The organism is Mammaliicoccus sp. B-M6 (assembly GCF_022386965.1).
Lineage (GTDB): Bacteria > Bacillota > Bacilli > Staphylococcales > Staphylococcaceae > Mammaliicoccus > Mammaliicoccus sciuri_A.
The window spans coordinates 57672-107728 of sequence record NZ_JAJNHJ010000005.1 but is presented as its reverse complement, the minus strand read 5'-3'; the positions used below and the strand labels follow the sequence as shown (position 1 = coordinate 107728).

Sequence of the window (50057 nt, the reverse complement as noted above, 5' to 3'; positions counted from 1 at the left end):
ATATTGGTCACGTTTATTCTCGGATTTATTTAACATAGAATCAACTCCTAAATAAAATTTCAACTATATTATAAAATGGATTGTTAATTTTCGGTATTTTTTTAGCGCTGACTCCTGCGGGAACAGCATGATTCGAAGACTACAGGCTGAGAACATGCCCGCGAAAAGCATGCGCATAAAAAAATGCCGGCAAAGTCTAAGACTTTGTCGACACTCTGAAACAGGTTGAGACAGCAATGCTGTCTCAACCTGTTTATTTATTATTATGATTGGTTTTGTATTCTATAAGCGTGGCTATATACATTAAAGCTGCCATCTCTTATAAAGCCAACTGCCGTTATATTTAAATCATGTGCTAATCCGATTGCTAAGTTAGTTGGTGCTGATTTAGACAAGATGATGCCGACACCAATTTTAGATGCTTTGATTAATATTTCCGAGGAAATTCTTCCACTGAAGATGAGTGCTTTATTTCTGATTGTAATGTCATGTTCTATACAATAGCCATATAATTTGTCTAGTGCGTTATGTCTACCTATATCGGATCGATGTAAATAGAAGCCATCTCCATCACTTATGGCAGCATTATGCAAACCGCCTGTTTCTTTGAAAATTTTACTTTCTTCATGTAGTTTATCCATCATAGTTATGATTTGTTGAGGTGTAATGTTTATTCTAGATTGTGACACTTTAGCTGTTACGGCATCGTTATTAAAATAGAAAGCTCTACTTTTACCACAACACGAAGAAATCATGCGTTGTGTATTCTTTTTGAAATTGACATCAATCTCTTTAGTGAGTTCTACATGTGCAAAACCTTTAGAATCGTCTATTGAAATAGATTTAATTTCAGGTTTCTTCTTAATAACACCTTCAGATGCAATAAAGCCGAGCACGAGTTCTTCTAAATCTTTAGGTGAACAAACGATTGTTGCAAACTCTTCTCCGTTTATAATAATCGTAATAGGAAATTCTGTTACGTAGCTATCCGTTGTCTCAATAAATTGATCATTTTTGTATTTTAATATTGGCAGATTGTAAGTCATATTTTGCTTCATAATGATTCCCCATTTAAATAATTGTTTAATAGTTTTATTTTACTTTGTAAACTACCAATAATAAAGTGAAAGCACTTTCAAAATATATTGTGATTTCATATAATAAATGTAAGTGAAATCATGGAGGGGTAAATATGGGTAAGACTAAACATCAAGGTCCTATGAAGAAAGATTTAAAGCCAGCACCAGAATTTTGGGTAAGTCCAATACCTTTTGGACTAGGTAAGGTAAAGCCTAAACATATAAGAGATACAATGAAAATTGTTTGGGATAATAAAGATAATTTAAATTACGCTAAAAATATTATCACTAAAGGTGTCTGTGATGGGTGTGCATTAGGTGTATCTGGATTAAGCGATCAAACTTTAACCGGTCCTCACATGTGTACAACACGATTTAATGTTTTAAGACTCAATACAATGCCAGAAATAAAACCAGAAATTTTACATCAAGATATAGATGAATTGAGAAAATATAATAGCACAGAATTAAGGCAATTAGGTCGTATTCCTTATCCAATGATGAGACGAAAAGGTGATCGTAAGTTTATACGTATTTCATGGGAAGAAGCGATGCAAACAATAGCACAAAAAATGAAATCATTGAATCCGAGAAATTATGCATTTTATTTAACTTCAAGAGGGATTACGAATGAATCATACTATGTTGCAAGTAAAGTCGCGAGATATTTAGGTGCTAACAATATCGATAATGCTTCTAGAATATGTCATTCACCTAGTAAAACAGCGATGAAACGTTCAGTAGGTGTTGGTGCTTCAACGGCGAATTACCAAGACTGGATAGGTACGAATGTGTTGCTTTTTTGGGGAAGTGTAGCTTCTAATGCTTCGCCTGTTTCAACTAAATATATGCTTGAAGCAAAGAAAAAAGGAACAAAAATCATCGTTATCAATCCATATAAAGAACCGGCAATGGATAAATATTGGATTCCATCTGTGGCAGAATCAGCATTATTTGGTACGAATGTTGCAGACGAATTCTACCAAGTTAATATCGGTGGTGACATTGCATTTATGCACGGTATTATGAAACACTGGTTTGAAATGGAAGAACAAGCATACGGTTCTGCAATTAACCATAAGTTTGTTGAGGAACATGTTACAAACTATGAAGAACTTAAAGAAACAGTCGAGAAGCAGTCTTGGGAAGAGATTGAACAATCAAGTGGTATTTCTAAAGATCAAATTTACAAATTAGCACTAGAACTTGCCAATGCCCAAAATGCTGTATTTGCCTGGGCGCTAGGACTAACGATGCATGAGTTTGCGACGGATAATATTTCTCAAGTATGTAATTTAGCATTATTAAGAGGTTTCTTAGGTAGAAAGCATAGTGGTCTAATGCCGTTTAGAGGACATTCTAGTGTGCAAGGTACTGGAGAAATGGGCTGTGATCCATTTGTATTACCAGGCGGTGCTTTTGATGGAGAAAATAAAAAGCGTATTGAGAAGTTATGGGGATTTGATATTGCGGATTGGCAAGGTGATACGGTTGGTGTAACGTTAGAAAATATTATGTTACCAGATGATCATGAGCGTAAAATTAAATGCTATTACATGTCCGGTGGGAATTTCTTAGAAACAATGCCTGACCCAACATTTATACAAAAAGCTTTAGAAAATCTAGAACTTAGAGTACATCAAGATATTATTTTGAATACGTCTACTTTAGTTGATGCGAAAGAAACGGTTATTGTTTTACCTGCGAAGACACGATATGAGCAAGATGGTGGTGGCACGTCTACTTCGACAGAACGCATGGTTTACTATTCACCAGTAATTGAAGGAAATCAAAATAGAATAAAAGAAGCAAGATCAGAGTGGCAAATATATATTGATTTAGCTAAGCGTGTTAAACCTGAACAAGCACATTTAATTGACTTTAAAGATGGTCAGTCTATAAGAGAAGAGATTGCTAAAGCAAATCCGGATTATGATGGTATCCAACATTTAAGAAATCAAGGAGATGTCTTCCAGTGGGGTGGTGCTTGGCTATGTGAAGATGGTATTTGTCCAACTGAAGATGGTAAAGGTCATTTAATCAGTGTAGACATTCCAGACTTAAACAGACAACCTGATGATTTCATGTTGACGACAAGAAGAGGTAAACAATTTAACTCAATGGTATATGGCGATTATGAATCCTTTAACCATGGTGGAAGATATGATGTATTAATGAACAAAGAAGATGCTGATAGATTAAGCATTGCTGAAGGTGAAGGTGTTGTATTGCATAATGGTTTCGGCGTATTCCAAGGTGTCGCTAAATATGTAGATATTTTAAAAGGAAACATTGAAGTCTATTTCCCTGAAGGCAACTATTTATTACCTAGAGGTAGATACGAGAAGTACGCTAAGATTCCTGATTACAACATAACAGTCAAAGTAGAAAAAGCGGACAGATTTAACGCTAAAAAAGATAGAGACTATTATGAAAAACCAATTAAAGATTTAGAAGAAATACCGATGCAATAATAGATAGGGAGTATCCTCAACTAAATAAGGATATTCCCTATCATTACATATTTCACTATACTTTAAGAATAATTTGTGAAAAATGTACTTGAGCCTTACAATAGTATAAATAAAGGTGTAAATTAAGTTTGTACATATCTAAAAAGGAAGGAAAGAAGTCATGAAAAGATTTTTAACATTAGTCTTTGCTTTGTTACTTGTATTAGCTGGTTGTAGCACAGAATCTAACCAAGATAAAGCTAAAAAAGAAACTGAAAGTAAGACGTTAACAGTATCAGCAGCAGCGAGTTTGACAGATGTTTCTAAAGCACTAGAAAAAGAATTTAAGAAGAAGCATCCGAATACGAATATTAAATTCAATTACGGTGGTTCAGGTAGTTTACGTAAACAAGTAGAAGCTGGTGCAGATGTAGACGTATTAATGTCTGCAAACACTTCTGATGTTGATAAATTACAAGATAGTAAAAAAGTTAAAGAAGTTTATGATTACGCTAAAAATAAATTAATTATCATTAAATACGAAAACTCTAGCATCAAAAATATTAAAGATGTTAGTTCGCCTAACAAAGTCGCAATTGGTGAAGAAAAAAGTGTACCAGCAGGTCGTTACGCTGTAGAATATTTGAAAAAAGAAAATCTATATAACGGCATGACAAGTACATTTGTTTTCGCAAAAGATGTTAAACAAGTATTAAACTATGTTCAAAAAGAAAATGCAGAAGCAGGATTTGTATACGCAACAGATATGTATAAAGGTAAAGATAAAAAAGTCGATAACGTCGTTAAATTAGCGGATGCACCTTTAGATCATCCAATTACTTATAGAGCTGGTCTTGTTACTGACAAGAAAGAAGCTAAAGAATGGTTTGAATTCTTAAAATCAAAAGAAGCTAAAGAAATTCTTAAAGAATATCACTTTGAAGGATAGGAGATAAAGCTATGCCAGACATAACACCACTATGGATATCAATTAAAGTAACAACTATCAGTACTATCATTGTTTGTATCCTAGGTATTATTCTGGCAAAGCTGATGCTCAATTATAAAGGCAAATTAAGACCTGTAGTTGAGAGCATTATTATGATACCGATTGTATTACCACCGACAGTTATGGGTTTTATACTCCTTATTGTCTTTGGTAAGAATAAGTTTTTCGGTCAATTTTTATCGGATGTATTGCATATCAATGTGATTTTTACGTGGGTAGGTGCAGTAATAGCAGCGATTATTGTAAGTTTACCGCTTATGTATCAACATGTAATGAATGGATTTCAATCTATTAATCCAAAGATGCTTAACTCAGCAAGAACGATGGGCGCTAGTGAAGGTAAAATTTTTAGAACTATTATTTTACCGTTATCTAAACGTTCCATTTTCTCTGGTGTTGTAATGAGTTTTGCTAGAGGATTAGGAGAATTTGGTGCAACGCTCATGATTGCTGGCTATATTCCTGGTTTAACGAACACATTGCCATTAGAAATTTATTTCTTAGTGCAAGCAGGTGAGGAACACAAAGCGTGGTTATGGGTTATTGTACTCATCGCATTTGCAATTTGTGTGATAAGCTCGCTTAATATATTAAATCAAAAGAATCATAAATGGGAGTAGATATGGATGATTGATATATCAATTAAAAAGTTAATTAAAGACAGAATGATATCATTAAATATCCAAGCTGACACTCCGAAAATTTATGCCATCGTTGGGCGATCAGGTATAGGTAAATCCACATTATTAAACATTATTGCAGGTCTTATTGAAGCGGAAACTTGCAGAATAGAAATTAATCAAAAAGTGCTCAGTGATCAAAAGCATGTGATTAAAGTGCAAGATAGAAATATTGGCTATCTGTTTCAAGATTATCAACTTTTTCCGCATAAGACAGTTCATGAAAATATTCATTACATGATTGAGCCTAATAAAGAGACAGAGCAATTGATTAAACATTTACGTATAGAAAATTGTTTAAATCAATATCCATCTACGTTATCTGGTGGAGAGTCACAAAGAGTTGCATTATGTAGAGTATTAAGTGTTAAACCTAACTTATTACTTTTAGATGAACCATTTTCAAGTTTAGATGATGAAACAAAAGACGAAGGTATGGCATTAGTAAAGTCCATTTTCAAGACTTGGCAAATACCGATCATACTTGTCTCTCATTCTAAAAAAGAAGTTCAAATTTTAGCAGATGAAGTTATCGAAATTAGTTAACAGTTCATTGTAAGGTGAAAAATAAATAATATGTCTGAAGCCTCAAACAAAGATAAACACTTTGTTTGAGGCTTTTTTGTGCAAATAAAAGAATGTAGGGAATTCGTCATGTTGTATAGGTAATCCCCTAATACATAAACATTGTGAAAAAAATTACAATTGATATAGATAATTAAGGGCAAATAATAGGAGGTTCTAACTATGTCTAAGTTAGGTTTGAAATTCTTTAAGCCAACCGAAAAATTTAATGGAAATTGGTCTATATTAGAAGAAAAAAGTAGAGAATGGGAGAAAATGTACAGAGAAAGATGGAGTCACGATAAAGTTGTCAGAACGACTCATGGTGTGAACTGTACAGGTTCTTGTTCATGGAAAGTATTCGTGAAAAATGGTGTGATTACATGGGAAAATCAACAAATTGATTATCCTTCTTGTGGACCTGATATGCCTGAGTTTGAACCTAGAGGATGTCCGCGTGGTGCTTCATTTTCATGGTATGAATATAGTCCATTACGTGTGAAATTCCCTTATGTTAGAGGTAAGTTATGGAAACTTTGGAAAGCTGCATTAAGCGAATTTGGAGATCCTGTTGTCGCTTGGGCATCTATTGTTGAAGATGAGCAGAAAGCTGAAATTTATAAAAGTGCGCGCGGTAAAGGTGGACACGTTCGCGTAAATTGGAGAGATGTGACACAACTCATCGCAGCACAAATTATATATACTGTGAAAAAATATGGTCCAGATAGAATTGCTGGATTTACACCTATACCGGCTATGTCCATGATTAGCTATGCTTCAGGTGCGCGTTTTATATCGTTATTAGGTGGGGAAATGCTTAGTTTTTATGATTGGTATGCTGACTTACCACCGGCTTCACCACAAATTTGGGGTGAACAAACGGATGTTCCTGAATCAAGTGATTGGTATAACGCCGGTTATATTATTATGTGGGGATCAAATGTACCTTTAACACGTACACCAGATGCGCATTTTATGACAGAAGTTAGATACAAAGGTACTAAAGTTGTTTCTGTCGCACCAGACTATGCTGAAAATGTGAAATTTGCTGATAACTGGTTAGCACCAAATCCTGGTACTGATGCAGCATTAGCACAAGCTATGACACATGTCATTCTTCAAGAATATTATGAAGATAAGCAAGAAGAGATGTTTATCAACTATGCAAAACAATACACGGATATGCCTTTTATCATACAACTTGATAAACATGGAGAAGGCTATAAAGCAGGTCGTTTCTTAAGATCTAGTGATTTAGGTATGGAGACAGAACGTGCAGAGTGGAAGCCTGTTGTATTCGATCAAAATAGTAAACAACTTGTCATACCTAATGGAACAATGGGACAAAGATATGAAGAAGGCGTTAAATGGAATTTAAATTTAGTTGGTGAAGATGGGAAAGAAATAGATCCAGCTCTATCTTTTAAAGACCATGAATCAAAAGTGATAACAATTCAATTTCCGTATTTTGATAATGATGGAAATGGTATTTTTGAAAGACCTATTATCGTTAAAGAAATCGAAAATAAAGACGGAGAAACAATTTATATCGTGACAATATATGACTTAATGACAAGTCAATATGGCGTAAGAAGATTAAATCATCCACTTGAAGCATCAAGTTATGAAGATGAAAATTCAATGTATTCGCCTAAATGGCAAGAAAAAGTAACAGGTGTTAAATCTTCTATTGTGACGCAAGTGGCAAGAGAATTTGCTCAAAATGCAGTTGATACAAATGGTCGCTCAATGATTATTATGGGGGCAGGTATCAATCACTGGTTTAACTCTGATACAATTTACCGCTCTATATTAAACCTTGTTATATTATGCGGATGCCAAGGTGTAAATGGTGGCGGATGGGCGCATTACGTTGGTCAAGAAAAATGTCGTCCGATAGAAGGTTGGTCAACGATTGCTTTTGCGAAGGATTGGCAAGGACCACCTCGACTTCAAAATGCTACAAGTTGGTTCTACTTTGCAACGGATCAGTGGAAATATGAAGAGTCTGGTGTTGATAAATTACAGTCACCATTATCTAATGAATTAAAACATCAACATCCAGCTGATTATAACGTATTAGCTGCTCGATTAGGATGGCTACCATCATATCCGCAATTTGATTGTAATAGCTTATTGTTTGGTGAAGAAGCAAAAGATGCAGGGGATGACTCAAATGAAGCGATTCTTAAAAGGGCAATTGAATCTGTAAAATCTAAAAAGACTAAATTTGCTATAGAAGATCCAGATGCAAAGAAAAATCATCCAAAAACATTGTTCGTATGGCGTTCAAATTTAATCTCTAGTTCAGCAAAAGGACAAGAGTACTTTATGAAACATTTATTAGGAACTAAATCAGGTCTATTAGCAAACCCTAATGAAACAGATAAACCAGAAGAGATTGTATGGCGAGAAGAAACAACCGGTAAACTAGATTTATTAGTTGCGTTAGATTTTAGAATGACAGCAACACCGTTGTATGCAGATGTCGTATTACCAGCAGCAACGTGGTATGAAAAACATGATATTTCTTCTACTGATATGCATCCATTCATACATCCATTTAACCCTGCAGTTGACCCATTATGGGAATCAAAATCAGACTGGGATATTTATAAAACGTTAGCAAAATCTGTTTCGGATTTAGCGAAGACACATATGAAAGGGACATTTAAAGATGTTGTGACAACGCCTTTAGCACATGATTCTAAACAAGAAATTTCAACACCTTACGGAATTGTTAAAGATTGGTCTAAAGGTGAAATTGAAGCAATACCTGGTAAAACAATGCCTGGTTTCGCAGTTGTAGAAAGGGATTATACAGCTATATACGATAAATATGTATCAGTTGGACCATTATTAGAAAAAGGTAAAGTCGGTGCTCATGGGGTAAGTTTCTCAGTTAAAGAGCAATACGATGAATTGAAGATTATGTTAGATACGTGGGAAGATGACACTGTTAAAAATGGTCTCCCTAGAATGGATACAGCACGTAAAGTAGCAGATGTCATATTGAATGTTTCATCAGCTTCAAATGGTAAAGTCTCACAAAAATCATACGATGACTTAGAAGAACAAACGGGGATGACATTGAAAGATATTTCTGCTGAACGTGCATCAGAAAAAATAACGTTCCAAAATATAACAGCACAACCGAGAGAAGTTATACCGACAGCAGTATTCCCTGGTTCGAATAAATTAGGCAGAAGATATTCGCCATTTACGACAAATATCGAACGTCTTGTACCTTTTAGAACGTTAACAGGTAGACAAAGTTATTATATTGATCATGAAGTATTCTTACAGTTTGGTGAGAACTTACCTATCTATAAACCAACATTGCCGCCAATGGTATTTGGTACGAAAGATAAAAACATAAAAGGCGGCGTAGATACATTAGTATTAAGATATTTAACGCCACATGGTAAGTGGAATATTCATTCAACATACCAAGATAATTTGCATATGTTGACGTTATTTAGAGGTGGTCCAACTGTTTGGATTGCGAAAGAAGACGCAATGGCGAACGACATTAAAGATAATGATTGGTTAGAAGTATATAACAGAAATGGTGTCGTTACAGCAAGAGCAGTTGTATCACATAGAATGCCTAGAGGTACGATGTTTATGTATCACGCACAAGATAAACATATTGAGACACCTGGATCAGAAATTACAGATACTCGTGGTGGTTCACATAACGCACCTACACGTATCCACTTGAAGCCTACACAATTAGTAGGCGGTTATGCACAAATAAGTTATGGCTTTAATTACTATGGGCCAATTGGAAACCAAAGAGATGTATATGTTGCAATAAGAAAAATGAAGGAGGTAGATTGGCTTGAAGATTAAAGCGCAAGTAGCTATGGTTATGAATTTAGATAAATGTATAGGATGCCATACATGTAGTGTCACATGTAAAAGTACATGGACAAATAGACCAGGCGCTGAATATATATGGTTTAATAATGTTGAAACAAAACCTGGTATCGGTTATCCGAAACGTTGGGAAGACCAAGAAACTTATAAAGGTGGTTGGGTACTCAACAAAAAAGGAAAATTAGAATTAAAGTCAGGTAGTAAACTATCTAAAATTGCATTAGGTAAAATTTTCTATAATCCTGATATGCCAGAAATGAAAGATTATTATGAACCGTGGACATATAATTATAAACATTTAACAACAGCTAAAGAAGGTAACCATTCTCCAGTAGCAAAAGCAGAATCTGTTATTTCAGGTAGAAAATTAGATATTAAATGGGGACCGAACTGGGAAGATGATTTAGCGGGTGCTCATGTTACAGGACCTACTGATCCAAACATTCAAAAAATCGAAGAAGAAATTAAATTTAACTTCGACCAAACATTTATGATGTATTTACCAAGACTGTGTGAACATTGCTTAAACCCAAGCTGTGTTGCATCATGTCCATCTGGTGCAATGTATAAAAGAGATGAAGATGGTATTGTACTTGTCGACCAAGATGCATGTCGTGGTTGGAGATACTGTATGACAGGTTGTCCTTATAAGAAAGTATATTTCAACTGGAAAACGAACAAAGCAGAGAAATGTACATTCTGTTTCCCTAGAGTTGAAGCTGGTTTACCAACAGTATGTTCTGAAACATGTACAGGTCGTATGAGATATTTAGGTGTATTACTTTATGATGCTGACAAAGTTCAAGAAGCAGCTTCTGCAGAAAACGAAAAAGACTTATATCAAAAACAACTTGATCTATTTTTAGATCCATTTGATGAAGATATTATTCAACAAGCTGAAAAAGATGGTATTTCACATGATTGGATTGAAGCGGCACAAAATTCACCAGTATATAAACTGGCAATAGAATATAAATTAGCATTTCCTTTACACCCTGAATATCGAACATTGCCAATGGTATGGTATTGTCCACCATTAAGTCCGATTATGAATTACTTTGAAGGTAAAGATTCTATTAGAAATCCAGATATGATTTTCCCAGCAATTGAAGAAATGAGATTACCTGTTCAATATTTAGCGAATATGCTAACAGCAGGTGATACGAAGACGGTTAAAGAAGCATTCCAAAAAATGGCGATGATGCGTAGTTATATGAGAGCTAAATCAAGTGGTAAAGACTTTGATATTTCAAGACTTGAGCGCGTAGGACTCACGGAAAGACAAACGAAATCGATGTATAGATTACTCGCGATTGCTAAGCATGAAGATCGTTTTGTTGTTCCGACATCTCATAAAGAAGGTTACATGGATACTTACAGAGCACAAGGTAGCCAAGGATATGGTGGCGAAATGTTTGGCTCAAATTGTGATGGTTGTGGTGTTCAAGGATTATCAGAGCAAAAATCCGGACAAGAAATATACAATGAGAACTTCTATGGAGGGATTTTCCGTGATTAATTTAGATGCATTATATGAACTTAAAGAAAGCTTTGGTTTCTTTAGTAACCAGTTAACTTATCCAGAAAAGCTAGACTTTCATCCTAAAGCATTTGATAAAGCTTTCGATACGAATCATCCGGCTTATCGTGACATTAAGCAATATTGGGAAAATATGCATGATATTTCATTAGATGATATTCAAGAAGTGTATACAAGAACGTTTGATTTTGAAAAAAAGACGACGTTATATATGACATACAACAAGCTAACAGAACAAAAAGAACGAGGACAAATGCTTGCAAGATTAAAAGTACTTTATGAAATGTTCGGGCTAGAAATGCCTCAAAATGAACTGTCAGATTTTTTACCGCTTATGCTTGAATTCTTATATGCTGCAGAGTGGAGAGGTGACAGTCGTGCACAAGAAAGCTTAACGCTTGTTGTGATGGTCATTGAAGATGGGACATATGGATTGCTTCAAGCTTTAGGTAAACAAAACAGTCCGTATTTTCATCTGATTAAAGCAATTAGAGAAACGTTAAAATCATGTGTAGTAGAGCAAGAGAAGGTGATCAACGGTGATTAATCAATTTATATGGGTTATCTATCCTTATTTATGTATCGCTATTTTTATTATCGGTCATTTATTCAGATTTAAATATGATCAATTTTCATGGACAGCAAAGTCTAGTGAGTTTATTGAGAAGAAACAATTGATGTGGGGAAGTATTTTATTTCACTTAGGTATTATTCCAGTTATATTCGGACATATAGTTGGTTTAGGTGTACCTGCAGAATGGTTGAGTAGTGTCGGCGTTAATGACCATTTATATCATATCGGTGCAGTTTATATTGGAAGTATTTTCGGTATTGTGACATTAGTTGGTATGGTTCTGTTAACAGCTAGAAGAATCACGAAACAAAATGTAAGAAGGTTAAGTTCAGCATCGGACATTATAGTAAATATATTATTGTTAGTGATCGTATTGATGGGTTGTATTTCAACATTATGGACGAACGCGACAACACCAGACTTTGATTATAGACAAACAATTTCTGTTTGGTTTAGAGGCTTATTAATCTTTAAACCAGATGTTGCTTTAATGAATGACGTACCTTTAACATTTAAGACGCATATTATTTTAGGATTTTTAATCACAAGTTTATGGCCATTTACGAGATTAGTACATGTTTGGAGTGTGCCACTTAATTACTTTAGTAGAAGTTACATTATTTACAGAAAACATAAAACGAATTAAACTATAAATAAAAAGTCGAGGTGTTTAAAATGTCTAATGATTTTAATTTTCAGGAACAGTTGGATCTTATTCGTAGTACTTATGGTGTTGATTTTGTCGGATTAGCTATGACTTCTGAAGACGCTGCTCACTTTCATATAAAGTGGCAATATGTATCTGGAAATTTAAATCATAGATATCAAAACATCGTTTTAAGAAGCGGTAGAGGGATAGCAGGAATTGTTATTAAAAGTGGGAAACCTATTGAAATTCGTGACTTAAAAGAAAGCCCATATCATGATCAACTCTTTAACTATCCAATTGTTCAAAGTGAACAATTAACATCATTACTTGCGATTCCATTATGGAAAAAGTATAGAGTTTATGGCGTGCTCTTATTAGGACAGCGAGATGATAAATTATTTCCTGAAATAGATATGAATGATTTTAATCGCTTTGGACCATTTTATGGAAAGGATATGATGAATGCATGAGTTCAGAAGATGCTTCAATATTAATGGATATACTAAAACAATACTATGAAAAAACGAGCGAAATGATTGTGTTTTTAAATAGTAAAGGACAGGTAATTAATATGAATGAAGCTGCCCGAAGAGTAATCTCAGAAGACAATCAATCATCATTGACACATGCCATTTGTAGTAGATGTGAAGGTTATTCAAATGAATATGCAATACAATCATGTAGAGACTGCTTTTTAGAGTCTTCAAAAATTGGCAACACAAGCTTTCAAGTGTTTATGCAGACGAATAGCGGGACTGTTGAACCTTTTACAGCGACTTATCAAACGATTAGTCAAGAAGACGATGTTAAAGTGTATACATTACAAAATGTATCGCCACAAATTGAAAGACAACAGAAATTACATCAACAAACGATGATCCAAAAAACAATATCCGCACAAGAAAACGAGCGTAAAAGAATTTCTAGAGAGTTACACGACGGTGTTGTTCAAGAATTGCTTAATGTCAGTGTTGAACTTAGATTATTGAAATATCAGAATGATATTGACGAATTGAAGCAGCAGTCTCAACATATTGAAACGTTAATGTCTCGATTAATCGATGATATTAGAAACTTATCTTTAGAACTAAGACCTTCATCATTAGATGACCTTGGATTAGACGCAGCTTTTAAGTCATATTTTAAACAGCTTGAGAAAAATTTCGGCTTCCATGTTCACTATCATTATGATTCATCTATTAAACGTTTTAATACGGAGATAGAAACGGTCGTATATAGAATTGTACAAGAAGCGGTGTTTAATGCATTGAAGTATGCTAATGTGGATAGTGTTGATGTACATATGTCTTGTGATGGCAATGAAATAGAAGTTGAAATTGCTGACCAAGGAAATGGCTTTGTATTAGGCAGTCAGCCAAAAGGTTCAGGACTTGGTATATATGGTATGAAGGAACGTGCTGAAATTGTTGGCGGTAAAATCAATATCGAAAGTAAACTTAAAAAAGGTACAAATATTAAATTGAATGTACCAATAGCATAAATGGTGGGTGGTATATATGAAAATCGTAATAGCAGATGATCATGCAGTGGTGAGAACAGGCTTTTCAATGATTTTGAATTATCAAGAAGACATGGAAGTTGTTGCGACAGCTGCAGATGGTATAGAAGCATATCAAATGGTTGCAAAACATTCACCAGATGTATTGATCATGGATTTAAGTATGCCACCTGGCGAATCAGGATTAATCGCAACTGGTAAAATAGCAGAAGACTTTAAGCAAACTAAAATATTAATATTAACAATGTTTGATGATGAAGAATATTTATTTCATGTATTAAGAAGTGGTGCTAAAGGATATATTTTAAAAAATGCACCAGATGAAGAATTGATACATGCTGTAAGAACGATATATAGAGGCGATATGTATATTGATTCTAAAGTTACAAGTTCACTAGTGAATGAACTCTTTAATCATCAAGATAACAATGAGCAAAGTACTTCTGATCCTTTTAAAATATTGTCTCAAAGAGAACTAGAAATCTTACCTTTAATCGCAAAGGGCTATGGTAATAAAGAAATTGCGGAGAAATTATTCGTTTCTGTCAAAACGATTGAAGCACATAAAGCGCGAATTATGGATAAACTTGGTTTAAAATCGCGTCCAGAATTAGTTGAATATGCTATGAAGAAAAAATTATTAGACTTCTAAAACAAAATTGACCTGATAAATTGTGGCCCAAAAGCCTCAGTTTATCAGGTCAATTTATGTTTTTTATCGGATTGAATTTATAAATGAATATAGGGATTTTCCGTGTTTCAATAAGGGGATATCCTTATGTGCGCTTTTTCACAAATAACCTACAATAATATTGGAAAGATTATACATAAAGATTAATTTCGAAGGGTGAAAAACATGAGAAACAACTTAGGAAAAGTTCAACTACCGCTCCAAACCTTTAGTTTAATGGCAGGATTCATGGTTTGGAGTATACTCGCACCTTTAATGCCTTATATTACACAAGATATAAGTGTAGAAGAAGGTCAGAAAGCTATTATTTTAGCAATACCCGTTATTTTAGGATCGATTTTAAGAATACCAATTGGCTACTATACGAACTTATTAGGTTCTAGACTTGTATTTTTAGTGAGTTTTATTATTTTATTGTTTCCAGTATTTTATTTAAGCCAAGCACATTCAACTACAGGATTGATGGTTGCAGGATTCTTTATAGGTCTCGGTGGTGCAATCTTTTCAGTAGGTGTTACTTCTATTCCTAAATATTTTCCAAAAGAAAAGCATGGTTTTGCGAATGGTATTTATGGAATGGGTAATTTAGGGACAGCTGTATCATCATTTTTAGCGCCTCCAATAGCAGGTATTATCGGATGGCAACATACTGTACAACTTTATTTAATCGTATTACTTATCTTCGCAGTATTAATGTTTATCTTTGGAGATAAAGAAGAACCTAAAGTGAAAATTCCAATGATTTCACAAACTAAACAAGTCATCAATAACTATAAACTTTACTATTTTAGTTTCTGGTATTTTATTACGTTTGGTGCATTTGTTGCATTTGGTTTGTTCTTGCCGAACTTTTTAGTGAGTCATTTTGAAATTGATAAAGTAGATGCTGGTATTAGAACAGGTATCTTTATTGCGATTGCAACATTACTAAGACCTATTGGTGGTATGTTAGGAGATAAATTTAATGCTTTAAACGTATTGAAAATATTCTTTATCGGTTTAATAATGGGCGCAATCGTCCTTTCAATATCACATCATCTCATCTTGTTTACAATTGGCTGTTTAACGATAAGTGTTTGTGCAGGTATTGGTAATGGACTTGTATTTAAACTTGTACCAACATACTTCACAAAAGAAGCAGGTGTTGTAAACGGAATCGTATCTATGATGGGTGGTCTCGGCGGATTCTTCCCACCATTAATTATAACGTTAGTAACGAGTTTAACTGGTTCAAATCATTTAGCATTCTTTATGCTTGCTATATTTGGTGTGCTTGCACTCATTACAATGATGCATATGACTAAAATAGAAAGAAAGCATGTTTAGTTGTTTGTCTTTAAAATTAAAAAGGCTGAGGCAATGTGTTGCCTCAGCCTTATAATTAATTGAGGATAAAAGCGTTTAACTCTATAATAGAGTTAAAGAGATTCGTGAAAGGTTGATATAAATGAACGAACGTTATTCTCGTCAAATTTTATTCGATAAAATTGGAGAACAAGGTCAAGAAAGAATTGAACAAGCGAGTGTCACTATTGTAGGCATGGGTGCACTTGGTACTCATGTTGCTGAACAGTTGACTAGATCGGGTATAAAGAGACTCAATATTATTGATCGAGATTATGTTGAATCGTCAAACTTACAAAGACAAACATTATTTATAGAGAATGATATTAAAGAAATGTTGCCTAAAGTTGTAGCAGCAGAAAGACATTTAAAGAAAATTCGTGAAGACATTACAATAAAATCTTATATTGCGCAATGTGATGCAAAGTTATTATACGAAGTTGCGCGTTACTCAAACATTATTATTGATGCGACAGATAATTTTAATACAAGACAAATTATTAATGATTTTGCGTACAAGATGAATATTCCGTGGATATATGGCGCATGCTTAGAATCTACTTATGTTCAAGCGACTTTTGTGCCTAAAGAAACACCTTGCTTCAACTGTGTATTACCACAATTGCCAGTGATTAACAGAACTTGTGACACAGTAGGCGTGATAAATCCTGCAGTAACAATTGCAGCAAGTTTACAAGTTGCAGATGCACTTAAAATATTAGCTGGTTATTCATTTACACCTAGAATTACGTACGGTGACGTTTGGTTCGGTGAACATCAATCATTTGGATTTGAACAAATGAAACGAGACGATTGTGAGACTTGTGGAGCAGAACCAACTTATTCAAAATTATCAAATTCAGACAAACAACTAACTGAATTATGTGGCCGTCATACTGTTCAATATATAAACGAGAAACTTAATCGACCAGCAATTGAAAAGTTTGTTGCTCAAAATGGATTATTGCACCGTTCTAATGCGTATATGATTCAGTATTTATACGATGACCATCGTGTCGTAGCATTTAATAATGGTAGATTATTAATTCATGATTTGGATTCTGTAGAAGAAGGCAGACAGTTTGTTGAGAATATGTTTGGATAGGAGTTAAATCGATGAGTGTAGTTAATAGAATAGATCGTCTTATAAATGTGTCAGTATTAACCGTAAGTGATACGAGAACGAAAGAAACAGATAAAGGTGGACAACTTGTTCAACAATATTTGAAAGATCTCAATGTTGAAATTAAAGAGGGGCATTATCAAATTGTTAAAGATGATGTCACTGAAATTCAAACACAAGTAAATGAGTGGTTAAGTAAAGATGTAGACGCCATTATTACAACTGGCGGTACAGGTATTAGTCAAAGAGATGTGACGATTGAGGCGATTAAACCTTTACTAGATAAAGAAATAGAAGGATTTGGTGAGATATTTAGATATTTAAGTTATACAGAAGATGTAGGTACGAGAGCCATACTTTCTAGAGCCATTGCAGGTACAGTCGGGCATCAAGTTATTATTTCAATACCGGGTTCTACAGGTGCAGTTAAATTAGCAATGGAAAAGCTCATAACTAAAGAATTGAATCATTTAGTACATGAGCTTAATAAATAACTATTGGCGTTTGAAGTCGCCGTTTTTGCCACCAGTCTTATAAGATAAATATGTTTCACCTATAATCATACCTTTATCAACGGCTTTACACATATCATATATTGTTAAAGCTGTAACACTTGCAGCAGTTAAAGCTTCCATTTCTACACCTGTTTGACCTTTCGTCTTAACGGTTGCTGAAATATTTATTGTGTATGGTTCATCTTTATCCCATTCATAAGAAATATCGATGCCTGTTAATTGAAGTGGGTGACACATAGGTATCAATTGGCTTGTATTCTTAGCAGCCATAATGCCAGCAATTTGTGCTGTACCAAGTACATCGCCTTTTTTATTTGTTGCATTTTTTATTTGATCATAGATTGTTTGATTTACTTTAATACTTGAGTTTGCAATTGCGATACGTGTGCTTGTTTCTTTATCTGAGACATCGACCATTTTTGCATGGCCTTGCTCGTTAAAATGTGTAAATTCAGACAAAATCATCATCCTTTCTAAAGATATTATAACATGTAAGTTTAAATAAATTGATAGGGAGTGTAGACAATTGGCAGTTGAAATGAGAACACCTATACCAGTAAAAGAAGCAATTGAACGTGTTATCAAAGTAGTAAAGCAATTAGAGACAGAAACAGTATCAATAAATGAAAGTCTAAACTATATACTTGCTGAAGATATTCAAGCAACTTACGATATTCCTCGATTTGATAAGTCACCTTACGATGGGTTCGCAATTAAAAGTGCTGATTCTAAAGGGGCAACAGGAGAGAATAGAATATCATTTAAAGTTGTAGATCATATCGGTGCTGGAACAGCTTCAAGCGTGAGTTTAAATAGTGGAGAAGCGGTACGTATTATGACTGGCGCCCCTATACCAGAAGGTGCAGATGCAGTTGTAATGTTTGAACAAACGGTGGAAACAGAAACAGGATTTACTATTCGTAAACCATTTACGGAAGGTGAAAATGTTGCGTTTCAAGGCGAAGAATGTAAAGAAAATGAATACGTCTTACATAAAGGACAGCGTATAAATAGTGGTGTTATTGCAGTGTTGGCAACATTTGGTTACCAAACTGTAAAAGTATCCAAAAAGCCAACCGTTGCCGTCATCGCAACAGGTAGCGAGTTAGTAGGACCAAATGATCCATTAGAACCAGGTAAGATTAGAAATTCAAATGGTCCAATGATTGAATCTTTATGTAAAGAAGTTGATATCGAAGCTACTACATATAACATTCAAGAAGATAACTTACAAGGGTGCATTGATATTGTTGAAAAAGCAATGTCACAAGATGATATCGTGATTACAACAGGTGGGGTATCAGTTGGAGACTTTGACTATTTACCGAAAGTGTATGATGCAATTGGTGCAACAGTGCTCTTTAATAAAGTGCAAATGAGACCAGGTAGCGTAACAACGGTTGCTTACAAAGATGAGAAGATGTTGTTTGGTTTATCAGGGAATCCATCAGCTTGTTACTCAGGATTTCATTTGTTTACTAAGCCAACCATTCAAAAAATGATGTCTGCAGATGCTATTTACCCAGTCATTATAGATGCGAAGTTGAATGAAGACTTTAAAAAAGCCAACCCATTTACGAGATTTATTAGAGGTAAATTATCATTCACTTCACAAGGTGTTTATGCTGAACCGTCAGGATTTAATAAATCAAATGCGGTAGTCGCGATTGCTAAAAGTAATGGTATGATTATTTTACCTAGTGGAACTAGAGGCTATCAAAAAGGTGACGATGTAAAAGTTCTATTAACAGACCATCAGTCATATGAAAGTAAATTAACACTATGAAAATTTTACAAATAGTTGGTTATAAAAATAGTGGTAAAACAACATTAATAAATGAATTAATTAAAGAATGCCGCATTCAGCAATTAACAGTATCTACAATTAAACACCATGGGCACGGTGCAGACGAAATTTCTTTAAATCATAAAGAGGTAGACAGTTTAACATTTATAAACAGCGGTGCTAAAGAAAGTATCGTGTTGGGTAAACAATTAATAGAGAGAGTAACGTATGAAGAGAAGTCACTACAGCAAATAATAGATGAAGATTTGTCTGTTGAGCCTGATGTGCTATTAATTGAAGGATTTAAGCATGATCATTTTCCAAAAGTACTTTTGACGAAGCAATCTGAAGATTTAGCACAAACATTACACAATATTGTATATCAGTTTGATGCGTTTAAACTTGAAGAAAAGAAAGACTTTATAGTTTGGTTTGAAAATTGGTTGAAAAAGTAGGTGTAGAAGTGAAACAATTTGAAATCGTCAATGATCCAATAAATCCTGAGCAATACAGAAACTGGACACTCAATGAAAAACAAGGAGCAGTTGTTGTCTTTACAGGACATGTTAGAGAATGGACAAAAGGCATTAAAACCGAGTACTTAGCTTATGAGGCATACATCCCAATGGCGGAGAAGAAATTAGCTCAAATAGGTGATGAAATTAAAGAAAAATGGCCAGGTACAATAGTTGCAATTGCACATAGAATTGGTGAATTACAAATTTCAGATATAGCTGTTGTTATCAGTGTATCTTCACCGCATAGACAAGATGCTTATAAAGCGAATGAATATGCGATTGAAAGGATTAAAGAAATCGTACCAATCTGGAAAAAAGAAATATGGGAAGATGGGGAAGAATGGCAAGGCAGTCAAAAACAATACCATTCTTCTATTCAAATGGAGGGTGAATAATGAAAGTATTGTATTTTGCTCATTTAAAAGAAATAATAAACATAAATGAAGAGCAAATAACTCTTAACCAAGACTACTCTGTGTTAAACTTTAAGCAATATTTAGTTGAGAAGCATCCAGAGTTAAAGGATGAAACTTTTCAAGTTGCTGTAAATGAGGAATTTGTGCAAGAATTAAGTGTTATAACAGACCAAGATGTTGTTGCATTGATTCCACCAGTTAGTGGAGGGTAAAGAGAAAATGATAGCAATAGTTCTAGCTGGCGGTAAGTCCAGTAGATTCGGTTCACCAAAAGCGTTAGCGACAATTAATGGAGAAGTATTTTATGAAAAAATCATTCAAACTTTAAATCAAACGAATTTATTTGAAAAAGTTGTGATTAGTACGAGTGAAGAATTGAAAGATTCATTCAATCACCATGATGTTGTCGTAGATTTATCAAAGTACAAAAATAATGGTCCTTTAGGTGGGATTTATAGCGTTATGCAAAAACATGATTCGGAATGTTATTTTGTGATTGCATGCGATACACCTAAAATTACCGAAAAAGCGATTAGTCATTTATATCAATTTTTTATTTCGCGTGTAATGGAAGAACAGCTAGACATTGCTGGATACGAAGCAAATGCTAAAAAAATGCCGACGTTAGCATTTTATAGTCATCGTGTTGAAGCGGACATTAAAGAAGCGTTAGGCCATGAAGCTTTTAGAATGAAAGATATATATGAAAAGAAACCTTCACAATGGTTAGATGTATCAAATGTGAAAGATTCAACTAATTGGTACCAAAATATAAATTACATTGAAGATTTAGAAAAAGCCGAGTCTTAACGATTGTATAGGTAGAGGGGGCGTTACGATGCATCAACCTATCAAAGATAAATTAGGAAGACCAATTAGAGATTTAAGAATATCCGTTACCGACCGATGTAATTTTCGTTGTGATTACTGTATGCCAAAAGAAATTTTTGGAGATGATTACGTCTTCTTACCTAAAGAAGAATTATTGAGTTTTGAAGAAATTACGAGATTATCTAAGTTATACAGCTCACTTGGTGTAAAGAAAATTAGAATTACAGGCGGAGAACCGCTTCTAAGACGAAATCTATATGAGCTTGTAGAAGCTTTGAACAAAATAGAAGGTATAGAAGACATCGGACTAACGACAAATGGTATGTTGTTAAAAAAACATGGATTAAATTTATACAATGCAGGACTACGAAGAGTGAATGTAAGTATAGATGCAATGGATGATGAATTATTTAAATCGATTAATAATCGTCAAATATCCGCTTCTCAAATACTCGATCAAATAGATTATGCAGTAAGCATAGGTTTAAAAGTTAAAGTGAATGTCGTGATCCAAAAAGGGGTGAACGACCAAGAAATATTACCACTTGTTGAGCATTTTAAAGAGAAAAACATTATCGTAAGATTTATAGAATTTATGGATGTAGGTAATGATAACGGGTGGAATTTTGATAAAGTCGTCACTAAGAAAGAAATGTTAAAAATCATTTCTTCTGCCTATGATGTAGAACCAGTGGACGCCAATTATTTTGGAGAAGTTGCAACATACTATCGCCATAAAGATAACGGCGCACAATTTGGTTTGATCACGAGTGTATCAGCATCATTTTGTTCATCATGTACACGAGCAAGAATTTCATCTGACGGTAAATTTTATGGTTGCTTATTCGCTGAAAAGAATGGATATGATATAAAATCAGAGCTAAGAAGCGGTAAGACAGACGAAGAATTATTAAGCACATTAAAGTATTTATGGAATATAAGAGATGACAGATACTCAGATGAACGAACAGCAGCTACAGTAGCAAGACGAAAGAAAAATAAAATTAATATGAACTATATAGGTGGTTAAATTAGAAATTAGGGACAGAATTCTGAGAAATGTCCGTAAGAGGCGTCGTTAGTGACAGAATTCCGAGAAATGTCTCTAAGTGAGCGCATATCTAATTACCACAATTCAGAATAATGGAAGTTACAGCATTCTAACTACCACAATTCGAAATAATGGAAGTTAGCACATTCTAATATATCTAAAAACAAGCTAGGACAATCTCATTGTCCTAGCTTGCTTATTATTTCATAAAATATTTTCCGATAATCATATCTAACGTTTCTTTTGAAAGTACGAGTGTTTGTTCGTTTGCTTTTTTGAGCATTTCTCCCGTATTCTCATCATTAAATTTGATAGATTTAGAGAAGTAAGGTGCAAATACATCGATAAAACTATTCAGCACTCTTTCTTCATCTGTTATTGTGTTTATCTCACTCATTGGTGCAACTTCTAATTGATGGAAGTTTAAGTGTTTCTTGATTGTTTCAAATATAAAGTGATTTGATGGTGGGTTCTGATTGGTTGCATGATAAATCTTATGATTTTCTGCATAATCACATGCCACTGTGAGTACTTGTACAACATAATCAACGGGTACGAAATTTGACGTATGACTTGCATCTCCAAATAGTCTATATATTGAATGATCTTTCTTTTTTTCTACACGTCTTTTGAAGACTTTTAATGCTTTCATAAAGCCATACAGCGTAAAGTTTGAATCTGCTTCTCCTGTTACGGAATCGCCTATTATAATTGCTGGACGTATGATTGATGTTGCCATTGTTTTTCTTTGCATCACGATATGTTCAGCTTTAATTTTAGTCGCTTCATAAGGATTATTTGTAGGTGAATCGATTGAATGAAGTACTTCGTTACCGCGTTCTTGTTCACCAACCGTATAGGCTGTTGAGACATATAAAAAATGCTTTGATTGTATTTGTTCTGCTAAGTCCAAAGCATGTTGTGTACCGATATAATTGATTTGATAAAGATCATCTGCAAGTTCGAAATTAAATTTGACGAGTGCAGCTAAATGATAAAATTTATCTATTTGAGGTATCGTTTCAATATCACTTTCAGATACACCACATAATGTTTCTGTAATGTCACCATTAATAAAGTGAATTCTTGAATGATACGATGGATTTAATTTATTGAGCAATTGATCTTTCTTCTGCTCACTCCTGTATAATACATAAAATTGCTTTTGTGCATCTTTTGCAAGTGATTGTATTAACTCTGCACCTACAAATCCCGTAGCACCTGTTAAAAAAATGTTCATGTTTCCACTCCGATTCTAAGTTTCTGAATATATTTTGAAGGATGACTATCTGAAAGTAAAGTATTTTAATAAGTGTTCACATATAACATTGCTATTTGAAAATTGTTAAGCAATAATATTAGGTAATAGATATAAAAGGAGCGTATTTCATGAACGAACAAAAGATGGCAAAGCCTTCATTATTTTTAATCGTGATTCTCGGTTTATTAACCGCATTTGGACCATTTTCAATAGATATGTATTTACCAGCATTACCAGAAATTAGTCGTGATTTTGATACTACAACGTCAAATACACAATTGACGCTCACACTCTTTATGGTTGGTTTAGCAGTTGGACAAGTATTTGTCGGGCCACTATCTGACTTTATAGGGCGTAAACGACCACTCATGGTTGCATTAATTGTTTATACAGTTGCTTCAATACTATGTGTATTTGCACCTAATATATACGTCATGATGGCATTACGATTTGTACAAGGTTTTACTGGTGGGGCAGGGGCAGTTATTTCCCGGGCAATTTCCAGTGATTTATATAAAGGTAAAGCTTTAACGAAATTCTTAGCGATATTAATGCTTGTTAATGGTGTAGCACCTATTTTAGCACCTGTATTGGGTGGTATTATATTATCGTTCTCAACTTGGAAAGTAGTCTTTATTTTATTAACGATATTCGGCTTTATTATGTTTAGCTTATCTTCAGTAAAATTAACAGAATCATTACCAGTAGAAGAACGTTCATCAGGTAGAATCAGTGAAGTACTAATAGACTTTAAAAATTTACTCAAAAGTCCAAAATTTTTAATGCCTTTATTTATACAAGGTTGTACATACGCGTTGCTATTTAGTTACATATCCGCTTCATCATTCATAACGCAATCTGTCTATCATATTTCACCATTAGCTTTTAGTTGTATGTTTGCTTTTAATGGACTTGGATTAATATTGTCCGGTCAAATTATTAATAAATTAGTCGACTATTATGACGAACATGTACTTATGCGTTTATTCGGCATGATTCAAATTATAGGTGTAATTATCGTTTCAATCACATTAATGAATGGTTTATCAATTTGGATATTAATGATTGGATTCTTTATACTCGTTAGTCCAGTATCTGCAATTGGTACGACAGGTTTTTCTATTGCGATGGCTAACAATAAAGGCGGCGCAGGAAGTGCGGCAAGTTTATTAGGATTATCTCAATTTCTATTCGGTGGTATCGTTTCACCATTAGTGGGTATAAAAGGAGAACATGAAGTATATCCATATGTCCTGACGATCATTATCGTTTCAATATTGTTGATTATTTTATTCTTCATTAATAGTAAAGTGTTTAAAAGAGCAGCTTAAAAGTAGGAGGGTATGTACATGAATTTAAAATTTGATCATATTATTCATTACGTAGATGGTATAGAATCAATTGAATTTCCACATCAATATATACAATCCATCCAAGGTGGTAAACATACGCAATTAGGAACATACAATCAATTAAGTTATATAGATTTACATTATATAGAGTGGATTGATGTCTTTGATGCAGCTTTAGCACGTTCATATGCTCAAACAGAAGAAGGTAGATTAAGCTTTGCGAATACATTTAAAGATACGCATGTACAAGAAGGATTTAAAAGGATCTGCCTCAGAACACAAAATATCGATAACGTTAAGACTCATCTAGAGCAATTTGATTTAGATATAGTAGGACCAATTGAAATGTCGAGAACAAAACCGGACGGCACAATGATAAAATGGCAATTACTATATTTAGATGATAAGCAAGATTTAAATTTACCATTCATCATTCAGTGGGGAGAAAGTGATGAACAAAGAGCAGCATCTTTAAAAGCTAATTTTCATGATGATTTATCAATCGATGAAGTGACGATTCAAGTGAAGAATATTCATGAATCAAGTCAAAATTGGCAATCATGGTATGGATTGAAAGAGATTGAGAAAAGCGAAAATTATATTAAGTTAAGCTTTATAGAAGATGATGTTGTCATTAAACTTACAGAGGATGTTGAAGAGAAATACACGACATTATCACTCTCATCAACAAATATAAAAAAAGACACGCGCATTTTATTTAAAGGCGCGTGTTACGAATTCAAAGCTAATTTGCATAAACACTGAGATAGACGCTTTGAATAATAATGCCTAAATGCACGAGTGCAATTAAGGTGCTTATAATGGCTATAAATAATATAGATTTACGAGCGTTCTCAAGAATAAAGACGATGCTTAGTAGCAAGGTGAAGGCAACAGTTATGATACCATAGCTTAAATAATTAATCGTGCTATCAAAATTTAGACTGACCGCAATCAGTATGATATTTATAATAATAAAAAGCGTTAGAACAAGTTGTCTCATATATTTCAATCCTAACTGTATGTTTTATATGACAAGTATAACAAATATTGGTCTTTTGCGTGAAATTATAGTACGTTTCATTGTATAATTAAAAGACGAATTGATAAAAAGGAGATTTATAAATGACGATAAAGAAAATGAATATCACTCATGAGCAACATGATGAATTTGTAAAGCAACATCCAAATGGTGATATGTTGCAACTTACAAAGTGGGCAGAATCCAAAAAGCTTACAGGTTGGTATTCTCGTCGTATAGCAGTGGGCGATGGTGAAAAGATAACAGGTGTAGCACAACTTTTATTTAAGAAAGTGCCAAAGCTACCATATACATTATGTTACATATCTAGAGGTTTTGTTGTTGATTATAAAGACGAAACATCTGTTAAAGTACTTTTTGAATTATCTAAAGAAATCGCACGTAATGAGAAAAGTTATGCCATTAAAATTGACCCAGATATAGAAGTGGATCAATCTGAAGGTGTTCTTGAATATTTAACTTCATTAGGATTTGAACATAAAGGTTTTGAAGATGGATTAAGTAAGAAATATATTCAACCTAGAATGACGATGATCACTAAAATCGATCAACCTGAAGAAGACTTAATGCAAAGCTTTGATAAACGAAACCGTTCACGTGTTAGAAACTCTTTAAAAAGAGGTACTGAATTAGTTATTGGTAACCGTGACGACTTAAAAATCTTTGCGAAAATCATGGAAGAAACTGGTGAGAGAGATAATTTCTTAACAAGAGATGTTTCATACTTTGAGAATATTTATGATCATTTACATCCAGATGGCGACTGTGAATTATTCTTAGTTAAAGTTGTGCCTGATACAGTCTTAAAAGACTTATTTAAAGAACGTGATGCACTACTTGAAGAGAAAGAAAAATTAGCAAATAGAAGACAAACTAAGAAAGTCGTTAATCAGTTAAATGATGCTGATGAAAAATTAGGTAACTTTGAAAAACGTATTCAAGAAATGGAAGAATTAAAAAGTAAAAAACCAGATGGCGTGTATTTATCTGGCGGTATCTTAATCTTCTCAGGTAAGAAATCATATTATTTATATGGTGCGTCATCAAATGAATATCGTGAGTTTTTACCGAATCATCGCATGATTATTGAAATGATGCGCTTTGCTAAAGAAAAAGGCGCTACTAAGTTTGACTTCGGTGGTACAGACAATAATCCAGACCAAGACCATGAACATTATGGATTATGGGCATTCAAGAGAGTTTGGGGTACTTATTTAAGTGAGAAAATCGGTGAATTTGATTATGTGTTAAATAAACCACTTTACACTGCAATCGAGAAAGTTAAGCCAGCAGTAGTCACTTATAAAAGAAAAATCGAAAAGAAAATCAAGAGAAACTAGACATAAGATTAAGGCACTAAAACTTTAAATTATTAAAATTTTAGTGCTTTCTTTATGTATAAGGTATGTTTCAGCGTTAAATTATTATACAATTATTTACAAATCATAAATTAGGGGGAAGTTGAGTGGTTCAAAAAATGATCAAGTTCTCGCTGAATAATAAATTTGCTATTTTGCTTATGACAATTATTATTTTGCTTGGCGGCATATATTCAGCGTTTAAAATGAAACTAGAGTTATTACCGGATATTACAACACCTGTTATAACAATTACGACGCCATATCCAGGTGCAACACCTGAAAGTGTACTAGACAATGTAACAGAACCAGTTGAAAAAGAAGTTCAAAATCTAGAAGGTGTACAAAATGTAACAAGTCAGTCTTTAGAAAATGCTTCAGCAATTACATTAGAATATACATATCAGACAGACATGGATGAAGCTGAGACTGAATTAAGAAAGAAACTAGAAGCGTTAGATTTACCTGATGGTGTTCAAGATCCGGATATGAGTAGAATGTCTATGTACTCATTCCCAGTTGTGAGTTATTCAATTTCTGATAAAGATGATGATCTTGAAAAAGTCACAAAGCAAATGCAATCAGATTTAATACCTAAACTTGAAAAAGTAGACGGCGTTCAAAATGTATCATTGTCTGGTCAAACTTTAGAAGAAGTTAATTTAGAATTTGACCAAAATGAATTAACGAAACGTGGTATGAGTGAAGATGAAGTGCTTCAATATATCGACGGTGCTACGAAAGAATCACCTTTAGGTTTATATACATTTGGTGATGATTTGAAATCAATCGTCGTAGATGGAAGGTTCACTTCAATTAAAGCGCTGAAAGATTTAGAAATACCTATGACAGGTGGTGCTTCAAGTGGTGGAGAGCAAAGTGCAGCAAGTCAATCACAACAAGGCCAGCAAGCTCAACAAGGTCAAGAGGGTTCTGAATCAAGTGATAGTAGCGCATCTCAAAGTATCCCATCTGTAAAATTATCTGATATCGCAGATGTTAAACAAGAGAAGAAACGAGATTCAATTTCTAAAACAAATGGTAAAGATGCTTTAGCTCTTCAAGTAACGAAATCTACAGATGCCAATTTAGTAGATGTCGTTGATAATGTAGACAAAGAACTTGAAGCTTATAAGAAAGATCATAAGAACATAGAATCTGTACAATTGATGGAAACAGCATCAACAATTAAAGACTCAGTATCGACAATGGTTGAGAAAGCTTTAATCGGTTCTATCGTTGCAGTTATTATCATTATGTTCTTCTTAAGAGATATTAAATCAACTATTATCGCGATGGTTTCTATTCCAATGTCATTATTAATGGCACTCATCGGTCTAAAAGCGATGGATGTTTCATTAAATATCTTAACTTTAGGGGCATTAACAGTTGCAATTGGACGTGTTATTGATGACTCCATTGTTGTTATAGAGAATATTTATCGACGCATGTCGGATAAAGGTGAAGAACTGAAAGGTAGTAAACTGATAACAAGTGCGACGAAAGAAATGTTTATTCCAATCATGTCTTCAACAATCGTTACAATTGTCGTATTCTTACCGTTAGCTTTTGTAACTGGACAAATTGGAGAAATGTTTAGACCATTTGCTTTAGCAGTAGCATTTAGTTTATTAGCTTCACTACTCATAGCATTAACAATCGTGCCAGTACTTTCACACATTTTCTTTAGAAATGGAATTAAGAAAGATAAGAAAGAAAGAGGACATTGGTTAGCGGATAAATACAAAGGTATTTTAAAATGGAATTTGAATCATAAATGGCTCGTTATTGTATTAAGTATTGTGCTTGTTATCGCAAGTATTGCACTTGTATTTACACCTTATATCGGTAAATCGTTTATCGATACAGGTGAAGATAAAATGTTAGCACTAACTTATAAACCTTCACCAGGAGAAAAAGAAGATCAAGTTGTTAAAAACGGTGAACAAGCTGAGAAATATTTATCAAAAGATAAAAACGTAGAATTTGTTCAATATAGTGTAGGTGGAGAAAATCCATTTAATCCTTCTGCCAAAAATGACATGGCTTTAATGGTTAAATACGATAAAGATACGCCTAACTGGGATAATGTCGGTAAAGAAGTCATGGATCATATCGGTAAATTCAACCATAAAGGTGAATGGAAACAACAAGATTTCTCTACTGGCGGTACAGCGAACGAAGTATCTGTAAAAGTATCAGGTCCATCAACTGAAGCTATAGAAGGTACAGTTAAAGATGTAGAGAAAGAAATGAAGAAAGTTAAAGGTGTAGAAAACGTAAGTTCGAACCTTTCTAAATCTTATGAGCAATACGATGTGAAAGTTGATCAAAACAAAGCGAGCAAATTAGGACTTTCTGCAGGTCAAATTGCTATGACGCTTAATCAAACTACACAAGAAAAAGTCGTTACTAAATTGAATGATGATGGTAAATCTATCGATGTTAAACTGACTAAAAAAGAAGAAACTGATTGGTCAGAGAAGAAATTAGAAGATACTAAGATTACATCTCCATTAGGTAAAGATGTGAAACTAAGTGATATTGCGACATTGAAGAAAACAACTTCACCAGATACAATCACAAGAGAAAATGACAAAATTTCTGTTTCTGTAGATGCGAAAATCACGGCAGACGATGTTGCTAAAGTGACAACAGATGTTAATCAAAAAGTTTCTAAAATTGATACACCAACAGATGTTGAATTAAATGTTGGCGGTACAAACGATGATATCAACGAAGCAATAGAACAGCTGTTGCTTGCGATGGGCGCTGCGATTCTAATCGTATATTTAGTAATCGTATTAACATTCAAAGGTGGATTAGCACCATTTGCAATATTATTCTCATTACCAGTATCTATTATTGGTGTAATCGCAGGACTGTTAATTACACAAGAGACAATATCCGTACCAAGTATGATTGGTATGTTAATGTTGATTGGTATTGTTGTAACGAATGCGATTGTATTAATAGATAGAGTGATTAATATGGAAGAAGCGGGCATGACTACAAGAGAAGCATTAATAGAAGCAGCAGGCACGCGTTTAAGACCTATCTTAATGACAGCTATTGCGACAATCGGGGCATTAGTACCACTATTATTTGGTGGCGGAAGTTCTGTTCTTATTTCAAAAGCATTAGCAATTACAGTAATAGGTGGATTGATTTCTTCAACATTATTAACACTATTAGTTGTGCCAATTTCATATGAAATCATTATGAAATTTAAGCGAGCAATATTTAAAAGACCGAAAGAACGTATAGAATAGATGATTAACCCCTCCATGTCTATGAGACAAGGAGGGGTTTTTGTATGTAGTAAATATATATTGGCGCCGTTAGTAACAAAAGTCGAGAGAATTGTAACTAAGGAGGCCTATCCTAATAAAAGCAACCTGAGTAACCATTCCATATACCTATTATGATTTATTTCTTAGTAATTTAATAAGAAAATACTTGTTCGTGTTTCATACTTTGATAGAATATATTCATATACAAAAAATAGTCTGAAGAATTTTATTTCGAGGAGTCGTTATTGTGCCAATATCAAAACTATTATCAGAAATACCAGACAGTTACTTTGGAAAGACAATGGGTCGTAAGGTTGAACATGGTCCGTTACCGTTAATTAATATGGCGGTTGGTGTCCCAGATGGTGAAACGCCAAAAGTTATCGTAGATGAATTTATAAAAGCTGTACAAAATCCAGAAAATCAGAAATATGGTGCTTTTCATGGTAAAGACACGTTTAAACAAGCGATTGTAGATTTTTATAAGAGGCAATATGATGTGGATTTAGATAAAGAAGAGGAAGTATGTATTTTATATGGTACAAAAAATGGTTTAGTCGGTTTACCGATTTGTGTCGTAGAGCCTAATGACTTTGTGTTATTACCGAATCCAGGCTATACAGATTATTTAGCAGGTGTTCTACTCGCTCGTGCTAAACCATATTCTTTAGAATTAACGCCTGAACATCAATACTTACCACAGTGGGATGAAATAGAACCTGAAATCTTAGATAAGACAAAATTAATTTATTTAACTTATCCAAATAATCCAACAGGCTCTGTTGCAAATACTGAGTTTTTTGATGAAACGATTGCTAAATTTAAAGATACACAAACAAATATTATACATGACTTTGCATATAGTGCTTTCGGATTTGATCAGAAGAATCCGAGTATTCTTCAATCGGAAGGGGCTAAAGAAACAGCTGTAGAGATATTTTCCTTATCAAAAGGGTATAACATGTCTGGTTACAGAGTAGGCTTTGCAGTCGGTAACAAAGAAATGATTGCTGCTTTAAAGAAATACCAAACGCACACACATGCTGGTATGTTTGGTGCATTACAAGATGCGAGTACAGTCGCTTTAAATGAATGTGATGATTTTCTTATTAAACAAAATGAAATATTTAAGACGAGAAGAGATCAATTTGAAGCGTCATTAAGAGAAGTAGGTATACCATTTGAGCCAATGAAAGGTGGTATATTCCTTTGGTTACAAACACCTCCAGATTATGATGGAGAAGCATTTGTAGAATACTTATTACAAGAGGTTTCTATATTAGTCGCACCAGGTATACCATTTGGCGATAATGGTCAAAATTATGTCAGAATCTCATTAGCGTTAAGTGATGACGAACTATTGGAAGGTGCTAAGAGGTTGCAAGGTCTAGCTCACTTATACAAATAAAAAAAGCTGAGAAATAAATATTCTCAGCTTTTTCACATAAATGAGATTTTGTCGATATGCTTTAGGGTATTAAAACACTATAAATAATAAAATCACAAATATGATCAATATAAAGATCGACATATAATTGAGTAGTTGAATCGCTTTTTGGTCTTTAATACGATATTTAAATGCTGTGATTTCAACATTGATAACGAGACAAACCAATACAGCTAATATCCACCAAGTTTGCATTGCAAAGCTAAATACAATACTGCCTAAAAAGACAATAAGCATAAGTCCCATTATAAATCTTAAAGCTTGCGTAAGCATCGTATGTAGTTGGTATATACTTAAGTAACTAATAATAAGATAAATAATGGTAAATAATAAAAGTATGAGAATTAACATAGTCATTTCCTTTCGTTAATCTTGATCAAGTTGAGCGCGAACTTTACTGATTTCTTCTTCGATTTTGACAAGTTGTTTTTCAAGTAAGTCGGTTGCTTGACCAGTAGATTCTCTCTTTTCTAGGTCATTTTGTATACGTATGTAATCATATTTAAGTTCAGAAAGTTGTTGGTTTAAATCCATTTTAAACACTCCTTTTTATAAAATAGCTTTGAAGTAGGTGATAAATTGAAAAAAGTTAAAACCAATGCGATGCGCATCTTAGATCAATATAATATATTTTATCATACTCATGAATTTAAAATAGGAAAAGATCATTTAGATGGTCATGAAGTTGCGCAATTAATTCAGAAACCAGAACATCAAGTGTATAAGACGCTTGTATTAACAAATGGGAATCGCGAATATTTCATCTTTGTTATTCCAGTCGTTCAACATCTTGATATGAAAAAAGCTAGTAAAGCTGTTGGTCAGAAAAAATTAGAACTCTTACCACTTGATCAACTCACCAAAGTTACAGGGTATGTAAGAGGTGGTTGTTCTCCAATTGGTATGAAAAAAACATATCAAACCGTAATTGATATCAATGCAGAATCATTATCTACGTTTATCGTAAGTGCAGGTAAACGTGGCTATCAGATTGAACTTGATCCAGCAGATTTAGCCAAAGTCATTGATGTAAGATTTGATGATATTATTAAATATAACTAAACTAATTTTAGTATAATTTATTAATATTTCAAACAAAAAGTGTGCATAGAAGTTAAACTGTTGTTAATATAGATAAATGTGAGTTTAATGAGAGAAGTGATAAAGTGACAGAAAAATTTATAATGATTATTTTATTAATTGCTTTAGGATACGTTCTAAAGAAGCTTAAATTCTTTAAAGCTTCTGATGGTAATGTACTTGCAACACTTGTACTAAATGTTACTTTGCCTTCATTAGTGATTGTAAATTTAAATGGATCTGATTTAGATTTATCTTTAGGATGGCTTCCTATATTAATGCTATTATATGGCATTATAGCAAAGCTACTAATCATATGGTTATTCAAGAAAAAATATAATAATCAAATAAGAGGTACTGTGGGCATGATGGCCGCTTCAGTTAATATTGGACTGTTTGCATATCCATTAGTCGCACAAATTTGGCCAAAAAATGGTTTATTATACTTTGGTATGTTAGACATTGGTACAGCTATCATTATGTTCGGTGTAACATATTTTGTTGGTAGTTACTTCAACGATGGTGGCGATCAATTTGACTTTAAACGAATGGGTTTAAATTTATTAAAGACCGTTCCACTTATGACATATATGATTATGTTTATCTTAAATATAATGAGCATTAAAGTACCTGACAAAGCGATAGATTTCTTTGAAATTATTGCAAATGCGAATATGCCATTATCCATGATCTTATTAGGTTTATTCTTGAATTTTAAAATCGAAAAAGCATACTTACCGATTGTTGTTAAATACTTAGCATTTCATTATGGCTTTGGTTTATTAATGGGATTACTTGTTCATTTCTTCTTACCTGTTGATGACCCAATGATCAAAACGACGTTACTTATTGGTTGGTTATTACCTATAGGTGTTTCAGTACTGTCTTATGCCATTACATTTAAATATAAGACCTTACCTATAGTCGGCATGGCTACTAATTTAAGTATTGTCATATCAATCGTCATTTTATATGTATATCAATTTTTCTTTGTTTAATTAAACACAAAAAAAGCGTTTGGATTTCGCATCCAAACGCTTTTTGTTATATATTAACCTTTACCGCCCATGAAAGCAGGGTAGTTTGTCATTCCGCCATCAACATATATTGTTGTACCGTGAATGTAACTTGCTTGTTCTGAAGCTAGGAATGCATTAATATTTGCAACTTGATCCGCTTCACCAATTTCATGTAGTGGAATCATTTCTAATGTTTCTTCGCGTGTTGCAGGGTCAGAGAATTTTTCGCGAGTATGTTCTGTAACAATAGCCCCTGGAGAAACATTATTAATTCTTATACCATTTTTACCGTATTCCATAGATAAAGTTTCCATCATCAATTTTAAGCCGCCTTTACTTGCTGCGTAATTGACGTAGTTTGGCCAAGGAATAACATCATGCACACTTGCAGTATTGATGATTTGACCTTTAATATCATGCTCTAAATAGTAATTGATAACTTCTCTACTACCAATAAAAGCACCTGTTAAGTTGATATCGATAACTTTAGACCATTCTTCTAAACTCATTTCATGAGATGGAATTGGTTTTTCGAAACCAGCATTATTGATTAACACATCTATACGACCAAATGTTTCGTGTGTTTGTTGAATCAAGTTCTTGATATCTGCCTCGACTGAAACGTCTGCTTTAATTGCAACCGCATCAGCACCAGAATCTTTAATAGATTGAACGATTTTTTCAGCTTCTTCAACGTGATCTAAATATCCAATAACAACTTTTGATCCTTCTTTACCAAATCGTTCAGCAGTTGCTTTACCAATACCACTGTTACCACCAGTGACAATCACAACTTTATCTTTTAAATCTTCATACATATTAAACACTCCTATTTTTATATATTGAGTTTACCCTTTAGCTGCACCAATAATGAATGCTGCAATAATGATTAACACGATACCTATCCAAATAAATGTCATTTGACGTTTTGTTTTTTGTTCGCCTAATAGGTAAATACCACCTAAAGTAGAAACGATTACTAACATTTGTGAGAATGAAAAGCTCGTTCCGACACCAACTTTTGGTTGTGAAATGAATAGGAACATATTACCTAATGCCCATACAATCCCTGGCAATAAGTTGAGTGACGTATGTTTAACAGTAGGTTTATGTTTGAATGATAAAATGATACCCCCAATTACCATACCTATAGATTGTGGAAATAGTGCATCCCAACCTTCAACACCGAATACTTGGCCGATTACAACGTATACGACATAACCGACAGTAGAGATGAGTAATATTGGAATAGCTTTACCAAGCTTTTTAGTATTTCCACTGTTTCCAGAACCTTTTTTCTGAACAGATGTAAATATTACACCGATAATCAGTAACACTAAACCTGATAGGCCAAGTGCAACTTGCGTACCTGTTGACCATTCTCCTAAAAATGCAGCACTGAATAATGTTGTTCCAAGTAATTGTAAGCCTGTAGATATAGGCATCGTTATTGAAACGCCAATTAAGTCTACACTTCTAAGTTGAAATCCTTGTCCAAGTGCCCAGAAAGCACCTGAAATCATACCGATAATAATTGTAGTGAATGTAAAGTGCACATCACCAAAGAAGAATAGACATAAACCGATGATGAAAGCCCCGATTGTTGTACCTAAGATTTGGTTATAAGGACCTCCACCAACTTTAACATTGATTAATACGACGCTTCCCCAGAACAATGCTGGTAATAGCGCTATAAGGTATTCCATACACAAGACTCGCTTTCTCTATTTATTTGTATTATTTAAACTACCCAAGTATTATACGCCCGAAACTTTTTTATTGTAAAACATATAGCTCACAATGTAATTTTACTGTTAAAAAAGTCCCATGAATGCTCAATAAACATTCATGGGACTTAGTTTAAAAGTTAAACATCGTATGGTCTCACATATTTAAAATGATGTGTTTCATTGACGATGTGGAAACCGACTTTTTCATATAATAATTGTATTTGTTCATGCTTTTTACTAACTACATAAATACGAACTGTTTCGACATCTTGATGATTAAACGCTTCTGTCGTCGCGAAATGAATCATTTGAAACGCGATGCCTTGTTTTCTGTAATCATGGTGAGAGGCTAAATTAGGAATAGTTGCTAACTTCTCAGGTATGTCTATGGATAGATAGATATAGCCTTTAACAAGGCCTTCAGCTATATATAAATAAAGTGCATGATTATCATCTAATGAATCTATAATATCATCAGCACTTATATCACTATGTTTGAAACTATTGGAATGCAATTTATTAAAGGCATAGTAATAAGGTTTGCTGTATGGCGTCATTTGGTGTTGCTTATCAATTGGTAAAGGTGGTTGTTGAATTTCTAATGTATATTGTGTTTCTACATATCCCGCATGTAGTCTTTTCAGTTTACTATTATTTAAAATGTGATCTTTATGTAGCGAAATGTGGCAATATTTAATGTTTGGATGATCGTTTAAAAGTGTTTCCCATATTTCTTTTAAAGCGTTTAACGTTTCCTCATTTGTATCATTAACGATTGGCCCCCATACATTTGAAGTCTCGTCATCTATACGCTCAAATCCTAATATCCCGGTAATGGTGTCATGATCTTCTATATAGTAGAAGGTGGTTTCATCAAATTTATGGCTTAAGTCATTCTTAATCTCTTCTATTGACTGAGGTATATGTGTCACGTAATTAGTTTCTTGCCTGTTTTTTTCGTGTAAATAAGAAGCTATCGGATCGATTTCTTTAAGAGGCAGTATTTGCATGATAGTCACTCCTTTAATATTCAACGATTATTTTATTCCATTATACGATTAATCGAAAATTTATAAAAGTTTTTCATGCCTTTAGAACACTTTTTATTCATGTTATAATAGTACGAATGTAAAAAAGAATGGGTGAAAAGAAATGAAAGCATTAGTTCTTGCAGAAAAACCTTCAGTAGGTCGTGATATCGCTAAAGCATTAGGTATTCATGATCAGAAGAAAGGTTACTTTGAAAATAAAAATTATATCGTTACTTGGGCATTAGGACATCTTGTAACGAATGCTACGCCTGAAGAGTACGACAAGAAATTTAAAGAATGGAATTTAAATGTCTTACCAATTATTCCTGACTATATGAAACATGTTGTAATTAAGAAAACAAGAAGCCAATTTAACACGGTTCAACATTTGATGAAGCGAGACGATGTGAATTCAATTATTATTGCGACAGATGCTGGTAGGGAAGGTGAACTTGTTGCAAGATTAATTATTGAAAAAGCAAAAGTTAAAAAGCAAATTAAGCGATTATGGATCAGTTCAGTTACTGAAAAAGCAATTAAAGCAGGCTTTCAAAATTTAAAACCTGGTGAAGCATACAACAATTTATATCAAGCCGCATTATGTAGAAGTGAAGCGGATTGGATTGTTGGTATAAATGCGACTAGAGCTTTAACAACGAAATATGACGCGCAATTATCATGTGGTCGTGTACAAACACCAACTTTAAATCTTGTACAAATGAGACAACAAGAAATTCAATCATTTAAACCTGAAAAGTATTATCAGATGAATATTGAAGTAGAAGGTTATAAATTTAAATGGTTGAGTAAGAGTGGAGATAAAACATTTGATGCTGATTTAATAGAGCAAGTTAAACAAAAAGTTCAAAATAAAAAGGGTATTATCCAAAATATCACGAAGAAGAAAAAAACAAAGTATCCTCAAAAGTTATACGATCTTACAAGTTTGCAACAAACAGCTTATCAACGTTATAAAATGAGTGCGAAAGAAACGTTGAATACAATGCAAGCATTGTACGAACAACATAAAGTACTGACTTATCCTAGAACAGATTCTAACTACTTAACAGATGATATGGTTTCTTCTCTGAAAGAACGCGTATCATCATTAAGTGCTACACCACTTAAATCACATGCTGTACCATTGCTTAAAAAACCAATTAGAGCGGGTAAACATTTTGTTGATAATAAGAAAGTTTCAGACCACCATGCGATTGTACCAACAGAAGTGAGACCTAACTTTGATCAGTTATCTCCTAGAGAACAGAAAATTTATATGCTAGTGGCTGAAAGATTTTTAGAAGTATTATTACCACCATATCAATATGAAGAAACAACTGTGACATTAACATGTGAAGGGGAAACTTTTAAACTGACACAAGAAGTAGCAGTTGAATTAGGCTTTAAAGAACTATATGAAGAAAAGACGCATGTGAAAGCTTTGCCTTTTGAAGAACAGCAGCATGTGAACATACAAAAAGTGAATGTCGTTAGTAAAGATACAGAACCGCCTGCGTATTTCAATGAAGGAACTTTACTTAAAGCGATGGAATCACCACATCATTTCTTTAAACTTAAAGATAAGAAAATGGCTCAAACTTTAAATGAAACAGGTGGTATCGGAACAGTTGCGACAAGAGCGGATATCATCGAGAAGTTATATAGTTCTAATGTAATAGAAGCGGTGCAAGGTAAAATTAAGATTACGCCTAAAGGTAAACAATTATTAAACTTAGCACCTGAACAACTGACATCACCAGAATTAACAGCAGATTGGGAAATGAAGTTAACTCAAATCGAAAAAGGAAATTATTCTAAAAATAAATTCATGAATGAAATGAGAAACTTCACGAGAGAAATCATTGCGGATATTAAAGAAAGTGATGATAAATTCAAGCATGATAATATCACAACGACTGAGTGTCCGACTTGTGGTAAATTTATGCTTAAAGTTAAAACGAAAAATGGTCAAATGCTCGTGTGTCAAGATCCAACATGTAAGACTAAGAAGAATCAACAAAGACAAACAAATGCCAGATGTCCAAACTGTAAGAAGAAACTTACACTGTATGGAACAGGTAAAAAAGCAACTTATAGATGTGTGTGTGGCCATACAGAAACACAAGAGCATATGGACGAAAGACTTAAAAATAGAAAATCAGGCAAAATAGGCAAAAAAGAAATGAAGAAATATATGCAAACTGAAGAAGTAGAAAACAATCCATTTAAAGATGCTTTAAAAGGATTGAAGTTCTAACTTAATATGTATAGAGACTGGGACATCGTGTGATGTCTCAGTTTTTTTAATCTTTTAGCAGCAATAGAGTTGGCTAGAAGCGTACTGTCACGGATTATAAAGCGTAAAAACCGAACTATAACACGAACATAAATAAATTTAATTATATAAATGTTCGTAAAAAGTATTGATTTTTGATGTTCCCAGTAATACAATGTACAGTGTTGAAATTAATAAAGGAGTCTTATGATGAAACGTTACTTTAAGTTTGATGAATTGGGAACAAATTATAAAAGAGAAATTCTTGGTGGTTTAACAACATTCTTATCTATGGCATACATATTAGCAGTTAACCCATCAATGTTAAGTTTGGCAAGTGTTGAAAATGTACCTGATTCAATGAGAATGGACCAAGGTTCTGTGTTTGTTGCTACAGCATTAGCAGCACTAGTTGGTTGTTTATTTATGGGTATCATTGCGAAATACCCGATAGCTTTAGCACCAGGTATGGGATTAAATGCATTTTTCGCGTTTACAGTTGTGCTTACAATGGGTATTCCATGGCAAACTGGTTTAACGGGCGTACTATTCTCAGGTGTTATATTTGCGATATTAACGATGAGTGGTTTACGAGAGGTTATTATCAATGCAATACCATTTGAATTAAAGATGGCTGTATCTGCCGGTATAGGATTGTTTATTACCTTTGTAGGTTTACAAGGTGCAGGTATTGTTAAAAAAGAAGATTCAACTTTAGTTACACTTGGAACAATGCATAATCCAGAAGTACTATTAGCAGTATTTGGTATTATCATTACTATTATATTAATGGCTAAAAAATTACCAGGAGCAATTTTCATCGGAATGGTCTTAACAGCTATTGCGGGATTAATTACAGGATTAATTGCAATGCCAGATAGTATAGTAGGCAAAGTACCAAGTGTATCACCAACATTTGGTGCAGCATTCGAAGCGTTTGGTGATTTATCTACTATATTTAATGTACAATTCTTAATTGTCGTTTTAACTTTCTTATTTATAGATTTCTTTGATACTGCAGGAACGTTAGTTGCAGTTGCAAACCAAGCTGGTTTAATGAAAGATAATAAATTACCGAGAGCAGGTAAAGCATTATTCTCTGATTCATTAGCAACAATTGTAGGTGCAATATTTGGTACTTCAACTACAACAAGTTATATAGAATCTAGTGCAGGTGTTGCAGTTGGTGCACGTACAGGATTCGCAAGTGTTGTAACAGGTATTTGTTTCTTAGCAGCATTATTATTCTCACCATTAATGGCAGTTGTTACAAGTGCGGTTACAGCACCAGCGCTTGTTATAGTAGGTGTATTGATGGTTAGTAACTTAGGTAAAATTGATTGGCAAAAATTTGAGATAGCAGTACCAGCTTTCTTAACAATGATTATGATGCCTTTAACATATTCAATTGCAACAGGTATTGCGTGCGGATTTATATTCTATCCAATCACAATGATCGTAGCAAAAAGACATAAAGAAATTCACCCAATTATGTACGGTTTATTCTTCGTCTTTGTCGCTTACTTTGTATTTGTACATGCATAATAAAAAAGCCACGAGATTTCATTTAATGAAGTCTCGTGGTTTTCTATTTATATATTAACTTTTATAAGTAGTCTTGTAATATTTAGATGGGATATATACTGGCGCAATTATAATCGTAAATAAGAAGATGATCATTAAAACGACCATTACGATATGTAATAACCAGCCAATGATAGGAATGATTGCAACAAAGCTAGCGATTAGTCCGATTAATGGAATAACGAATATTACTTTAACAGAATTCTGGTTATCTATTAATAGGATAAGTGTCGTAATAAAGTATAACGTTCCATTAAGTACCAAAGCATTATAACCAGTTGAAAGAACGATTCCTCCACCTAGAAAAGGAATGGCTAATAATAACTCAGATACAACTAATATAATAGAAAGAACTAGCAAAACTGATTTAATTCCTCTTTTCATGATTTCACCACCTAGTTAAAATTGCTTGTTATATTATAACATTTTGATTACAAATTATCTATTTAAATTTTACCTATTGAAAAAGAGCACATAATCCGTTATAATACTTGGGTATGTGTTAGATGAAATTAGAAAAAATATATGGTTATCTATTGATTAATAGAAATAAATCATGTATCATATCTAATGTTGGACTTTAAGAAGCGATGAAGCGAGAGGTTACTGACACACCCGGCCGCTTTGCCATGGCGGTGTGTAAGAGAGTTTTCGTGGAGAAGTCTATCACTATAAAGTAGACGAACAAGGAGGGAAAATTATGGCAAAACAAAAAATTCGTATCCGTTTAAAAGCGTATGATCACCGCATGATCGATCAATCAGCAGAGAAAATTGTTGAAACAGCTAAACGTTCAGGAGCTCAAGTGTCTGGTCCGATTCCATTACCAACTGAGAAATCAGTTTATACTGTAATCCGTGCCGTTCATAAGTACAAAGACTCACGTGAACAATTCGAACAACGTACGCATAAACGTTTAATCGACATTCTTAACCCTACACCAAAAACAGTTGATGCTCTTATGGGCTTAAACTTACCATCAGGTGTAGACATCGAAATCAAATTATAATTCATTAAAATAACAGGAGGTGCGACTTTCGATGACCAAAGGAATCTTAGGAAGAAAAATTGGAATGACTCAAGTATTCGCAGAAAACGGTGAATTAATACCAGTTACTGTAGTAGAAGCTAGTCAAAACGTAGTATTACAAACTAAAACTGAAGAAGTAGATGGCTACAACGCTGTTCAAATCGGTTTTGAAGACAAACAAGCATATAAAAAAGATCGTAAATCTAACAAATATGCTACTAAAGCTGCTGAAGGCCATGCTAAAAAAGCAGGTACAGCACCTAAGCGCTTCACTCGTGAATTCAGAAACATTGATGTTTCAGCTTACGAGGTAGGTCAAGAAGTCACTGTAGATACTTTCCAAGCAGGAGACATTATTGATGCAACAGGCGTTTCAAAAGGTAAAGGTTTCCAAGGCTCTATTAAACGCCACGGTTTCTCTCGTGGACCAATGAGTCACGGTTCTCATTACCACAGAGGCTCTGGTTCAATGGGTATGGCTTCAGATGCTTCTAAAGTATTTAAAGGCAAAGAATTACCAGGCCGTATGGGCGGAAACACAGTTACTATGCAAAACTTAGAAGTAGTTAAAGTTGATGCAGAAAATAACGTAATTTTAGTTAAAGGTAACGTGCCAGGTCCTAAAAAAGGTTTAGTAAAACTTACAACTTCAATTAAAAAAGGTAATAAATAATTATTTAGGTGAAAGGAGGAAACAACATTATGGCTAATATTGATGTATTAAAAGTAGATGGATCAAAATCAGGTTCTATCGAATTAAATGATAGTGTATTTGGTATCGAACCAAACCAACACGTATTATTCGAAGCAGTCAACTTACAACGTGCTTCATTACGCCAAGGTACTCACGCAGTTAAAAATCGTTCAGCAGTTCGTGGTGGTGGACGTAAACCTTGGAAACAAAAAGGTACAGGTCGTGCTCGTCAAGGTACAATCCGTGCGCCACAATGGCGTGGTGGTGGTATCGTATTCGGTCCTACACCAAGAAGTTATTCTTACAAAATGCCTAAGAAAATGCGTCGTTTAGCATTACGTTCTGCATTATCTTCAAAAGTAAGTGGTAACGAATTAACAGTTTTAGAAGCATTCAACTTTGATGCGCCTAAAACAAAAGAATTCAAAAATGTAATGAGCAACTTAGAACTTTCTAAGAAAGTTTTATTCATCGTTGATACTGTAGACAGCAACGTTGAATTATCAGCTCGTAACATTCCAGGTGTTAAAGTTATCGACGCTCAAAGCTTAAACGTATTAGATATCTTAGATTCTAGTAAAGTCGTAATAACTAAAGCAGCAGTGGATAAAGTAGAGGAGGTGCTCGCATAATGGAAGCAAGAGATGTTATTAAGCGCCCCGTAATCACAGAAAAATCTTCATCAGATATGGCTTTAGATAAATACACATTTGATGTAGATACACGTGCAAACAAAACACAAGTAAAAATCGCAATCGAAGAAATTTTCGACGTGAAAGTTGATACAGTAAATATCATGAACGTTAAAGCAAAAGCTAAACGTGTTGGTCGTTACAATGGTTTCACTAACAAACGTCGTAAAGCAATCGTAACTCTAAAAGAAGGTTCTTCAATAGACCTATTTAACTAAAAACAATTACCATTAAGGAGGTAAAACGACAATGGCTCTTAAAAAGTATAAGCCAATTACAAATGGTCGTCGTAATATGACATCTTCAGACTTCGCTGAAATTACATCAACGACTCCTGAAAAGTCTTTATTACAACCGCTTCCGAGAAAAGCGGGACGTAACAACCAAGGTAAATTGACAGTTCGTCACAGAGGTGGCGGTCATAAACGTCAATACCGTGTAATTGATTTCAAACGTAACAAAGATGGAATTCCTGCTAAAGTAGCAACTATCGAGTATGATCCAAACCGTTCAGCTAATATCGCATTATTAGTATACGCAGATGGTGAAAAAAGATATATCATTGCTCCTAAAGGATTAAAAGTAGGACAAGAAGTATTCAATGGTCCAGATGCAGATATCAAAGTAGGTAATGCATTAGCATTAACTGATATCCCAGTTGGTACTACAATTCACAACATCGAATTAAAACCAGGTAAAGGTGGACAATTAGTCCGTTCAGCTGGTACAAGTGCTCAAGTACTTGGTAAAGAAGGTAAATACGTACTAGTTCGTCTTAAATCAGGTGAAGTTCGTATGATCTTATCTACTTGTCGTGCAACAATCGGTCAAGTTGGTAACGAACAACACGAATTAATCACAATTGGTAAAGCTGGTCGTTCTAGATGGATGGGTAAACGTCCTACAGTTCGTGGTTCTGTAATGAACCCTAACGATCACCCTCACGGTGGTGGTGAAGGTCGTACACCAATCGGTCTTAAATCACCAATGTCTCCATGGGGCAAACCAACACTTGGTAAGAAAACTCGTAAACAAAACCAACGTTCATCTAAATTTATCGTTCGTGGTCGTAAGAAAAAATAATAATACCTTATTTACGTGTGCGGCTTAGATGCCGCGCGCATTAAATAAGAAGGGAGGCGCCATAATGGCTCGTAGTCTTAAAAAAGGACCTTTCGTTGATGATCATTTAATGAAAAAAGTTGAAGCTCAAAACGAAGGTGAAAAAAAATCAGTTATTAAAACATGGTCTCGTCGTTCAACAGTATTTCCTAACTTCATCGGACATACAATAGCAGTATATGATGGTCGTAAACATGTGCCAGTTTTCATTACTGAAGATATGGTTGGACATAAATTAGGAGAGTTTGCACCTACACGTACTTATAAAGGTCATGCTGCAGACGACAAAAAGACTAAACGCTAATTTCTAAAAAGAGGAGGAAGTCACAATGGAAGCAAAAGCGGTTGCTAGAACAATAAGAATCGCACCTCGTAAAGTGAGATTAGTTTTAGATCTTATTAGAGGTAAAGAAGTGGCAGAAGCAATTGCCATCTTAAAATTAACAAACAAAGCAACATCACCTGTTGTTGAAAAATTATTAATGTCAGCATTAGCAAATGCAGAACATAACTATGATTTAAATCCTGACACATTAGTAGTAAAAGAAGCTTACGCTAATGAAGGACCTACATTGAAACGTTTCCGTCCACGTGCACAAGGTCGTGCAAGTGCGATTAACAAACGTACTAGCCACATTACAATCGTAGTTGGCGAAAAAGAAGCTAAAGAAGTTAAAGAAGCATAATTAACTAAATCATTAAGGAGGGAATATAGTGGGTCAAAAAATTAATCCAATCGGACTTCGTGTCGGTGTAATTCGTGACTGGGAAGCAAAGTGGTATGCAGGTAAAGACTTCGCAACACTTTTACATGAAGACTTAAAAGTTCGTAAATATATCGCAGAAGCATTAAAAGAAGCTTCAGTTTCAAGTGTTGAAATTGAACGTGCAGCAAACCGTATCAATATCGCTATCCACACTGGTAAACCAGGTATGGTTATTGGTAAAGGCGGTTCAGAAATTGAAAAATTACGTAACAAATTAAACGCATTGACTAACAAAAAAGTACACATCAACGTTATCGAAATCAAAAAAGTTGATTTAGATGCAACATTGGTAGCAAATAACATTGCTCGTCAATTAGAAAACCGTGTATCTTTCCGTCGTGCTCAAAAACAAGCTATCCAACGTGCAATGAAATTGGGAGCTAAAGGTATCAAAACTCAAGTATCTGGTCGTTTAGGTGGCGCAGATATCGCTCGTGCAGAACAATATTCAGAAGGAACTGTTCCACTTCATACATTACGTGCAGACATTGATTTCGCACATGAAGAAGCCGACACTACTTACGGTAAATTAGGTGTTAAAGTATGGATCTACCGTGGAGAAGTTCTTCCTACAAAGAAGTCTAGTGAAGGAGGAAAATAATAATGTTATTACCAAAGCGTGTTAAATTCCGTCGTCAACATCGTCCAAAAACAACTGGTCGTTCAAAAGGCGGAAATGAAGTAACATTTGGTGAGTACGGTTTACAAGCTCAAACAGCAGCTTGGATTACTTCTCGTCAAATCGAATCAGCTCGTATCGCAATGACACGTTACATGAAACGTGGCGGAAAAGTATGGATCAAAATATTCCCACATACACCATATACTAAAAAACCTTTAGAAGTACGTATGGGTTCAGGTAAAGGTGCAGTTGAAGGATGGGTAGCAGTAGTTAAACCAGGACGTATCTTGTTCGAAGTTGCAGGTGTTCAAGAAGAAGTTGCACGTGAAGCATTACGTCTTGCAGCACACAAACTTCCAGTTAAATCTAAGTTTGTAAAACGTGAAGAATTGGGTGGTGACACAAATGAAAGCTAAGGATATCAGAAATTTAACCACTACTGAAATTGAAAAAGAAATCAAAGAAGCTAAAGAGCAATTATTCAACTTACGCTTTCAGTTAGCAACTGGTCAACTTGAAGAGACTGCTAACATTCGAAAAGTTAAAAAGACGATTGCACGTCTAAAAACAATCGTTCGCGAAAGAGAAATCGAAGAAGAGAAAGCAGCAGATAATAAATAATCAAGTAGAGGAGGTTCATTACTGTGAGTGAAAGAAATGACCGCAAAGTTTACGTTGGTAAAGTAGTTTCAGATAAAATGGATAAAACTATTACAGTAGTTGTTGAAACATACAAAACTCATAAATTATATGGTAAACGCGTAAAATATTCAAAAAAATATAAAACGCATGATGAAAACAATTCAGCAAAAATGGGCGATATCGTTAAGATTGCAGAAACACGTCCTTTATCATCAACTAAACGTTTCCGTCTAGTTGAAATCGTTGAAGAATCAGTAATTATTTAATAGAAGTATAAAGATAAGGGAGGTCAAACAAAGATGATCCAACAAGAAACACGTTTAAAAGTAGCAGACAACTCTGGTGCTCGTGAAGTATTAACAATTAAAGTTTTAGGCGGATCTGGTCGTAAGACAGCTAACATTGGTGATGTAATCGTCGTTACTGTTAAAAATGCTACACCAGGTGGCGTTGTTAAAAAAGGTGAAGTTGTTAAAGCTGTTGTTGTACGTACTAAATCAGGTGTACGTCGTGAAGATGGCTCTTACATCAAATTTGACGAAAATGCATGTGTAATCATCCGTGATGACAAAGGTCCACGTGGTACACGTATATTCGGTCCTGTAGCGCGTGAATTACGTGAAGGTAACTTCATGAAGATCGTTTCTCTAGCGCCAGAGGTACTTTAATCTATAATGATAAAAAACAAAATTCCTAAGGAGGTGCCTACACATGCACGTACGTAAAGGTGACAACGTAATCGTTATCTCAGGTAAAGATAAAGGTAAAACTGGTAAAGTTTTAGAAGCATTACCTAAGAAAGAACGCGTAGTTGTAGAAGGTGTTAACATCATTAAAAAACACCAAAAACCAACTCAGTTCAATCCAGAAGGTGGTATCTTAGAAACAGAAGGTACTATCCACGTATCAAACGTTCAATTACTTGATCCTAAGACAAATGAGCCAACTCGTGTTGGATTCAAAGTAGTAGATGGTAAAAAAGTTCGTATCGCTAAAAAATCTGGCGAAGAAATCAAATCATCAAAAGAATAATTATTAAGTGAAAGGAGGATCCACTTTGACACGTTTAAAAGAAAAGTTTAATAATGAAATTTCTGCTGAGTTAGTTAAGAAATTTAACTATAGTTCAGTTATGGAAGTACCAAAAATCGAAAAAATAGTTGTAAATATGGGTATCGGTGATGCAGTTCAAAACTCTAAAGTTTTAGACTCTGCAGTTGAAGAACTTCAAGCAATCACTGGTCAAAAACCATTAGTAACTAAAGCTAAAAAATCTATTGCGACTTTCCGTCTTCGTGAAGGTATGCCAATCGGTGCAAAAGTTACATTACGTGGAGAAAGAATGTATGAATTCTTTGATAAATTAATCTCAGTTTCATTACCACGTGTACGTGACTTCCGTGGTATCTCTAAAAAAGCATTCGACGGTCGTGGAAATTACACTTTAGGTGTTAAGGAACAATTAATTTTCCCTGAAATCGACTATGATAAAGTAAGTAAAGTACGAGGAATGGATATCGTTATCGTTACAACTGCTAACACTGACGAGGAAGCTCGTGAATTGTTAACACAATTCGGTATGCCATTTCAAAAGTAATCTCTAATTATAAAGGAGGCTAATTAAGTGGCTAAAAAATCAATGATCGCTAAACAACAACGTAAACAAAAATTCGGAGTTCGTGAATACACTCGTTGTGAACGTTGTGGACGTCCACACTCAGTATATCGTAAATTCAAACTTTGCCGTATTTGTTTCCGTGAACTAGCATACAAAGGCCAAATCCCTGGCGTACGTAAAGCTAGCTGGTAAACTCAAAAGAATGAAAGGAGGAAACACAAATGACAATGTCAGATCCAATTGCAGATATGTTAACTCGCGTGCGTAACGCAAACATGGTACGTCACGAAAAATTAGAGTTACCTGCATCAAACATTAAAAAAGAAATCGCTGAAATCCTTAAAAAAGAAGGATTCGTAAAAAGCGTAGAATATATCGAAGATGATAAGCAAGGTGTTATCCGTATGTTCCTTAAATATGGTCAAAACAACGAGCGCGTTATCACAGGATTAAAACGTATTTCTAAACCAGGTTTACGTGTTTATGCTAAAGCTGACGAACTTCCAAAAGTTCTTAACGGTTTAGGTATTGCACTTGTTTCTACATCTGAAGGTGTTTTAACTGATAAAGATGCTAGACAACGTGGAATCGGTGGAGAAGTATTAGCTTATATCTGGTAATTATAAAATTATAAGGAGGTGCCCACATAATGAGCCGTGTAGGTAAGAAAATTATTGAAATCCCTTCAGACGTTACAGTTACTATCGAAGGTAACACAGTAACAGTTAAAGGATCTAAAGGTGAATTAACTAGTACTTTTAATGAAGAAATGACATATAAACAAGAGGACAACAGCTTAGAAGTTGTACGTCCATCTGACTCTAAAGAACATAAAACAATCCATGGTACAACTCGTGCGTTAATCGCTAACATGATTGAAGGTGTATCTAAAGGTTTCGAGAAAAACTTAGAACTTATTGGTGTTGGTTACCGTGCCCAAATGCAAGGTAAAAATATCATCTTAAACGTTGGTTATTCTCACCCTGTAGAAATCGTTGCTGAAGATGGAATCACATTATCAGTAGAGAAAAACACTAAAGTTAAAGTAGAAGGTATTTCAAAAGAACGTGTTGGTGCAATTGCATCTTATATCCGTTCAATCCGTCCACCAGAACCTTACAAAGGTAAAGGTATTCGTTACGAAGGCGAATATGTTCGTCGTAAAGAAGGTAAAACTGGTAAGTAATCATTAAGATAAGAAAGGAGCACTAACATGATCGCTAAAATCGACAAAAATAAAGTTCGTTTGAAAAGACATGCTCGCGTACGTGCTAAATTAGCTGGAACAAGCGAAAAGCCACGTTTAAACGTATATCGTTCAAACAAACATATTTATGCTCAAGTAATTGATGACTTAAACGGTGTAACAATCGCTCAAGCATCAACTGTAGATAAAGAATTTAACCTAGAGCAATCAGGTAATGTAGAAGCAGCTGCTAAAGTAGGCGAAATCGTTGCAAAACGTGCCGCTGAAAAAGGCGTTGACGCTGTAGTATTTGATCGTGGAGGATATTTATACCACGGACGTATCAAAGCATTAGCTGATGCAGCTCGTGAAAACGGACTTCAATTTTAATTTAAAGGAGGGACACTCATGCGTCGTAAAGAACAAGAAGTTAAAGAATTTGAAGAGCGCGTAGTTACGATTAACCGTGTAGCTAAAGTAGTTAAAGGTGGTCGTCGTTTCCGTTTTACAGCTTTAGTAGTTGTTGGAGATAAAAATGGTCGCGTAGGTTTCGGTACTGGTAAAGCTCAAGAGGTACCTGAAGCAATTAAAAAAGCAGTAGAAGATGCTAAGAAAGACTTAGTAACAGTTCCACGTGTTGAAGGAACAACTCCTCACCAAGTTATTGGACGTTTTGGTGCAGGTCGTGTTTTAATTAAACCAGCAGCACCTGGTACAGGTGTTATTGCAGGTGGACCAGTTCGTGCCGTATTAGAACTTGCTGGTATCACTGATATCTTAAGTAAATCATTAGGTTCTAACACACCAATCAACATGGTTCGTGCTACAATTGAAGGACTTAAAGAACTTAAAAATGCCGAAGAAGTAGCTAGTCTACGCGGTAAATCAGTAGAAGAATTATTAAATTAAGGAGGGAACAAACACTATGGCTAAATTAGAAATTACCCTCACTCGTAGCGTTATTGGTCGTCCTGAAACTCAACGTAAG

At 34.2% G+C, this 50057-nt stretch carries 58 protein-coding genes (1 of these 58 only partly in view); 49 read left to right on the top strand and 9 right to left on the bottom strand.

The genetic code is table 11. The features are described from left to right. Nucleotides 1-263: 263 nt before the first annotated feature. Nucleotides 264-1058, bottom strand: coding sequence for a formate dehydrogenase accessory sulfurtransferase FdhD (fdhD, locus tag LQ693_RS03380; protein WP_103360731.1), 795 nt, complete (start codon nucleotides 1056-1058; stop codon nucleotides 264-266). Nucleotides 1059-1192: 134 nt separating this feature from the next. Between fdhD and LQ693_RS03375 the strand changes: the two genes are divergently transcribed. From LQ693_RS03375 to LQ693_RS03310, 14 genes are all read left to right on the top strand, one after another. After that, nucleotides 1193-3553 carry an FdhF/YdeP family oxidoreductase gene (locus LQ693_RS03375; protein ID WP_103360730.1) on the top strand — a complete coding sequence of 787 codons (2361 nt, stop codon included), beginning with the start codon at nucleotides 1193-1195 and terminating at the stop codon, nucleotides 3551-3553. A gap of 160 nt (nucleotides 3554-3713) precedes the next feature. Next, the gene (modA, locus tag LQ693_RS03370) at nucleotides 3714-4481 is read left to right on the top strand and encodes a molybdate ABC transporter substrate-binding protein (protein ID WP_119475078.1); all 768 of its coding nucleotides are present in this window, start codon (nucleotides 3714-3716) and stop codon (nucleotides 4479-4481) included. Between the two features lie 11 nt (nucleotides 4482-4492). After that, complete coding sequence (modB, locus tag LQ693_RS03365) at nucleotides 4493-5161, top strand: molybdate ABC transporter permease subunit (protein ID WP_103360729.1); 669 nt, start codon at nucleotides 4493-4495, stop codon at nucleotides 5159-5161. A gap of 6 nt (nucleotides 5162-5167) precedes the next feature. Continuing rightward, complete coding sequence (locus tag LQ693_RS03360; protein WP_103360728.1) at nucleotides 5168-5767, top strand: ATP-binding cassette domain-containing protein; 600 nt, start codon at nucleotides 5168-5170, stop codon at nucleotides 5765-5767. A gap of 201 nt (nucleotides 5768-5968) precedes the next feature. Beyond that, on the top strand, nucleotides 5969-9640 hold the full coding sequence (locus tag LQ693_RS03355) for a nitrate reductase subunit alpha (RefSeq protein WP_103360727.1): 3672 nt from the start codon (nucleotides 5969-5971) through the stop codon (nucleotides 9638-9640). Next, nucleotides 9630-11186 (top strand): nitrate reductase subunit beta, encoded by a 1557-nt coding sequence (narH, locus tag LQ693_RS03350; protein WP_103360726.1) that lies wholly within the window; start codon nucleotides 9630-9632, stop codon nucleotides 11184-11186. The genes LQ693_RS03355 and narH overlap by 11 nt, the downstream gene beginning before the upstream one ends. Then, nucleotides 11179-11754 carry a nitrate reductase molybdenum cofactor assembly chaperone gene (gene narJ, locus LQ693_RS03345; protein ID WP_025906824.1) on the top strand — a complete coding sequence of 192 codons (576 nt, stop codon included), beginning with the start codon at nucleotides 11179-11181 and terminating at the stop codon, nucleotides 11752-11754. Before narH ends, narJ begins: the two co-directional genes overlap by 8 nt. Next, a complete protein-coding gene (gene narI / locus LQ693_RS03340; RefSeq protein WP_103360725.1) occupies nucleotides 11747-12427 on the top strand; it encodes a respiratory nitrate reductase subunit gamma in 681 nt (226 codons plus the stop codon). The genes narJ and narI overlap by 8 nt, the downstream gene beginning before the upstream one ends. Before the next feature lie 29 nt (nucleotides 12428-12456). Then, the gene (gene nreA / locus LQ693_RS03335) at nucleotides 12457-12900 is read left to right on the top strand and encodes a nitrate respiration regulation accessory nitrate sensor NreA (protein WP_103360724.1); all 444 of its coding nucleotides are present in this window, start codon (nucleotides 12457-12459) and stop codon (nucleotides 12898-12900) included. Beyond that, nucleotides 12897-13931, top strand: coding sequence for a sensor histidine kinase (locus LQ693_RS03330; RefSeq protein ID WP_103360723.1), 1035 nt, complete (start codon nucleotides 12897-12899; stop codon nucleotides 13929-13931). The genes nreA and LQ693_RS03330 overlap by 4 nt, the downstream gene beginning before the upstream one ends. A gap of 16 nt (nucleotides 13932-13947) precedes the next feature. Next, on the top strand, nucleotides 13948-14601 hold the full coding sequence (gene nreC / locus LQ693_RS03325) for a nitrate respiration regulation response regulator NreC (protein WP_025906820.1): 654 nt from the start codon (nucleotides 13948-13950) through the stop codon (nucleotides 14599-14601). 204 nt (nucleotides 14602-14805) lie between these two features. After that, nucleotides 14806-15966, top strand: coding sequence for a nitrate/nitrite transporter (locus tag LQ693_RS03320; protein ID WP_103360722.1), 1161 nt, complete (start codon nucleotides 14806-14808; stop codon nucleotides 15964-15966). 121 nt (nucleotides 15967-16087) lie between these two features. After that, a complete protein-coding gene (locus tag LQ693_RS03315; RefSeq protein WP_103360721.1) occupies nucleotides 16088-17089 on the top strand; it encodes a ThiF family adenylyltransferase in 1002 nt (333 codons plus the stop codon). A gap of 11 nt (nucleotides 17090-17100) precedes the next feature. Further along, nucleotides 17101-17601, top strand: a complete 501-nt coding sequence (locus LQ693_RS03310) for a MogA/MoaB family molybdenum cofactor biosynthesis protein (RefSeq protein ID WP_037560270.1) — start codon at nucleotides 17101-17103, stop codon at nucleotides 17599-17601. On the opposite strand, the gene moaC is transcribed toward LQ693_RS03310, so the two are convergent. Further along, nucleotides 17602-18081, bottom strand: a complete 480-nt coding sequence (gene moaC, locus LQ693_RS03305; protein WP_103360720.1) for a cyclic pyranopterin monophosphate synthase MoaC — start codon at nucleotides 18079-18081, stop codon at nucleotides 17602-17604. Nucleotides 18082-18148: 67 nt separating this feature from the next. Between moaC and LQ693_RS03300 the strand changes: the two genes are divergently transcribed. Genes LQ693_RS03300 through moaA form a run of 6 tightly spaced genes read left to right on the top strand, consistent with a single transcriptional unit; the run spans nucleotide 18149 to nucleotide 22203 of the window. Next, entirely contained in the window at nucleotides 18149-19408 is a 1260-nt protein-coding gene (locus LQ693_RS03300; RefSeq protein WP_103360719.1) for a molybdopterin molybdotransferase MoeA, read from the top strand. After that, nucleotides 19405-19863: a molybdopterin-guanine dinucleotide biosynthesis protein B gene (gene mobB / locus LQ693_RS03295; protein ID WP_025906814.1), complete on the top strand. Its 459-nt coding sequence runs from the start codon at nucleotides 19405-19407 to the stop codon at nucleotides 19861-19863. The genes LQ693_RS03300 and mobB overlap by 4 nt, the downstream gene beginning before the upstream one ends. Nucleotides 19864-19871: 8 nt before the next feature. Beyond that, nucleotides 19872-20321 (top strand): molybdenum cofactor biosynthesis protein MoaE, encoded by a 450-nt coding sequence (locus LQ693_RS03290; protein WP_025906813.1) that lies wholly within the window; start codon nucleotides 19872-19874, stop codon nucleotides 20319-20321. Beyond that, nucleotides 20321-20554, top strand: coding sequence for a molybdopterin converting factor subunit 1 (moaD, locus tag LQ693_RS03285; protein ID WP_119494612.1), 234 nt, complete (start codon nucleotides 20321-20323; stop codon nucleotides 20552-20554). The genes LQ693_RS03290 and moaD overlap by 1 nt, the downstream gene beginning before the upstream one ends. 7 nt (nucleotides 20555-20561) lie before the next feature. Next, nucleotides 20562-21152, top strand: coding sequence for a molybdenum cofactor guanylyltransferase MobA (gene mobA, locus LQ693_RS03280; protein ID WP_107565184.1), 591 nt, complete (start codon nucleotides 20562-20564; stop codon nucleotides 21150-21152). Nucleotides 21153-21180: 28 nt separating this feature from the next. Beyond that, nucleotides 21181-22203: a GTP 3',8-cyclase MoaA gene (gene moaA, locus LQ693_RS03275; RefSeq protein WP_103360716.1), complete on the top strand. Its 1023-nt coding sequence runs from the start codon at nucleotides 21181-21183 to the stop codon at nucleotides 22201-22203. Nucleotides 22204-22423: 220 nt separating this feature from the next. Here moaA and LQ693_RS03270 read toward each other — a convergent pair whose 3' ends face one another. Next, the gene (locus LQ693_RS03270; RefSeq protein WP_103360715.1) at nucleotides 22424-23464 is read right to left on the bottom strand and encodes an SDR family oxidoreductase; all 1041 of its coding nucleotides are present in this window, start codon (nucleotides 23462-23464) and stop codon (nucleotides 22424-22426) included. A gap of 149 nt (nucleotides 23465-23613) precedes the next feature. Here LQ693_RS03270 and LQ693_RS03265 point away from each other — a divergent pair, with 149 nt between their 5' ends. From LQ693_RS03265 to LQ693_RS03245, 5 genes are all read left to right on the top strand, one after another. Further along, nucleotides 23614-24816 carry a putative multidrug effflux MFS transporter TcaB gene (locus LQ693_RS03265; protein WP_037560268.1) on the top strand — a complete coding sequence of 401 codons (1203 nt, stop codon included), beginning with the start codon at nucleotides 23614-23616 and terminating at the stop codon, nucleotides 24814-24816. Between the two features lie 18 nt (nucleotides 24817-24834). Then, nucleotides 24835-25602: a VOC family protein gene (locus tag LQ693_RS03260; RefSeq protein WP_025906809.1), complete on the top strand. Its 768-nt coding sequence runs from the start codon at nucleotides 24835-24837 to the stop codon at nucleotides 25600-25602. A gap of 366 nt (nucleotides 25603-25968) precedes the next feature. Continuing rightward, on the top strand, nucleotides 25969-27219 hold the full coding sequence (locus LQ693_RS03255; protein ID WP_048541317.1) for a lipid II:glycine glycyltransferase FemX: 1251 nt from the start codon (nucleotides 25969-25971) through the stop codon (nucleotides 27217-27219). A gap of 125 nt (nucleotides 27220-27344) precedes the next feature. After that, nucleotides 27345-30509 (top strand): efflux RND transporter permease subunit, encoded by a 3165-nt coding sequence (locus LQ693_RS03250; protein WP_107565187.1) that lies wholly within the window; start codon nucleotides 27345-27347, stop codon nucleotides 30507-30509. Nucleotides 30510-30777: 268 nt separating this feature from the next. Next, nucleotides 30778-31938: an aminotransferase class I/II-fold pyridoxal phosphate-dependent enzyme gene (locus tag LQ693_RS03245; protein WP_103360711.1), complete on the top strand. Its 1161-nt coding sequence runs from the start codon at nucleotides 30778-30780 to the stop codon at nucleotides 31936-31938. Nucleotides 31939-32007: 69 nt separating this feature from the next. On the opposite strand, the gene mspA is transcribed toward LQ693_RS03245, so the two are convergent. Then, the gene (mspA, locus tag LQ693_RS03240) at nucleotides 32008-32328 is read right to left on the bottom strand and encodes a membrane stabilizing protein MspA (RefSeq protein WP_025906805.1); all 321 of its coding nucleotides are present in this window, start codon (nucleotides 32326-32328) and stop codon (nucleotides 32008-32010) included. Between the two features lie 15 nt (nucleotides 32329-32343). Next, nucleotides 32344-32511, bottom strand: coding sequence for an SE1832 family protein (locus LQ693_RS03235; RefSeq protein WP_049320027.1), 168 nt, complete (start codon nucleotides 32509-32511; stop codon nucleotides 32344-32346). A gap of 45 nt (nucleotides 32512-32556) precedes the next feature. On the opposite strand from LQ693_RS03235, the gene ybaK reads away from it, so the two are divergent. Both ybaK and LQ693_RS03225 read left to right on the top strand, forming a co-directional pair. Continuing rightward, nucleotides 32557-33039 carry a Cys-tRNA(Pro) deacylase gene (gene ybaK / locus LQ693_RS03230; protein WP_182476179.1) on the top strand — a complete coding sequence of 161 codons (483 nt, stop codon included), beginning with the start codon at nucleotides 32557-32559 and terminating at the stop codon, nucleotides 33037-33039. A gap of 104 nt (nucleotides 33040-33143) precedes the next feature. Continuing rightward, on the top strand, nucleotides 33144-34055 hold the full coding sequence (locus tag LQ693_RS03225) for an AEC family transporter (protein ID WP_049320028.1): 912 nt from the start codon (nucleotides 33144-33146) through the stop codon (nucleotides 34053-34055). Nucleotides 34056-34108: 53 nt separating this feature from the next. Here the strand turns inward: LQ693_RS03225 and LQ693_RS03220 are convergent, their stop codons facing one another. The 3 genes from LQ693_RS03220 to LQ693_RS03210 all read right to left on the bottom strand — a co-directional run bounded on the left by LQ693_RS03220 (nucleotide 34109) and on the right by LQ693_RS03210 (nucleotide 36816). Next, the gene (locus tag LQ693_RS03220; protein ID WP_037589022.1) at nucleotides 34109-34894 is read right to left on the bottom strand and encodes a glucose 1-dehydrogenase; all 786 of its coding nucleotides are present in this window, start codon (nucleotides 34892-34894) and stop codon (nucleotides 34109-34111) included. A 30-nt stretch (nucleotides 34895-34924) separates the two neighbouring features. After that, nucleotides 34925-35782 (bottom strand): GRP family sugar transporter, encoded by an 858-nt coding sequence (locus tag LQ693_RS03215; RefSeq protein ID WP_025906801.1) that lies wholly within the window; start codon nucleotides 35780-35782, stop codon nucleotides 34925-34927. 161 nt (nucleotides 35783-35943) lie between these two features. Beyond that, a complete protein-coding gene (locus LQ693_RS03210) occupies nucleotides 35944-36816 on the bottom strand; it encodes a GNAT family N-acetyltransferase (protein ID WP_119475080.1) in 873 nt (290 codons plus the stop codon). Nucleotides 36817-36958: 142 nt separating this feature from the next. Between LQ693_RS03210 and LQ693_RS03205 the strand changes: the two genes are divergently transcribed. Both LQ693_RS03205 and LQ693_RS03200 read left to right on the top strand, forming a co-directional pair. After that, nucleotides 36959-39094 carry a DNA topoisomerase III gene (locus LQ693_RS03205; protein WP_103360708.1) on the top strand — a complete coding sequence of 712 codons (2136 nt, stop codon included), beginning with the start codon at nucleotides 36959-36961 and terminating at the stop codon, nucleotides 39092-39094. 228 nt (nucleotides 39095-39322) lie between these two features. Beyond that, on the top strand, nucleotides 39323-40657 hold the full coding sequence (locus LQ693_RS03200; RefSeq protein WP_025906798.1) for an NCS2 family permease: 1335 nt from the start codon (nucleotides 39323-39325) through the stop codon (nucleotides 40655-40657). Between the two features lie 54 nt (nucleotides 40658-40711). On the opposite strand, the gene LQ693_RS03195 is transcribed toward LQ693_RS03200, so the two are convergent. Next, nucleotides 40712-41080, bottom strand: a complete 369-nt coding sequence (locus LQ693_RS03195; RefSeq protein ID WP_025906797.1) for a hypothetical protein — start codon at nucleotides 41078-41080, stop codon at nucleotides 40712-40714. 316 nt (nucleotides 41081-41396) lie between these two features. Between LQ693_RS03195 and rpsJ the strand changes: the two genes are divergently transcribed. The 20 genes from rpsJ to rpmD all read left to right on the top strand — a co-directional run. Beyond that, nucleotides 41397-41705: a 30S ribosomal protein S10 gene (rpsJ, locus tag LQ693_RS03190; RefSeq protein ID WP_016998799.1), complete on the top strand. Its 309-nt coding sequence runs from the start codon at nucleotides 41397-41399 to the stop codon at nucleotides 41703-41705. A gap of 31 nt (nucleotides 41706-41736) precedes the next feature. Then, nucleotides 41737-42399 carry a 50S ribosomal protein L3 gene (gene rplC / locus LQ693_RS03185; protein WP_103360707.1) on the top strand — a complete coding sequence of 221 codons (663 nt, stop codon included), beginning with the start codon at nucleotides 41737-41739 and terminating at the stop codon, nucleotides 42397-42399. Nucleotides 42400-42428: 29 nt separating this feature from the next. Then, on the top strand, nucleotides 42429-43052 hold the full coding sequence (rplD, locus tag LQ693_RS03180) for a 50S ribosomal protein L4 (RefSeq protein ID WP_025906795.1): 624 nt from the start codon (nucleotides 42429-42431) through the stop codon (nucleotides 43050-43052). Continuing rightward, on the top strand, nucleotides 43052-43330 hold the full coding sequence (gene rplW / locus LQ693_RS03175) for a 50S ribosomal protein L23 (protein WP_025906794.1): 279 nt from the start codon (nucleotides 43052-43054) through the stop codon (nucleotides 43328-43330). Before rplD ends, rplW begins: the two co-directional genes overlap by 1 nt. Nucleotides 43331-43361: 31 nt before the next feature. Then, a complete protein-coding gene (gene rplB / locus LQ693_RS03170) occupies nucleotides 43362-44195 on the top strand; it encodes a 50S ribosomal protein L2 (RefSeq protein WP_025906793.1) in 834 nt (277 codons plus the stop codon). Nucleotides 44196-44259: 64 nt separating this feature from the next. After that, on the top strand, nucleotides 44260-44538 hold the full coding sequence (gene rpsS, locus LQ693_RS03165) for a 30S ribosomal protein S19 (protein ID WP_025906792.1): 279 nt from the start codon (nucleotides 44260-44262) through the stop codon (nucleotides 44536-44538). Between the two features lie 25 nt (nucleotides 44539-44563). Then, a complete protein-coding gene (gene rplV, locus LQ693_RS03160) occupies nucleotides 44564-44920 on the top strand; it encodes a 50S ribosomal protein L22 (RefSeq protein WP_025906791.1) in 357 nt (118 codons plus the stop codon). Nucleotides 44921-44948: 28 nt separating this feature from the next. Continuing rightward, nucleotides 44949-45602, top strand: a complete 654-nt coding sequence (gene rpsC, locus LQ693_RS03155) for a 30S ribosomal protein S3 (protein ID WP_025906790.1) — start codon at nucleotides 44949-44951, stop codon at nucleotides 45600-45602. A gap of 2 nt (nucleotides 45603-45604) precedes the next feature. Next, a complete protein-coding gene (rplP, locus tag LQ693_RS03150) occupies nucleotides 45605-46039 on the top strand; it encodes a 50S ribosomal protein L16 (protein WP_016998807.1) in 435 nt (144 codons plus the stop codon). Continuing rightward, a complete protein-coding gene (rpmC, locus tag LQ693_RS03145) occupies nucleotides 46029-46244 on the top strand; it encodes a 50S ribosomal protein L29 (protein WP_016998808.1) in 216 nt (71 codons plus the stop codon). The genes rplP and rpmC overlap by 11 nt, the downstream gene beginning before the upstream one ends. A 23-nt stretch (nucleotides 46245-46267) precedes the next feature. Beyond that, the gene (rpsQ, locus tag LQ693_RS03140) at nucleotides 46268-46531 is read left to right on the top strand and encodes a 30S ribosomal protein S17 (protein WP_016911101.1); all 264 of its coding nucleotides are present in this window, start codon (nucleotides 46268-46270) and stop codon (nucleotides 46529-46531) included. A gap of 33 nt (nucleotides 46532-46564) precedes the next feature. Next, entirely contained in the window at nucleotides 46565-46933 is a 369-nt protein-coding gene (gene rplN / locus LQ693_RS03135) for a 50S ribosomal protein L14 (protein ID WP_016911102.1), read from the top strand. Nucleotides 46934-46976: 43 nt separating this feature from the next. Then, nucleotides 46977-47297 carry a 50S ribosomal protein L24 gene (gene rplX / locus LQ693_RS03130; RefSeq protein ID WP_025906789.1) on the top strand — a complete coding sequence of 107 codons (321 nt, stop codon included), beginning with the start codon at nucleotides 46977-46979 and terminating at the stop codon, nucleotides 47295-47297. A gap of 25 nt (nucleotides 47298-47322) precedes the next feature. After that, nucleotides 47323-47862, top strand: a complete 540-nt coding sequence (gene rplE, locus LQ693_RS03125; protein WP_025906788.1) for a 50S ribosomal protein L5 — start codon at nucleotides 47323-47325, stop codon at nucleotides 47860-47862. A gap of 27 nt (nucleotides 47863-47889) precedes the next feature. Continuing rightward, complete coding sequence (locus LQ693_RS03120) at nucleotides 47890-48075, top strand: type Z 30S ribosomal protein S14 (protein ID WP_016998812.1); 186 nt, start codon at nucleotides 47890-47892, stop codon at nucleotides 48073-48075. Nucleotides 48076-48104: 29 nt separating this feature from the next. Continuing rightward, nucleotides 48105-48503 carry a 30S ribosomal protein S8 gene (gene rpsH / locus LQ693_RS03115; RefSeq protein WP_025906787.1) on the top strand — a complete coding sequence of 133 codons (399 nt, stop codon included), beginning with the start codon at nucleotides 48105-48107 and terminating at the stop codon, nucleotides 48501-48503. 29 nt (nucleotides 48504-48532) lie between these two features. Next, complete coding sequence (gene rplF, locus LQ693_RS03110; protein WP_025906786.1) at nucleotides 48533-49069, top strand: 50S ribosomal protein L6; 537 nt, start codon at nucleotides 48533-48535, stop codon at nucleotides 49067-49069. 27 nt (nucleotides 49070-49096) lie between these two features. Next, nucleotides 49097-49459 (top strand): 50S ribosomal protein L18, encoded by a 363-nt coding sequence (rplR, locus tag LQ693_RS03105; RefSeq protein ID WP_037589017.1) that lies wholly within the window; start codon nucleotides 49097-49099, stop codon nucleotides 49457-49459. A gap of 18 nt (nucleotides 49460-49477) precedes the next feature. Further along, the gene (gene rpsE / locus LQ693_RS03100; protein WP_025906784.1) at nucleotides 49478-49978 is read left to right on the top strand and encodes a 30S ribosomal protein S5; all 501 of its coding nucleotides are present in this window, start codon (nucleotides 49478-49480) and stop codon (nucleotides 49976-49978) included. A gap of 16 nt (nucleotides 49979-49994) precedes the next feature. Then, nucleotides 49995-50057 carry the 5' end (the start) of a 50S ribosomal protein L30 gene (rpmD, locus tag LQ693_RS03095; protein ID WP_037589015.1) on the top strand. 117 nt of this gene lie beyond the right edge of the window, so 63 of the gene's 180 nt are visible here — the first part of the coding sequence; its start codon is at nucleotides 49995-49997; the stop codon falls past the right edge of the window.

What these genes read in the sequence shown, in the direction of transcription:
- LQ693_RS03220 (WP_037589022.1), bottom strand. Translation starts at nt 34,894, where the DNA reads ATGTATGAAGATTTAAAAGATAAAGTTGTGATTGTCACTGGTGGTAAC.
- mobB (WP_025906814.1), top strand. Translation starts at nt 19,405, where the DNA reads ATGAAAATTTTACAAATAGTTGGTTATAAAAATAGTGGTAAAACAACA.
- mspA (WP_025906805.1), bottom strand. Translation starts at nt 32,328, where the DNA reads ATGTTAATTCTCATACTTTTATTATTTACCATTATTTATCTTATTATT.
- mobA (WP_107565184.1), top strand. Translation starts at nt 20,562, where the DNA reads ATGATAGCAATAGTTCTAGCTGGCGGTAAGTCCAGTAGATTCGGTTCA.
- LQ693_RS03210 (WP_119475080.1), bottom strand. Translation starts at nt 36,816, where the DNA reads ATGCAAATACTGCCTCTTAAAGAAATCGATCCGATAGCTTCTTATTTA.
- rplF (WP_025906786.1), top strand. Translation starts at nt 48,533, where the DNA reads ATGAGCCGTGTAGGTAAGAAAATTATTGAAATCCCTTCAGACGTTACA.
- rplB (WP_025906793.1), top strand. Translation starts at nt 43,362, where the DNA reads ATGGCTCTTAAAAAGTATAAGCCAATTACAAATGGTCGTCGTAATATG.
- LQ693_RS03355 (WP_103360727.1), top strand. Translation starts at nt 5,969, where the DNA reads ATGTCTAAGTTAGGTTTGAAATTCTTTAAGCCAACCGAAAAATTTAAT.
- LQ693_RS03195 (WP_025906797.1), bottom strand. Translation starts at nt 41,080, where the DNA reads ATGAAAAGAGGAATTAAATCAGTTTTGCTAGTTCTTTCTATTATATTA.
- LQ693_RS03360 (WP_103360728.1), top strand. Translation starts at nt 5,168, where the DNA reads ATGATTGATATATCAATTAAAAAGTTAATTAAAGACAGAATGATATCA.
- modB (WP_103360729.1), top strand. Translation starts at nt 4,493, where the DNA reads ATGCCAGACATAACACCACTATGGATATCAATTAAAGTAACAACTATC.
- LQ693_RS03310 (WP_037560270.1), top strand. Translation starts at nt 17,101, where the DNA reads ATGAGTGTAGTTAATAGAATAGATCGTCTTATAAATGTGTCAGTATTA.
- rpsS (WP_025906792.1), top strand. Translation starts at nt 44,260, where the DNA reads ATGGCTCGTAGTCTTAAAAAAGGACCTTTCGTTGATGATCATTTAATG.
- rplX (WP_025906789.1), top strand. Translation starts at nt 46,977, where the DNA reads ATGCACGTACGTAAAGGTGACAACGTAATCGTTATCTCAGGTAAAGAT.
- LQ693_RS03260 (WP_025906809.1), top strand. Translation starts at nt 24,835, where the DNA reads ATGAATTTAAAATTTGATCATATTATTCATTACGTAGATGGTATAGAA.
- rplN (WP_016911102.1), top strand. Translation starts at nt 46,565, where the DNA reads ATGATCCAACAAGAAACACGTTTAAAAGTAGCAGACAACTCTGGTGCT.
- LQ693_RS03270 (WP_103360715.1), bottom strand. Translation starts at nt 23,464, where the DNA reads ATGAACATTTTTTTAACAGGTGCTACGGGATTTGTAGGTGCAGAGTTA.
- rpmC (WP_016998808.1), top strand. Translation starts at nt 46,029, where the DNA reads ATGAAAGCTAAGGATATCAGAAATTTAACCACTACTGAAATTGAAAAA.
- LQ693_RS03330 (WP_103360723.1), top strand. Translation starts at nt 12,897, where the DNA reads ATGAGTTCAGAAGATGCTTCAATATTAATGGATATACTAAAACAATAC.
- LQ693_RS03265 (WP_037560268.1), top strand. Translation starts at nt 23,614, where the DNA reads ATGAACGAACAAAAGATGGCAAAGCCTTCATTATTTTTAATCGTGATT.
- rplD (WP_025906795.1), top strand. Translation starts at nt 42,429, where the DNA reads ATGGCTAATATTGATGTATTAAAAGTAGATGGATCAAAATCAGGTTCT.
- LQ693_RS03320 (WP_103360722.1), top strand. Translation starts at nt 14,806, where the DNA reads ATGAGAAACAACTTAGGAAAAGTTCAACTACCGCTCCAAACCTTTAGT.
- LQ693_RS03200 (WP_025906798.1), top strand. Translation starts at nt 39,323, where the DNA reads ATGAAACGTTACTTTAAGTTTGATGAATTGGGAACAAATTATAAAAGA.
- moaD (WP_119494612.1), top strand. Translation starts at nt 20,321, where the DNA reads ATGAAAGTATTGTATTTTGCTCATTTAAAAGAAATAATAAACATAAAT.
- rpsH (WP_025906787.1), top strand. Translation starts at nt 48,105, where the DNA reads ATGACAATGTCAGATCCAATTGCAGATATGTTAACTCGCGTGCGTAAC.
- rplV (WP_025906791.1), top strand. Translation starts at nt 44,564, where the DNA reads ATGGAAGCAAAAGCGGTTGCTAGAACAATAAGAATCGCACCTCGTAAA.
- rpsE (WP_025906784.1), top strand. Translation starts at nt 49,478, where the DNA reads ATGCGTCGTAAAGAACAAGAAGTTAAAGAATTTGAAGAGCGCGTAGTT.
- nreA (WP_103360724.1), top strand. Translation starts at nt 12,457, where the DNA reads ATGTCTAATGATTTTAATTTTCAGGAACAGTTGGATCTTATTCGTAGT.
- nreC (WP_025906820.1), top strand. Translation starts at nt 13,948, where the DNA reads ATGAAAATCGTAATAGCAGATGATCATGCAGTGGTGAGAACAGGCTTT.
- moaA (WP_103360716.1), top strand. Translation starts at nt 21,181, where the DNA reads ATGCATCAACCTATCAAAGATAAATTAGGAAGACCAATTAGAGATTTA.
- fdhD (WP_103360731.1), bottom strand. Translation starts at nt 1,058, where the DNA reads ATGAAGCAAAATATGACTTACAATCTGCCAATATTAAAATACAAAAAT.
- rpsJ (WP_016998799.1), top strand. Translation starts at nt 41,397, where the DNA reads ATGGCAAAACAAAAAATTCGTATCCGTTTAAAAGCGTATGATCACCGC.
- modA (WP_119475078.1), top strand. Translation starts at nt 3,714, where the DNA reads ATGAAAAGATTTTTAACATTAGTCTTTGCTTTGTTACTTGTATTAGCT.
- rplR (WP_037589017.1), top strand. Translation starts at nt 49,097, where the DNA reads ATGATCGCTAAAATCGACAAAAATAAAGTTCGTTTGAAAAGACATGCT.
- LQ693_RS03215 (WP_025906801.1), bottom strand. Translation starts at nt 35,782, where the DNA reads ATGGAATACCTTATAGCGCTATTACCAGCATTGTTCTGGGGAAGCGTC.
- LQ693_RS03205 (WP_103360708.1), top strand. Translation starts at nt 36,959, where the DNA reads ATGAAAGCATTAGTTCTTGCAGAAAAACCTTCAGTAGGTCGTGATATC.
- LQ693_RS03315 (WP_103360721.1), top strand. Translation starts at nt 16,088, where the DNA reads ATGAACGAACGTTATTCTCGTCAAATTTTATTCGATAAAATTGGAGAA.
- LQ693_RS03235 (WP_049320027.1), bottom strand. Translation starts at nt 32,511, where the DNA reads ATGGATTTAAACCAACAACTTTCTGAACTTAAATATGATTACATACGT.
- LQ693_RS03375 (WP_103360730.1), top strand. Translation starts at nt 1,193, where the DNA reads ATGGGTAAGACTAAACATCAAGGTCCTATGAAGAAAGATTTAAAGCCA.
- rplP (WP_016998807.1), top strand. Translation starts at nt 45,605, where the DNA reads ATGTTATTACCAAAGCGTGTTAAATTCCGTCGTCAACATCGTCCAAAA.
- rplC (WP_103360707.1), top strand. Translation starts at nt 41,737, where the DNA reads ATGACCAAAGGAATCTTAGGAAGAAAAATTGGAATGACTCAAGTATTC.
- rplW (WP_025906794.1), top strand. Translation starts at nt 43,052, where the DNA reads ATGGAAGCAAGAGATGTTATTAAGCGCCCCGTAATCACAGAAAAATCT.